Raw genomic sequence first — 57,671 nt, 5'->3', positions numbered from 1 at the left:
TTAAAAAAAAACTTGTGTCTTTTAGCGTTTATCCAACAATTTTCAAGAGTTGCATCTCAGAAATACATGCTGATCTCTCCAATTATCATTTCCATCAATTTCTCCGGTAGATGGTTTCCATTAAAAATTACGTAACTTTGAACATCAATTTTAGAAATGGAAAATTTAGTTCAAGATACTACCGTTCAGAAACCAAAGTGGATCCGCGTAAAACTTCCTACCGGAAAGAACTACAGAGAACTTAGAACTTTGGTAGACAAATATAAATTAAATACCATATGCCAGAGCGGAAGCTGTCCGAATATGGGAGAATGCTGGGGTGAAGGTACTGCTACTTTCATGATTCTGGGGAACATCTGTACCCGAAGCTGTGGATTCTGTGGCGTAAAAACAGGAAAACCGCTGGATGTAAACTGGGATGAGCCTGAAAAAGTAGCCCGCTCAATCAAATTAATGAAGATCAAACACGCTGTTCTTACATCAGTAGACCGTGATGACCTGAAAGATATGGGGTCCATTCTTTGGGCGGAAACCGTAAACGCTGTAAGAAGAATCTCTCCGGGAACTACTATGGAAACACTTATTCCTGATTTCCAGGGAATCACCAAACATATTGACCGCTTGGTAGAAGTAGCTCCGGAAGTGATTTCTCACAATATGGAAACGGTAAAACGTTTAACAAGAGAGGTGAGAATCCAGGCAAAATATGAAAGAAGTCTTGAAGTACTGAGATATTTGAAAGAAGCCGGACAGCGAAGAACCAAAACAGGTGTAATGCTTGGATTAGGAGAAACAAAAGATGAGGTTTTCCAGACCATTGAAGATATCAGAAATGCCAATGTAGACGTTATTACGCTGGGACAGTATCTTCAGCCTACCAAAAAGCATCTTCCTGTAAAGAAATTCATTACACCGGAAGAATTTGATGAGCTTGGGGATTTTGCGAGAAGCCTTGGTTTCAGACATGTGGAAAGCTCACCGTTGGTAAGAAGTTCCTATCACGCAGAAAAACATGTTCACTAAAAATAAAAGCCGTTCAGTAATGAGCGGTTTCTTTTTATATTGTGGTGAGCAGAGATATAATAAGACGGATAGATGGGAGATATGGGAATTTTGCTGTGCAGAGAATCGTGAATCCTGATAAATCAAAAATAGGTTTTGCCTGAAGTGGGGGGTAAAACTGCAACCTAAGATAAAGGGTATTCATTATTTATTACAAGCTGAATCTCTGTCTATCTCTGCAATCCGCCCGTTAATTTCAATTGCTCTAAAATGTTTTTTCCTGAATTCTGACGGAGTATCTCCTGTATGCTGCTTGAACAGTTTATTAAAATACGACAGACTTTCAAAGCCAACCTGGAAGCAGACTTCTGTTACGGAATAATCTTTCAGCAGAAAAATTTTAGCCTGATTGATCCTGTAGTTATTGACAAAATCTGTAAACGTCATGTTCGTCTGCTTTTTAAAATAACGGCAGAAAGCCGGAGTACTCAGGCTGACGATGGCTGCAATCTCATTGACATTGGGCTTCTTGTCGTAATTTTCATGAATATAATCGTAAATAGTACCCATTCTGATCTTGTCGTTCAGAAACCACCTGATTCTGGTGTCTTCATTATTGAGTTCCCTTACTTCTGTGGAGTCTGCAAGGATCTGGAGAATTTCAATCAGGCCTATTAAGGATTCAAATGAGTTTTTCCCTTTGATGATTTTAAGTTTTTCAACTACAAGGTCTTTAGTCTTTCCGGAAAACGAAAGCCCGAGATAGGACTTATCTAAAAGTGTCCTGATGTTTTCAAATTCCGGAACAGGGAGAATGATATCCTGCAGAAAATTTTCCCGCATCTGTAATACCAGCTGTTTACATTCAGTCTGGATACCATAATCAAAATTCAGATGGGGAACATTGGCCCCAATCAGCAAAAGATCACTGTCTGTAAAACCTGAAATATCCTTTCCTACGTGACGGATGCCATTGAGGGCTTCTACATACACCAGTTCTATTTCAGGATGATAATGCCAGAAAAAACAGTTTTTAAGCGAAGGGGAAAACAGCTTGAAAGACTTTCCCTTTTCAAACTCTATAATTTCTTTCTGAATTTTCATTGTGTTCTCATTTGATTATTTATAGATTTAAAATTAAATAAAAAGGTTAATATGGAGCAAATTTTTATCATTTTAGGAGAGGTGAAAGTCAATCTTTCTTTCGATTTTTGCACTGTCAAAATAAAGATGAAAAGTATTCTTTATGGTGACAGGTTAATTTAAAAGAATATACAATGAAGATTGATAAAAGGATTATTCCGCTGGCCATCGGCGGTTTGGGAATAGGAACAACGGAATTTACCGTCATGGGGCTGCTGCCGGATATTGCTAAAACATTACAGATCACCATTCCGCAGGCGGGCCACATGATTTCTGCCTACGCAATGGGGGTGGTAATCGGAGCACCAATTCTGATCGGTTATTCTGTGAAATTTCCTCCGAAAAAAGTACTGATGGTGTTAATGGTTCTTTTCACTTTATTTAACGGATTATCGGCGGTAGCACCGGACTATACTACCATGCTGATCATCAGATTTATGTCCGGACTTCCTCATGGTGCATTTTTCGGAGTGGGAACTGTTGTAGCATCAAGAATGGCAGGAAAAGGGAAGGAGGCATTCTATATATCCCTGATGTTTACGGGGCTCACGGTGGCCAACCTGATTATGGTTCCTTTGGTTACATACATAGGCCATGTGTATCACTGGAGGTTGTATTTTGCTATTGTGGCTCTGATTGGTGTTTTTGCCTTACTGTTCCTGAAGTTATGGCTTCCGGCTATAGAGGCTAATCAGGATACACATTTCCTTGAAGAGCTGAAATTCCTGAAAAAGAAACAGGCCTGGCTGGTGCTGGCTATTACTGCGATAGGATTTGGAGGGCTTTTCACGTGGTTCAGTTATATTACTCCTCTGATGACCGTTGTGGCAGGAATTAAAAGCAGCCAGATGGCGTATGTCATGATCCTTGCAGGCGGAGGAATGGTAGTAGGAAATCTGGCAGGAGGTTTTGTGTCTGACCGGTTAGGTCCGGAAAAAACATGTGTCCTTCTGATCTTTCTGATGATGTTTTCCCTGGCCGGCGTATTTTTCCTTTCACAGCATCAGCATATTGCACTTGTCCTGACATTTGTGTGCGGAGCACTGTCTATGTCGGTGGCGGCACCTATCAATATCATGATGATGAAGGCCGCTCCGAAAAGTGAAATGATGGCAGCCGCATTTATGCAGGCAGCTTTCAATATAGCCAATGCGATGGGAGCATTTTTAGGAGGAATTCCTCTGGAATATAAACTGCCTTACAATTATCCTTCGCTGGTAGGGGTGGGTATGACTTTCATCGGACTTGCTGTCAGTGTACGATATATGTATCTTTACGGCTCAGAAACTCCGGCAGAAGAGACTCCTGCTGAATGTGTATCCTGTGATAAATAATCAGAAAAAGAATTGACTGTAAAAGAATAAAAGGAAAACGGGTTGTATTCTCTATGGATACAACCCGTTTCTTATGGGTATGAAATAGTTTATACCTCTACTTCGTTACCGTTTTTGCACCAATAAAGGGCATTATATAAATTTTCTTTTGGGAAAGATTTAAATTCTCCCGGCATCAGAACGCTGAAAATATCTGTAAAGTTCTGCACCCCTTCTTTATCTGTAACAATAGCGGTACGGTTCCATTTAGCAAGATTTTTCAATCCCAAAAGCACATCCTCAAACCATGCTCCCATGGTAAACTTATTCAAATCGGTATCCAGATAAAATAAGTAATTCAACTCCCCAAACTGATCTACTTTCTCTTTTACATGTGGAAATACCAGATTTTCAAAATCCTCTTTCGTTACTTCTCCCGTTGCGTTGAATGCTGCAACATTTTCCGGAGCTTCTGGAATAATCGTTATCATAATAATATTTTAATGTGGTTTGATTTTAGTCAGACAACAATAATTACACCATAAATCAATAATAAATAGTTAAAATATTTATAAATATTGCTATTTTTATTGTAAAATGTTAATATGGATCTTAAATCAAATGAACCGTTCTGGCTTATAAAAAATGGATTAATTGCTTCATACCCTTCCCTGAAATCAGACGAAAAATGTGATGTTTTGGTAATAGGCGGGGGAATTACCGGAAGTCTTATTGCCCACCAGATGATACAAGACGGTTATAATACCATCCTTATTGATAAACGGGAGGCCTGCAACGGGAGCACTTCGGCCACTACTTCCATGCTGCAGTACGAAATAGATGTTCCGCTTTTTGAATTATCAGAAAAAATAGGAGAGAAAGCAGCCGTCAGAAGCTATAAAGCCTGTTCGGATGCAATAGATACCCTTGAAAAGCTCTCCGGGCTCATCAAATCAGATGCGGGGTTTAAACGTAAAAAATCACTTTACTTTGCTTCAAAGAAAAAAGATGCCGCCTGGCTCAAAAAGGAGTATGAAGCAAGAAAGGAGGCGGGATTTGAAGTGAAATGGCTGAATGAAGCCCAGATTTTAAAGCAGTTCGGGTTTGAAAATACCTATGGCGGGATCCTGTCGAAACAGGGAGCCAGTATTGATGCTTTTCGGCTGGCTCATGAGCTGTTCATGCATAATGTGAAAAAAGGCCTGAGGATATTCGACAAAACGGAAATGACCCATGTGGAATATCATAAAGGTTTTAATATGATAACCACGCGAAACGGCCATCAGATCAAAGCAAAAAAAGTAATCTACTGCATCGGATATGAAAGCAAAAGCCTGCTGAAGGAAAATTTTGTTAATTTAAAAAGTACCTATGCTGTTGTCTCAGAGATTGATCAGGATAAGTTTAAAAATATCAGCAATACCTTAGTCTGGAATACCGATGATCCTTACCTCTACATGCGGACAACAGATGACGGGCGGGTTCTTATCGGCGGAGGAGATGAAGATTTTTACGATGCTGAAAAAAGAGATGCTCTTTTGGGAAAAAAAGAAAAAGAAATTCTGAGAAACCTTAAAAAGATAAAACCTGATTACCATTTCTATACAGATTTTGTTTGGGCAGGAACATTCGGGGAAACCAAGGATGGTCTTCCTTATATCGGAGAACATAAGAAATTCAGAAATTCTTATTTTGTTTTAGGCTTTGGCGGGAACGGGATCACATTCTCGGTAGCAGGTATGGAAATGGCTTCCTTGTTTATGAAAAATAAAAAGCATCCGCTTTCACAATACTTCAGATTCGGAAGATGAAAATATTATCCCTTACTCATAACTAATCCTGTTAATCAGAAATGCTGCCCACACTCGCGGGCAGCATTTTAAAATAACAATTACAAACTATATCCGTTCTTTTTTGCCTGTTCCAGGATAGATTTTTCTATTGCTTTTCCCAGATCGTCAGAGTCATTGTTTCCCCGTTTTTTCATTTCGGCATCAATATACTCCTGACGTTTTCTGGACAGTTCTTCTATTTCCTTCTGAATTTTTCCGCGTTCGGCAGATTTAACGGCAACGGCTTTTTTAATTTCCTCTTTGCTTTTACCTTTCAGCTCAGCCGGAAGCTCTTCTTCTTTAACGGATGAAATAAAACCTGCGTCCTTTTCGGCTTTATCTACCAGATCCCAGTGATCATTTTTATAGGCGTTCCTTTTGGATTTGGCAACCGTTCTTTCTACAAAGTTGGCTGCAGACTGCACTTCTGCATTCCTATCCTGCATAACCTGCTTGTTTTTATATTCCGAACCGTGGCTTCCGTAATAGATATAGGTGCTGTTAAGTCTTGAATTACATTCCGAAATCCTTACATCATACGGTGTTTCAATATAAATTACCTTCCTGTTACTGTCGATATTGAAATATTTTCCACCGCCAAGAGAAGCTCCGTTCTGCCAGAAAGTCTGGATACCTTCCTCTTTGCTTCCACAAAAAATGGTGCTGGTGTAAATATTTTTGTTCTTAGCCTTTGAGATCACCTCTTTGTAATCCACTCTTCCCTGATTAAATCCTTCATTGCCGGCAATGTAAATCAGTTTCATGCTTTTTTCGTTAGTGTCCCAATTCAGGTTGGCAGAGGCATCCCGGATTACGGCTCCGCAATATTCACTTCCCCCGTTGGTTCTTAAGGCAAACAGCTTTTCAGAAACCAGATCCAGGTCCTGGGTAAGCGGAGTGACCTGCCGGATGTAATTGTCGTCCCGGATTCCGTCATTTCCGTATTCATACAAAGCGATTTCAATCTGTGGGGCCTGACCGTTATACTTCAGGGTAGTGAGAGTATTTACAATATTCCAGAGCCTTGATTTGGCCTGATCAATGAGCCCGTCCATACTGTTGGAAGTGTCCAGTAATAAAGCCACCTGGATTTTATTGTCTTTTGTGGCTGTATTTACCGGAGGTAATGAGGCATTCTGTACAATGGAATCTCTGCCGGATGTATAGTCTTTTGAACATTGGATTCCTGAAATGCTGCCGGAGCTTAAAAAAGCTGCACCTGCTGCCAGTGTTAAAATTTTAAAAGAAGTCATCATAATATTTTTTTTAGGTTATCTGCTGTAGTACTGAATCTGCATGTCTTTCGGATATTTCACTTCATAAGAGAAATTAATCTTGTCTGAACCTCCGCTGCTGATGTTTCTGGTCCACAGGATGCTTCCTGTTTTTTCATCATAGCTTCCGCCTCCGGTTTCTAAAGCTTTTACCAGAATTTTGGAATTCTCACTGATCGGAAGCTGGTCAAGCACTTCCAGTTCAATATTCTCTTTTGTATTGTTTCTGATGCTGATCTGGTAGGATTCTGTGTTCCATTTATTGGAATTCATGGTCTTTTGAGACGTTTTATCTTCCAGTTTTATTCTTTTTACGGTAATTCTCTCATCGATACCCAGTGAGATCGGGAATTCATCTTTCACATAGTTGCTGGTTATGTTGGTTTTTCCGATATAATTGTCTTCAAAATAAATATTAGCATCTCCCGAAATAAGGTTGAGGTTCTGCCAGTTTTTCACAAAAGCCATCAGGAATACCTGGTTGTTAAGCTTCGGAACTGTATGGTATTTGTAGGTGGCATCAATCTGTTTTTTATCGAGGATTACATAATGCTCTTTCTCCTGGCTCAGGATGGTTTGATTGTAGTTGAGTTCATATATCACGTTCATCTGGCCGTCAGAAACGGAAGCAACAGGTATTTGGCTTGGTTCTACCACTTTATCAGCTCTCATCTGATAAGAATTGGCTACCGAAGTTTCCTTTGTCTTCTTATAATCGGCAACCTCCATCATAGGATTGTGTGCCGTGTATTCTGCTACATATAATGGAGAAAGGATAGGGCGGTCCTGATGGTAGGAGGGACGGTAGGTAGAAACAAAAAGCTTGATATTTTTCCAGTCCTGTCCTGTCCTTTGATAGATCTTTCCTTTATAAACCATTTCAAGAGGCTTCTTTACCGATTCAGCACGTAAATCATAAGAAGGAATCCACCCTGCATCTGAAACGATATAGCTTACTCCCAGATTCAGGCTGGTTTCGTGATCTGCAAGGATTTCCAGAAGAAGTTCTTTTCTGTTGGTATTTTTATGGGTTTGTTCTTCCGCAGACTGGTTGTTGATTTTGGCTATGTTTTCATCCAAAGCAGATTTCTGTTCGTTCAGAAGAAAGACCTGATTATCAATTTCAAGCATTCTTTTACGGTAAAAATCGGTAAGCTTAATCAGCTGTTCCTGCGGAGTTGATTTGTCATTCACAGAAACTTTAAGGTTATCATTGATGATGTTTTGCTCGCCGGTCAGGTTCTTGATCTGGATATTTAGGAGGTTTACCTGTCTCTGAAGTTTTTTTCTTTCATCCTCAAGCTTCTTTTCTCCTTCAGACAGCTGGCCGCTATCCAGAAAATTGTTTTGCGGGGTAATGGACAGGAGAGTAGTATTCTTTTCAAGATTGATTTTATAGGTGTTCTCATCCAGATTATTAGGAAGGTTGATAATTCTTACCCTATTTCTTCCTTTCTGCAGAGTTACGCTGGTATTGCCGAAGACCTTGGCTCCCTGAAGGAATACCGTAGCCTGTTTTACTTCAATTTCTTTTTTTATTTCCTGAGCGCTGATGAAAGCTGCCGAAAATGTCATAAGTATCAAAAAATAACGTTTCATAGTTTATTGCTTTAAATTCCTGAAGTAAAATTATCGGTATTTCAGACCGGAAATTGGCAGACTTGGTGAAAGGGGACTTTGGCTTGGTGAAGGGTAAGTATCTATTTTAATTTTCTCGCGGATAGGACAGATTATACAGATTTTTTTTGATTTGTGTTATCCGAGAAATCTGTTGGAAATTATATAGGTACAAAAGAATTCAACTCTTTAATCATGTTTAAGTTTAAAAACTTAACGCAGAGAAGTTTACGCCAGTTCTTTAAAAATCTGCTGAATCCGCAGAATCTGCGCGAGAAAAAATCCGGATAAACATCTTCTGATGGGTGAAATTTATTCAATAGAGGTGGACTTTAGTCCGCCTAAATAATAGAATTAGCCTAAATCTACCTTTCAGAAGCTATATCTGGAAACAAAAAAACAGCCCTTTCGGACTGTTTCCTTAAATCTGTTATTGTATATTTTAAAGGATTTCGTATCGTGTTTTGATACTGTATTTCAGCTTGATGTTTTCTATGTTCTCAAAAGAGTTTCCTGCTGTTGCATCTGCCATTTCCAGTATGCTGTTCATTTTACCTCTGTAAGCTGCCGGAAGAACCGTATCGCTGGTATAATCTTCTATTTCTACAATTTCAAGAGGATTTCCTGCTTTTTTACCCATACTTTCCAACAGGTAATCTGCTTTCTCCTTAGCGGCTTTCAGAGCATTGATCTTAACTGTTTTTCTAAAATCTGCAATTTTGGTATTTTTTACTTCCGCAATGTTCAGACTGCTTACCCATTTCTGATTCAGGTCTTCAAATATTTTACCAAGATCTGCTTTGGCATTGGCCTTAAACTGATAATTCCTGGTGAATTTTCCGGTTTTGGCATAGGTATTCTGATACATGGATTTGAATTTGATATCTTCGTTCTTGACGCCGGCATTTTTTAATGTTTCAAACATTTTTTTCTCCGTGTCTGCCAGTTCATTTTTGTTGTCTGCCTTTATACCAATGCTGAAGATGATTTCATCCGGCTCTATTTCCATTTCAGCAACTCCTGTTACCTCAATTGCATTTTTCTTTACTTCCTGTGCATTCATAAAACTTCCCAGTGTAAAGATTCCGATCAATAAAAAATGTCTTAATTTCATAATTTCCTGTTTTTTAAATTCTGAGGTAAAATTACGGCGGTTCTGAAAGGAAATTCCGGAGACTTGGTGAAATGAGGTTTTCACTTGGTGAACTGTTGAATGCCCTTTATCATAGGTAATGGGGGAAGTTGGAACAAAAAGATCAAAGGTTTATTTTAATCTAAGGAGTTTAAATGTAAAAGGATGGAAGCTGGAAGAAGGAGGTTGGAAGTTAATTTTAGTTTTACGTATTGAAAGCCACCTGAAAATCAAATTAAATAAACAGATCAATATTTGCTGTTAATGACTTTCATAACTTCCCTCTTCCCTCATCCAGCTTCAAACCTGCATCTATCAGATATTCTTATCCCGAACTGAAGTTATTTTAACAGCATCAGAGTTGTGACTTGGTGAAATAAGGTTTTGACTTGGTAAAGAATGAAGGAGCATAAATAAAGTTTTAGTTACTTTGCATTAAAGATCTGAAATCCGTGAAATTAGTTTTTAAAATACTGTTTATCTTTAGTCTTGCCGCAGGTAATATCTGCTTGGCACAGGATTCTACACGGGTTAATAAAGCATCCAAATCTGTCTCCAGGCTGAAGAAAGCAGTTGATAATAATGATAATAAGGGCGTTGCCGACAGTTATGTAGGTATTGCCAATGATTATTATAATCAGGGAAATTATGCCAGGAGTGAAGAATTCCTGATCAAGGCGAGAAATCTCTATAAAGATCTTAACGATAAAAAGAATCTCGAAATTGTAACCCGGAAAATTGCCCAGTCACAGGAAAAGCAGAAAAAAATAGCACCTGCCATCAGCAATTACAGCATGGCCGCTGAAATGAGCTTTGATGAGAAAAGCAGGACTGTTAATTCAAATGATGCGGCAAGGCTTTCTGCCCCTTCAGCAGAAAGAAAGGCAGATGCAATCCAGAGCAACATCAATATCAGTCTGAAAGAAAAAGATAAAAGTGCTGCCGCAGAAGGATACAGCCAGATGGCCGAAGTTAATATCCAGCAGAATAATATTCCCAAAGCAGAAGAAAACCTGAATAATGCCTATGTTTTTTCAAAAAAAGAAGCACCGCAGCAGGCTCTGGAAATCAACCGGAAGCTGACTGATTTTTATGTTGAAAACCGGAAATTTGATAAAGCCATCGAAGCGAAAAAAGAGGTTTTAAAAGAGGATTTTGTAAAAGAAAATTCGCAGGAAAAAGTGAATCAGATTCAGGAGCTGGCCGATATTTATATCAAAAAAAACGACCCTGAAGAAGCCATCACTCTCTTGAAAAATGCCTACGGGATTGCTTTGGATAAAGGACACACTCTGGAAGCCCAGAAAAGTGTGAAAAAGCTGGACAGCCTCTATAATATATCAGGAAGTACTGATGCTTCAGTAACGCTGTACCGCGATTTCCTTGGGAAACTTCCGGACCTTGTTTCCAAAGACAGGAGCCTGGTTGATAATAAGATTCTGGAAGATACAGAACAGAGAATATCCCAGCTGGAAAAAGAAAAACAGCTTAAAGATGAGCTGATCCGTAAGAAAAATGTGTTTAACTACAGTCTGATTGGAGCTTTGATCCTGCTTACAGGTCTGGTGTTTTTAATTTTCAGAACTCTGAAGAAAGTTCAGATCAAAAATAAAAAAATTGCCCTGCAGTCGCTGAGACGTGAAATGAATCCCCATTTTATTTTCAACAGCTTAAACAGTGTTAATCATTTTATTGCAACCAATAACGAGCTGGAAGCCAATCAGTATCTTACCAGATTTTCAAAGCTGATGCGGGGTGTAATGGAAAATTCTGCCGAAGATTTTATTCCTTTTCAGCAGGAGCTCGACTTGCTTCAGAATTATCTGGCCCTGGAAAAGACCCGCTTTGCAGATAAATTTGATTACGAAATCAATACAGACGATAACCTGAATGCACACAGCCTTAAGGTTCCGGGAATGCTGGTTCAGCCGTTCCTTGAAAATGCAGTATGGCATGGCCTCCGCTACAGAACGGAAAAAGGATTTTTAAAATTAAGCTTTGAAAAAGAAAATGCTCAATTAAAAATCACTATTGAAGATAACGGAATCGGTATTGAAGAAAGTAAAAAGCAGAAGACGCAGCACCAGAAAACCAGGGAAGGCCGCGGAATGAAAAATACACTCGAAAGAATAAAGCTTCTGAATGATCTGTATAAAAAAGATATTACCTGTTCCATCAAGGACAAAGAACACGGCAGCGGAGTAGTGGTGACTATTACAATCAACCTTACTTAACTTAAAACATAAGTCTGATGAAAAAAAGTATAGTATTAATATTGACTACTCTATTCACAGGGATTTTATACGGACAGCAAATTGATGATGCCCGGTATGAAAATATAGTGAAAAGCCTGAAGCTGGATAAAAACAAAATTAAAGAAGAGTTTTGTACAGAGAAGAAAATGCCCAATACCGGAAACTCTTACATCATAATCATTCCGGTTTTGATAGAACAGGATGAAGAAGATTATGTTTTTACGGTACAGAACTATATTTTAATTACCGATGAAAAAGGAATGATAAAAAATAAATATTTAGATCCCGAGGAAATTTCTTCTGATGCTGTATACTTAAGAAGCTTTGCAATAGATACGGGATTGTATAATCTCAATACCCATGTCCGTGCATTTGGAGTGATAGCCGATTTTGCAGGCAGTAGCAGGGCCAATCCGTATGCTTCAGGTAGAATGTCAATGTATTATCCCGAAGGAAAAACGCTTAAAAAAGTTCTCAGTCAGTTTGAAATGTATTCTACCCGCGGGGAATGGGATACCCGTTGCAATGGTGAATTTAAAGATGATCATTCGGTTATTGTTCTGGATAAAACAAAAACCAATAATTTCACGGATCTGAAAATAAAAACTATTTCGGTGAAGACCATAGATACCGAAGTAAACGGAGAATGTAATGAAAAGGAGACTTCCAAAACAACCTATAAAATTTTAAAGTTCAGAGGCGGGAAATATCAATAGAAAACTTTATTTCAGAGCTGTTTTTTTTATAATCAGATTTTTTCTGTAACCAAATGAAAACAGAAACTGTCTATATATAAAAAACCTGATCCCAATGAACGCTTCCAACAAAACAGCCCGGCTGGCAGGATTTATTTATCTTATAGTGATTGCAGCCGGTTTTTTCAGCTTAATGTATGTTCCGTCTCAGCTTATAAACTGGGAAGATTCCCGGATTACCTTTCAGAATATTTCTTCCTCTCCGCAACTATTCAGATTAGGAATTGCAGGAAGTATCATCTGCTATATTGCATTTATGCTCTTGCCTCTGGTTTTATACAGATTACTGAACAACGTCAATAAAGCTCATGCTCGGCTGATGGTTATTTTTGCATTGATGAGTATTCCCATATCATTCCTTAATCTTCAAAGCCGGTTTTCTGTACTTACTATTATTGAAGGCGCTGATTATCTGAAAGGCTTTAATGCAGAACAGCTGCAATCCCAGGTAATGCTCCTTCTTAACAGCTATAACAAAGGGATTTTAATTGTCCAGATCTTTTGGGGGCTTTGGCTTTTACCATTTGGCTATCTGGTTTACAAATCTGGTTTTCTTCCGAAATTTTTGGGCGTTTTCTTAATACTGGGATGTGTGGGATATGTTGCCAATGTTTTTGCCAGGACTTTAATTCCGGATTTTTCTGCTTATCCTATATCCAATTATATCACACTTCCTGCGTCCATAGGGGAAATAGGAACCGGATTATGGCTGCTGATCTTAGGCGTAAGAAATAAAAATTAACCCACTGATAAAACGATCAATCATGAATAACTCCGTACATTTTGAAGAAACCCCTGTCAATATAAAAATCATTCTTGCCGGGCTATGGACTTCAGTCACCCTGTGTTATCTCTATGGAGACTATTTTGAACTCTATGTTCCCGGGAAGGCAAAAGGTCTGGTTGAAGGAACCAATTTACTGGATACCCCTGTAAAGCTGTTTATGGCTGCTGTTGTACTGGCACTTCCTGCGGTAATGGTTTTTCTCTCACTGATGCTGAAAGCAAAAATCAACAGGATACTTAACATTATTCTGGGAATATTTTTTACAGGCATAATGTTGCTTATTGCTGCCACCTCATTAACAGCCTGGAGGGTATTCTATGTTTTTCTGGCGTTACTGGAAAGCTTCATCACCATTCTGATTGTTTGGAAGGCCTTGAAATGGAAGAAAATATAGGTTCCCAAGTGATTTTCATGAACAGATTGTGTGACTGGCCAAATATTCCTAATTTTACTTTAAACAAATCTTTTAGGCCTGTTTAAATGAAAATAAAAGCTGTTATTGTAGACGATGAGATCATTGCAAGAGAAGTTCTGAGAAACTATCTCACCAAATACTGTCCGCAGGTGGAAGTTCTCGGGGAAGCTGAAAACATAAAAGAAGCTGTTCCGCTGATTACAGAAACACAGCCACAACTTGTTTTCCTTGATGTTGAAATGCCCTTCGGAAACGCTTTTGATGTGCTGGAAGCCACTAAAGAATTTTCTTATGAAACCATCTTTATTACCGCATTTTCACAATATTCGCTGCAGGCCCTTAATAAATCGGCAAGCTATTATATTTTAAAGCCTATTGACATTCAGGAGCTTATTCTGGCTGTAAACAAAGTTGCAGAAAGCCTTGAAAAGAAAGAAGAGCTCAACCGGAATAAAATTCTCCTCGAAAATCTAAAATTAAAACCGGAAAAACAGCAGCTTATTCTGCCGACCCTTCAGGGATTTGATGTGGTAAAAACAGAAGATATTGTAAGATTACAGGCGGATGGAAATTTTACCCAGGTTTATCTTACCGACGGTTCAAAGAAAATGGTCTGCAGATTCCTGAAACATTTTGATGACCTGCTGGAAAACCCGTTTGTAAGAGTTCACCGTTCTCATATTATCAACACCGGCTTTGTAAAATCTTACCATAAAAGCGGAACAGTAACACTTGCTGATCATACCGAAATTGAGGTTTCCGGAAGCTTTAAAGATAATTTCCTGAAAGTGTTCTCCTAGAATTTATCGTTCCTTAACAGCCTGAAGGCATTATTTTTGACGCTTTTTCCGTAACCATACAAAATTCTGATTATGAAAACGCTTCACAAAATTGCGATTCCCGTTTCGCTGGGAGTTTTAGGACTGATTATTTTAAATTCCTGTTCTGTAGGAATTCCGAAAGGAGCAGCAGCTGTTAAAAATTTTGATGCAGGAAAATATCTTGGGAGATGGTATGAAATAGCCCGTTTCGATTACAGATTTGAAAAAAATATGGATAATGTTACCGCTGAATATTCAGAAAATCCCAATGGCAGCATCCGTGTAAGCAATAAAGGCTATAATTATCTTAAAAAAGAATGGAAGCAATCTATAGGAGAAGCCCGTTTTGTGAAAGATAAAACCGAAGCCCGGCTGAAAGTTTCATTCTTTAAACCAATCTGGGCCGGTTATAATGTTATTGATATTGATGAAGACTATCAATACGCATTGGTAGCAGGAAGCAGCCTCAAATACCTGTGGATTCTGTCCCGTACCACCACTATCCCGGAAAGCATCAGACAGCGTTTTATAGAAAAAGCAAAAAGAATAGGATATAATACAGACGAACTCATCTGGGTAAAGCATAACCAGTAAATAAAGCTGAAAGGTCTCAGCTTTATTTATTCTCCATATATTCTTTCCATTCTTCAAAACGGTGGTTAATAACCTGCTTCATCAGGTCATAATTTTCGTAGGTATCTTCAATGTGATAAAACGTTTCATATTCGTAAGCATTTTCCTCTGCCTTGGCATCAAAAAGATTCACATAATCATCGGCAAATGAACTGTATTGGTTTCCGAAATCCGTTTCATCTGCATAATAATCTTCTGCAAAAAGATTTCCTGTATCATTCAGATCGTATTCAGAAAATTTCCCATCGCAGAAATCCATGATAAACTCTGCACCGGTGATTTCTCTGCGTTTTAATTTTTCAATTTCTTCTTTGTTGTCTTCTCTCAGTTCATCAGAAATTAAATCATTATTGATGCACCAGTTCAGGAACATTCCCGTATGTGTTGCTCCGTTTTTATGAGGAAGGCCTTCCGGAAAATCGCCGCCGTAATGCCATGAAGCATCATCGTATTTTGACATAGTCTTTAATTATAGTTATAACCAATTTCTGTCAAAAATAGAAAAAATCAATTTATATTGCTGCAGCCACAGATTTTTCCGTCATTTGCAGAACAATTTTCTCAAGAATATACGATATGCAAAAAGCTGTTCTGATTACCATCGGCGATGAGATCCTTTCCGGAAACACGGTAGATACCAATTCTAATTTTATTGCCGCAGAACTCAAAAATATAGGAATTCAGGTTTCACAGATTTTTACAATTTCAGATGAAATAGATACCATTAAAAATACATTAAGTGCTGCTTTTGAATTGGGTGAACTCATCATTACAACAGGAGGTTTAGGCCCTACAAGAGACGATAAAACCAAAAAAGCACTGGCAGAATTTTTCAATGATGAAATTGTACTGGATGAGGTAACATTTAACCATCTTAAAGCCTATATGGAAAGACGGGGCCGCATTGATATTCTTGAAAGAAATAAAGAACAGGCTTTCGTTCCTGCAAAATCTATTGTTTTTCAAAATCATTACGGAACGGCTCCATGTATGATGATGGAACAGGACGGGAAGCTGTGTTTTAGCCTTCCCGGAGTTCCTTATGAAGTAAAGCCGCTGATCAAAGACCAGATTATGCCTTATCTGCAGGAGAAATTCAACCTTGACTATATTCATACAAGAATCGTTTCTGTGGTAGGGATTCCCGAGAGTATCCTCGCAGATATGATTGAAGAATGGGAGCTGGCCCTCCCGGAAAATCTGTCTTTATCTTATTTACCTGTAGGAACCCGTGTAAAGTTGAGGCTGACGGCTTCAGGAAGTAATGAAGAAATCCTAAAACAGCAGACAGAAAATGAAATTCAGAAGCTTTTACCTCTGGTGGGAAACCATGTAATTGCCGTTTCAGAAGATAAGATCGAAAAAATCCTGGCAGAGATCCTTACCGAAAGAAAACTGACCATATCCACAGCGGAAAGCTGTACCGGAGGAGAACTGGCAAAGATGATAACATCCAATCCGGGAAGCTCAAACTATTTTCCGGGAGGAATTGTTACTTATGCTACGGAAAAGAAGATTGAAATTTTAAAAGTTTCAAAGGAAACCGTGGATGAGTTTACCGTGGTAAGTGAACAGGTAGCACAGGAAATGGCTGAAGGATGCCGGAAGTTATTCAATACAGATATTGCCTTATCTACAACAGGAGTGGCAGGACCCGGAAAAGGAGAGGACGGCAAAGAGATAGGAACAGTTTATTATACCATTCAGTTTCATGATCAGCAGGTAACTTCCAGATTGTATATGCCACATCTGGAAAGACTTGATTTTATGAATTTCGTTTCCCAGAAGATTCTCCAGGATCTGGTAGGACTTTTAATCGGCCACTAAAAGCCTGAATTTCTAAATTTGATTTTTTGTGTACCCTTTAAATTTTTACCTACATCACATTCTTTGAGTTGGACGCAAAGGTTTTCATTTTTGAAACTGAGGCAGCCGCTTCATAAGATTTGTTTAAATTTGTTTTACCTTAAAGTAACAAACTTTAAAAAAAATATACTTATAGCATAAATTGTTATCATAATGAAAAAATTAACGCTTTCTTTGTTTTTACTGGCTGGCGTGTGTTCACAGACTACACTGAATGCACAGGCAAAAGCCGTTAAAACAGCAGCAACCAGTACTGATAAAGGCTTAGATATCAGCCTTATGGATACTTCAGTTCGTCCTCAAGATGATTTTTATAACTATGTGAGCGGAACCTGGATGAAAACCGCGAAAATTCCTTCTGATAAACCAACGTGGGGAAGTTTCAACAAATTGGGGGAAGATACGGATAACAATTCCATGACCATCCTGAACTCTCTTCTGAAAGATAAATTTGCAGAGGGAAGTGAAGGGAAGAAAATCCAGGATCTGTATGCAAGTTACATGAACATGCAGAAGAGAAATGCAGACGGAATCAAACCTATTCAGGAATATCTGAATAAAATTGATGCTATCAAGAATATGTCAGATCTTCAGAATTACCTGGCATCTGCTACCAAAGAAGGTGAAAATCTTTTCTACGGATGGGGAGTGTATGCAGATCTAAAAGATTCTAATATGAACGCTGTTTACTTAGGTGAAGCTTCTCTTGGCTTAGGAAGAGATTATTATCAGAAAGTAAACGAGAAAAATACAGAAGCTATTGCTGAATACCAGAAATATGTAGCTTCCATGCTGAAAGAACTAGGTTATAAAAATGCTGATGCAGCTGCAAAAGGAATCGTTGATTACGAAAAAAGCATTGCAAAAACTTACTTAACGAACGAGCAGAGCCGTGATAATACGCTTCAGTACAACCCTCAGACTATGGCTGAGCTTTCAACGCTGGTAAAGGGAGTAGACCTTCCTTCTTATCTTAAAAAAGTAGGGGTAAATACAGACAGAGTAATCATCGGGGAATTAGGATATTATAAAAACTTTGATAAACTGGTAAACGCACAGAACCTTCCGGTTATTAAAGATTACCTTAAGTTCCACATGATTAGCGGAAGTGCTTCTTATCTGAGTGAGAAACTTGGCGATATGAAATTTGCCTTCTACGGTAAATACCTAAGAGGTCAGCAGGAGCAGAGAGCATTGAATAAAAGAGGTTTTGAGCTGATTAATGGTAATCTGGGAGAAGCATTCGGTAAATTGTATGTGGAGAAATATTTCCCGGCAGAAGCCAAAGCTCAGATGGTGGAACTGATTGATTACTTAAAGAAAAGTTTTGTGGTTCACATCAACAACCTAACCTGGATGTCATCAACAACCAAGGAAAAAGCACTTCAGAAACTGAACAAATTTACTGTGAAAGTTGCTTATCCTGATAAATGGAAAGATTATTCAAAATTAGAGATCATTCCAGAATCAAAAGGAGGTACCCTATACAAAAACCTGCAGAGCATCAGTGAATGGCAGTATAACCGAGAGCTGGCTAAAGTAGGAAAACCGGTTGATAAAACAGAATGGGGAATGACTCCACAAACGGTAAATGCTTATTACAACCCGGTATATAATGAGATCGTATTCCCTGCAGCTATCCTTCAGCCGCCATTCTTCAACCCTAAAGCTGATGCAGCTGTGAATTTTGGTGGAATTGGTGCAGTAATCGGACACGAAATGAGCCATGGATTTGATGATTCAGGAGCCCAGTTTGATGCAGACGGAAACCTTGTTGACTGGTGGACTCCGGAAGATAAAGCTAATTTCGAAAAAGCAACAAAAGCGCTTGCTGCACAATATGACAAATATGAGCCTGTGAAAGGAACTTTCGTAAACGGTACCTTTACCAACGGTGAAAATATCGCAGACTTAGGTGGGGTAAACATTGCTTACGATGCCCTTCAGATGTACCTGAAAGATAAAGGAAACCCTGGAAAAATCAGCGGATTCACTCAGGATCAGAGATTCTTCCTGAGCTGGGCTACTGTATGGAGAACATTATCCAGCGAGAAATACCTGATCAACCAGGTGAAAACTGATCCGCACTCTCCGGGATATTTCAGAAGTTTCGGTCCGTTGATTAACGTAGATGCTTTCTACAAAGCATTCGATGTGAAAAAAGGAGACAAATTATACAAAGCTCCGGAAGACAGAATCAAAATCTGGTAAACATACTCAACCGCTCAGCAATGGGCGGTTTTTGTTTTTTTTAGGTATTAGGCAGGTTGAGGTATTAGAGAAAGCGAATTGGTAATCTTTCATTAGCTAAACGCTAAAATATGAGCTGTAAATTATGGAATTATGACAGAATGCTGTAACGAATTATAAATCAGAAGATACCTATTGGTAAATGGTACCAATGAAAAAGCTGATATTTTCTTTATCTCTGATAGCAGGGATTTCCGCGCAGAATATAATGCATGCACAAACTAAAACGTTCAAAACAGTATTTAACGATACAGATAAAGGTTTGGATCTCGCAGCAATAGATCCCACCGTCCGCCCGCAGGATGACTTCTATAATTATGTAAATGGAACATGGATGAAAAAGGCGAAAGTTCCTGCTGATAAACCGGCTTGGGGAAGTTTTGATAAACTAGCGGAGGATACGGATAATAATTCCATGATAATTCTGAACTCTCTTCTGACCGATAAGTTTGCAGAGGGTAGTGAAGGTAAAAAAATCCAGGACCTGTATGCAAGTTATATGAATAGGCAGAAGAGGAATGCAGACGGGATCAAACCCATTCAGGAAAAGCTTAATAAAATTGATGCAATCAAAAATCTTACTGATCTTCAGAGCTACCTGGCTTCTGTTACAAAAGATGGAGAGAATAGTTTCTATGGATGGTCTGTAAGTGCAGATCGTAAAAATTCTAAAATGAATGCTGTTTATCTGGGCGTTCCGTCTTTAGGGCTTTTAGGAAGGGATTACTATCAGAAGGTTAATGAAAAAAATACAGAAGCTCTTGCTGAATATCAGAAGTATGTTGCATTGATGTTAAAAGAATTGGGATATACCAATCCCGATGCAGCGGCTAAAGGTATTGTTGATTACGAAAAAAGCCTGGCAAAAACCTATTTGACAAATGAGCAGAGCCGTGATAATACGCTTCAGTACAACCCTCAGACCATGGCTGAGCTTTCAACGCTGGTAAAGGGAATAGACCTTCCTTCTTATCTTAAAAAAGTAGGCGTAAATACAGATAAAGTCATTATTGGAGAACTGAATTACTATAAAAACCTTGATCAATTAATAAATGTCCACAACTTACAGGTAATTAAAGATTACATGAAGTTTCATCTGATTAATGGGAATGCAGCCTATTTAAGTGAAAAGCTGGATGCTATTAATTTTAATTTCTATGGAAAATATTTATTTGGCCAGCAGGAGCAGAGAGCATTGGACAAGAGAGGGCTTGAGCTGATTAACAGGAATATAGGAGAAGCTTTTGGTAAATTGTACGTTGAAAAATATTTTCCGGCGGAATCTAAAGCTCAGATGGTTGAACTGATTGATTATTTAAAGAGGAGTTTTGCGGTTCACATCAAAAACCTGACATGGATGTCTGATGCTACCAAAGTGAGAGCCATGGATAAGCTCAATAAGTTTAGTGTAAAAGTGGGATATCCGGATCAATGGAAAGATTATTCAGCATTAGAAATTATTCCGGGAAGCACCTTATATAAGAACCTTCAGAATATTTCTGAATGGAATTATAATAAAAAACTGGAAAAAATAGGAAAACCCGTTGACAAATCTGAGTGGGGAATGACACCACAAACAGTAAATGCCTATTACAGGGCTGTAAATAATGAAATTGTTTTTCCGGCAGCTATTCTTCAGCCTCCATTCTTTAATCCTAAAGCTGATGCGGCAGTAAACTTTGGAGGAATAGGTGCCGTGATCGGGCACGAAATAAGCCATGGATTTGATGACTCAGGGGCCCAGTTTGATGGAGATGGAAATTTGGTAGACTGGTGGATGCCTGAAGATAAAGCTAATTTTGAGAAAGCTACCAAGGCCCTCGCTGCCCAGTATGACAAGTATGAACCAGTGAAAGGATCTTTCATCAACGGGACTCATACTAACGGAGAAAATATTGCGGACCTGGGAGGGGTAAATATTGCTTACGATGCCCTTCAGATGTATCTGAAAGATAAAGGGAGCCCTGGAAAAATCAGTGGATTTACTCCAGAACAAAGGTTTTTTATGAGCTGGGCTACAGTCTGGAAAACTAAAGCTCCCGAAAAATATCTGCTTCTTCAGATAAAAATTGATAAACATTCTCCGGGATATCTGAGAAGTTTTGCTCCTTTAATTAATATTGATGCATTCTACAAAGCATTCGATGTGAAAAAAGGAGACAAATTATACAAAGCTCCGGAAGACAGAATCAAAATCTGGTAAACTACTCATCCGCTCAGCAATGGGCGGGTTTTGTTTTTTAGGTATTAGTTGAGCACTAATTGGCAATCAAACGTTTTCTGTTTCAATTAACCAGTGCATTTAGAAGCAGCCAAATATTAATAACAACGGGATTCAACCCTCTTTTCAATTACGCATCCTATTCCATCAGCTTTACCGAAATCAATACTCACTTCAATTTTTCATAGTATCCTTTATGGTCATACACATCAATCTTCGAACTCAAAATGCAGATTTACTATCATTTATCAATTATCACTCATCCCATATTATTAAAGTTCGTATATTTGATTAATTTGTGTACAATCAAAAATTATCTTTAATGAAAAAGCTAAATATTGGAATACTGGCCCTTTCAGGGATTGTATTTTTAAATTCGTGCGGTACGGCTAAAACGGCTGGAACAGAAACCAAAACAGAAACTACAGCTGCTGTTGCAGAGCCGGTAAAAGGAACAATGAAAGAAGAAGGGATTAATTTATCTTATATGGATAAAAGTGTCCGTCCGCAGGATGATTTTTTTAGCTATGTGAACGGAAATTGGGTGAAGACTACCCAGATTCCTTCAGACAAAGCAAGCTGGGGTTCTTTCAATGCATTGAGAGAAAATGTAGATGATGCTTCCCTGGATATTCTGAACAAAATTTTATCCGAAACCTATTCTGAAGGATCAGAAGGACAGAAAATCCAGAACCTGTACGCATCTTTCATGGATGTCAATAAAAGAAATGCAGAAGGGCTGGCTCCGATTAAATCAGACCTGGCAAAAATTGATGCCATTAAAAATCTTAATGACCTGCAAAAATACCTTCTGGAAGCTACAAAACTGGGGGATAATTCTTTCTATGGATGGAGAGTAGGAGCAGATATGAAGAATTCTAACATGAATGCAGTATATCTGGGTGGTCCTGATTTAGGATTAGGAAGAGACTATTACCAAAAAGTAAATGAGGCCAATACAAAGACCTTAGCAGAATATCAGACTTATGTAGGAAAGCTGTTTGATGTATTGGGGAATAAAAATTCAGGACAATTGGCGCAGAATGTGGTTGCTTTTGAAAAGCAGCTGGCTAATTACCTGCTGACTCTCGAGCAGAACAGAGATGCTAACCTTAGATACAACCCTAAAAATGTATCTGAATTATCAGGTATTGTTAAAAATATCAATCTTGCGAAATATCTTAAAGATGCCGGAGTGAATACAGACCGGGTGATCATTGGTGAGCTGAAGTATTATCAGAATATGGATCAGTTTCTGACTGAAAAAAATCTTCCGCTTTTAAAAGACTACCTGAAATACCACCTGATTAACGGGAATGCCAGTAACCTTGATGATAAGCTTGAGCAGATCAGATTTGATTTCTATTCAAAATACCTGCAAGGGCAAAAAGAACAGCGCCCGATGAACAAAAGAGGGCTTGCTCTTGTGAATAGTGTGCTGGGAGAAGCATTCGGGAAATTATATGTTGAAAAATACTTTACTCCTGAAGCAAAAGCTCAGATGGAAACCTATATTGATTACCTTTTAAAATCATTCAGGCAGCATATTAATGATATAGACTGGATGTCTCCGGCTACCAAAGTAAAGGCCCAGGAAAAACTTTCTAAATTTACGGTTAAGATTGCCTATCCTGATAAATGGAGGGATTACACAAAGCTAAAGGTAGAGTCTCCAAAACAGGGAGCCACATTATATTCAAACCTTCAGAATGTTTCTGCTTGGCAGTATCAGAGAAGTCTGGACAAAGTAGGAAAACCTGTTGATAAAACAGAATGGGGAATGTCTCCGCAGACTGTGAATGCATATTACAGCGGATCAAATAACGAAATTGTATTCCCTGCAGCCATTCTTCAGCCTCCTTTCTATAATCCTAAGGCAGATGCTGCAGTTAATTTCGGAGGAATCGGAGCGGTCATAGGGCACGAAATTTCCCACGGATTTGATGACAGCGGTTCCCGGTTTGATGGTGACGGAAACCTGAATAACTGGTGGACAGACCAGGACCGTAAAAACTTTGATGCAAAAGTAGGTCAGCTGGCAGCCCAATACAGCGCTTATGAACCCGTGAAAGGAAGTTTTGTAAACGGTAAATTTACAAGCGGCGAAAATATTGGAGATTTAGGGGGAGTAGCAGTTGCCTATGACGCTCTTCAGATGTACCTTAAGGATAAAGGAAATCCGGGCAAGATCAGTGGATTTACTCAGGACCAGAGATTCTTCATGAGCTGGGCAACCGTATGGAGAACAAAAGCTACAGATCAGTATATGATCAATCAGGTGAAGACAGACCCACACTCTCCTGGAGTCTTCAGAGCATTTGGACCATTGGTTAATCAGGATGCATTTATCAAAGCATTTGATATTAAACCTGGAGACAAAATGTACAAAGCTCCACAGGACAGAATAAAAATTTGGTAAGACCTGCCAAAAATTGTTAGAAAATAAAAACGCATCAGAAAATGATGCGTTTTTATTTTATTTTTCATAGTTTAGTGACAACATAATACAGTGATATTTCACTATAATATAATGGATTAAATTAAATATTTCAAGAAAAATCTTGACAAAATTTTGTATGTTATAGTTTTTTTTTAAATTTAAACTTTGGATTAGTAATTTATTGGATATATCACTAAATTACTCTTAGACAGGTCCTAATCAAAATCAGAAATCTCAAAATAATAATAATATGGCAATGTTTAATTATGGTGTTGGCGGAAACGAGGTAAAAGTAGACGCTAATGAAGCTATCCAGGAAATACAGGAAAACAAGTCACTGATAGTAAGCCAGCTTACAACAGAAGAATCGTATACCCCTGAAATTGTAACAGGATTAAAAACTGTGGAAGATGTCTTCAGACATTTTCAGCCTTCTGTAGCGGTACAGCATGAAACAGAAGACGGAGGCGTAGTGGAAGAGGAATTCCGTTTTCAGAATCTTGGGGATTTCACACCCAAAAGTCTTACGCAAAAATCAGATTATTTACAGCAGCTCAGCATGGAGCAGGAGCAGTACAATAAAATCGTACGTCAGCTGAAAACCAATAAGATCCTGCGTAATATGCTGGAAAACGATCAGACAAGAGCTGCGTTTATTGAAGTATTGAAAGAAGTGGCACAAGAACTTGAAAAATAATTACATTAAATCAAATCATGGATAGCAAATTACAGGCACAAGAAAGCCAGCAGCAGGGACAACAGCAGCAGCACTCCGGGCAGCCGAAGGGCAACCCGCTTGCAGAGCTTAATAAAATGGGAGGTTTTGGCTTTGTTGAATCCGTTGTAGACGGTATCGCCAATATGAACCCAACAAGAAAGGCAAGAAAAGAAATCTTCCTGAATGACTCCAATAAAGCAGATGAAAGAAAAGAACTTCTTCAGAAAATTAACCTGTGGGTTAGTCTGTTGGAAGGAAACGAATCTGCAGATAAAATGGCCGATACATGTAAAACAAAAGCACAGGCCGCAGATCAGAATTTAAAAACCAATCTGAAAAATACACTGGATGCAGTTCGTATGCTGGAAACCAACTACAGAACAGTAGCTCAGTTCTATAAAAATACAGAACTGGATAAAGTAGACAATGTAAGCATCGTAAATGCAAGCCTTGAGCAGGTGTCAGATCTGGATAATCCTTTATTCATCGATGCTATTGCTGAAGAATTCAAAAATTACTATGACCGTTTAGACCTTAGAGATAACTATTCACTTCTTGCGATTCCGGGATATCTGGGATCTAACAAAGTCGTTGAGAAATGGGCTAAGATCTGTAACGAGAACAAAGTAATGATGGTTACCGATTTCGCGAACCTTGATAAGCCGGACGATGTGGTAGACTTATTCCACTCTGCCAACCTTACGGGCGGTGAACTTCACAGAAGTAACGTGATCATGACCTGTAACTGGTTAGTGGGAAGAGGAAAAGCTGAAGAAGTAGGAGAAGAAGAAAACGTAGAACTTCCGCCTTCCACTTCATTGGCCGGAAAAATCCACAAAACACTGATGTCCCAGGTAGCAGCCGGTAAAAAGCATGGTAACATCAACGAGGTGGATGCCGTAAAATTCGAATTGAAGAAAAGTGAGATTTCCCAGTTGGAAAAAATGGGTCTTGTACCAATGGTTAATGAATATGGAAAGATCATGGCTTTCTCTGCGAAAACATTATTCACAGGAGACAATATCGGTCTTCAGACCTATTCCGTAGTTCGTGTATTCGACTATGTAACCAAAGTGTTGCTTGACTTCCTGAACAGAAGAGCTTTTGAAAACTGGAATGCCAAGAATGAGGATGATCTGAGAAGACAGATTGTAACATTCCTGGATAACATCAAAGGCCCGGATAAACTGATTGAGAAATTTAAGATCGTTCGTTTTGAACAGGACAGAGTAAACAAAGACAGAGTATGGCTTGACATCCGTATGACCCCTTATTTCCCTACAAAAAGCTTCGTTATTAAATTAGACGGACACAAAGGAGATGATGGTAACGAATGGGATGCACAGTATACTCAGGAATAATTATAACTCAACTTTTAATAATAAAAACCGATGCATTTTTTACATCGGTTTTTTACTGCCAAATCACATGAAAATTAATATAACCCTTAAAATATCTGCACTTCCGGTAGCTGTAATGCTTGTGCTGACAGGCTGTGAAAAGAAATACCAAAGTCCTGATCATTATAAAATAGACTATTTTAAAAACGAACGCCAGGAAGGGAAGGCCTACATTATGAATGAAGACGAATGTTTTGATGCCAGCGAGCTGGTTATCGGAAGTTCCTCCGTAAAACTCGTAGACAGCTCATCAGGAAGAGGAAAGCCGTTTTTCCTTTATCAGGTAAGATCCGGAAAGATCCTGAAAACAGTAAGAGACTCTGTTATGAACTATCCTTTCATGTTTTTATCCCACCAGAGGCTTAAACTTAAAAATGATTCCATGTACCTCTATCTGAAGAGGCTCGAAGGGTACAATCTTATCAGGGAAGACCGAAATCTTAATTATCAGTGGCTGAAGGCGGCTCCGGTATATTCCATTAAAAAAGATGAATAATCAATAGCTGAAGATGGAAGAAGGAGGCTGGAAGCTGGAAGCTATAGGTATTAAAAGCCATTGTAAAATCAAAATACCATAAAAAAGATAAAAACAGATCGACACTTATTATATTGATGATGTTTATGACCTCCGTCTTCCGGTTCCATCCTCAGGCTTTTATAAATTAAAATAAGTTTATCTTTGCAGAATGGGAATGTATCAAAGCTGTCATCAGGGTAAGCATTCCTTCAATTATTTAAACAGACTGAGGTTTTTGGAAAAAGATCATACAAATTCAGGCTTTCTCCATATTGGAAACAAGCTTTTAAACTGGTACAGGAAGAATGCAAGAGACCTGCCGTTCAGGCAGACGAAAGACCCTTACAAAATCTGGATCTGCGAAATTGTTTTTCAGCAGACGAGGATCAGTCAGGGGTTGGGCCATTATAATAATTTTATTAAAAGATTTCCGGATGTAAAAACTTTGGCAGAAGCTGAAGAAGATGAGGTTCTGTTATACTGGAAAGGCCTGGGGTATTATTCCAGGGCAATTAATATTCATAAGGCAGCTCAGCAGATTATGAATGATTATCAGGGGACTTTTCCCGAACAGTATGAAGAAATTTTAAAACTGAAGGGAGTCGGGAAATATACGGCTGCAGCTATTTCAAGCATTTGTTTTGGAGGAAGAATGCCCGCTGTTGACGGCAACTTTTACAGAGTGTTGAGCCGTATCTTTGCAGATGATTTTGATATTTCCAATTCAAAAGCTTTCAGTTACTTTTCTGAACTGGCTTTTCTTGTGATGCCTGAAAGTGCCGGTGACTTTAATCAGGCCATGATGGATATCGGTTCAGAAGTCTGTAAACCCAAAAAACCTCTTTGCGGAGAATGTCCTGTTCATGAAGACTGCCTCGCATTTTCCTTACAGAAAGTTTCTGATTTTCCGGTGAAGACCAAAAAAGTAAAAGCAGAAGACTTTGCTTTACAATATTATTTTGTACACAGAAACGGGCGGTTTTTAATTCAGCAGAGAAAAGACGATTTTATCTGGAAGAAATTATTTGAGTTTTTACCAGAGCTCCCTGCAGAACTGGAACCTTTCATCAGAAATACAAAAACAGTTTTCCACAAGCTGTCTCACAAGAACCTGACAATTGAAATTACCGATGTGGAAGTAACTTCTGAAGCTGTCTGGAACAGCTTTACAGAGCAGAACCAGTATATTGTTACAGACTTTGAGGCCTTTCATGAAAGGTCTTTTCCGAAGCCCTTGGAAAGCTACATCCAAAACTCACTGAAAGACTGAAATTTGTCTTCTCAAATCTGAAATCTAATTTGTACTTTTGCAAAATGATTAAAAACGTCATTTTTATTTTCATGACACTGCTTGTCGTTTCATGTGGGAAAGATTCGGTTCCGAAACCTTACGGAGAACTTCGTCTGGAATACCCTGCACCGAAATATCAGAAATTTGAAAGCAGCTGCGCGTATACTTTTGAGTATTCAGACTTCGCATCAATGGCGCCCGCCAAAAAACCATGCTGGTATTATCTGAATTATCCGCAAATGCAGGCTAAGGTATTCGTAACCTATTACCCGATACAAAATGATTTTGCAGATCATATAAAAGAAGCAGAAAAAATGGTGTACGAACATACCGTGAAAGCCAGTTCCATAGAAACCAAATCTTTTGAATACCCGGAAAAAAAGGTATATGGAAACTTCTATGAACTGAAAGGGCAGAGTGCTTCCAATCTTCAGTTTTACATTACAGACAGCACAAAACACTTTGTGACTGCTTATCTATACTTTAATACAAGACCAAAGCCGGATTCTCTGGCTCCGGCAGTGAACTATATCAAAAATGATATGAAGCACCTGCTGGATACTTTTGAATGGAAAAAATAAATTACTTTTAAAATACATTGAAAAATATATGAAACTTTTAGTTGTAGGAAGTGTTGCATTTGATGCAATCGAAACGCCATTTGGTAAAACAGATAAAATTTTAGGAGGTGCTGCCACATACATTAGCATTACTTCATCTATTTTAGGCGTTAAATCTGGTATTGTTTCTGTAGTAGGAGGAGATTTTCCACAGGAGCATCTTGATATGTTCTCCGGAAGAGATGTAAACATCGAAGGAATTGAGATCGTAAAAGAAGGGAAAACTTTCTTCTGGGCCGGAAAATACCACAATGATCTGAATACAAGAGATACCTTAGCTACAGAAGTGAATGTTTTGGAAAACTTTGATCCGAAAATTCCAGATTCGATGCAGGATGCAGAGATCTTGCTGCTTGGAAACCTGCACCCCGGCGTTCAGCTTTCCGTATTGGAAAAAATGAACGAACGTCCTAAACTTGTCATCCTGGATACTATGAATTTCTGGATGGATACAGCATGGGATGTTCTTATGGATATGATTGCTAAAACAGACGTAATCACCATCAATGATGAAGAAGCAAGACAGCTTTCAGGAGAATATTCCTTAGTAAAAGCAGCCAAAAAGATTCATGAAATGGGACCTCAGTATGTCATTATCAAAAAAGGAGAACACGGAGCACTTCTTTTCCACGACAACAAAGTATTTGCTATTCCTGCACTTCCGCTGGAAGAGGTTTTCGATCCAACCGGAGCCGGAGATACTTTCGCAGGAGGGTTTGCCGCTTATCTTGCTAAAAAAGGAAAATTTGATTTTGATACCATGAAATCTGCATTAATCGTAGGTTCTGCCATGGCTTCTTTCACTGTTGAAAAATTCGGAACAGAAAGAATTCAGGAAGTAAAAGAATCTGATATGTTCAGCAGATTGAGACAATTCAAAGAATTAACGACATTTGATGTTGAACTGCAATAAATAAGTCTTTTTAAGAAATATTTATAATAAAAAATTTAGTGTAATTCATTAAGAATTCTAAATTTGCAACTTGTTTAAAATAGTAAAATGACAAATAAACTAAAAATCACTTTTCTCCTTGGGATTTTCATGATGATATTCTCTTCAAACATGATGAATGCCCAGCTAAAACCAGGAGAATTAGTGGATGGTATTGCAGCTGTAATCGGGGATGAAATTGTTTTGGAATCTGATGTAAACGAGCAGATGCACTACGCAAAACAGCAGGGAGCTTCCAATACAGATAAATGTGAGTTCCTGGAAAATCTCATCAGCAATAAGCTTTTGGTATACGAAGCAAAAAAAGATACACTAATTGAAAACCGGTCTGCTGCTATTAAAGAGCAGGCAAATGCAAAATACCGTCAGCTTCTTTCCCAGTTTCCGGATGAAAAAACAATGCTGGCTGCCTATAAGTTCAGAAACGCATATGAAATGAAAAATGCGATCGAGAAGATTGATACAGACCAGTATTACGGGCAGGCAAAATACCAGCGTGTTACAGAAAAGGCAGACGTTACTCCTAATGAAGTAACAGATTTCTACAATCTGTATAAAATGCAGCTTCCTGAAGTAAAAGATGAAATTTCTCTGGCTCAGATTGTAATGTATCCTAAGCTGACTGAAGCACATAAAGATGATCTTATCAAACGGCTTAAGAAAATCAAACAGGATATCCTGGGAGGTGAAACTTTTGAAAGTCAGGCTAGAATTTATTCCGAAGATGAAGGATCTGCTGCCAACGGAGGTCTGTATAAAAACATCTACAAAGGACAGATGGTAAAACCATTTGAAGCTGCCGCACTGAATCTTCAGGAAAATGAAATTTCAGAACCTATTGAATCTGAATTCGGATATCATATTATTCAGCTACTGAAAAAATCAGGTAAGGTATATGATGCACGTCACATTCTTTTAAAAGCGACTCCTACTGATGACGAGATCAAGACTGCCAAAGCTAAGCTTGACAGTATCAGAGGCCTGATTCAGGATGGGAAAATGACCTTTAAGGATGCCGCATTTAAATTTTCAGATGACAAAAGAACCAAATTCAATGCAGGGGTTATTCCAGGAGCGGATGGTTCCGATAAAATTGAAAGAGAAAGTATTCCCGGAACAATCAGCTATGAATTGGCAGGGTTAAATAAAGGAGATATTACTCCCGCTTTTGAAGAAGAGGAAAACAGAAGAAAACTGGTGAAAATCATCAAAATTGAAGATGTAATTCCTGCCCACCAGATAACGCTGGAAACAGATTACAACAGAATCAAGCAGATGGCGCTCAACAAGAAAAAGAATGAGATGGTTGAGAAGTTCGTTAATTCTAAGCTTCCTACAATCTTTATGTCGATAGACGGCCGCTATGATAACTGTAATTTCAAAGCCAACTGGAAGAAAGAATCAATCAAAAAATAAAACATAAACCTTCAGAACTTTCTGGAGGTTTTTTTATGCTCGAAAATTATATACTTATTTCCCGGAAACACTTTGTTTTTAGTATTTTTACGCATGAGCAATTTTATAGACTTTAATTCAGCAAAAAAAATTCATCAGATGCAAACAGAGCAAAATAGAATTACACAGCTTTTTAATATACAATATCCAGTCATTCAGGCCGGAATGATCTGGCACTCCGGATGGAGGCTGGCTTCGGCAGTTTCCAACTGCGGAGGGCTTGGATTAATTGGAGCGGGAAGCATGTATCCCGATATCCTGAGAGAAAACATTCAAAAATGTAAAATGGCTACAGACAAGCCGTTCGGAGTGAATGTTCCCATGTTGTATCCTAATCTGGAAGAGATTATTCAGATTATTCTGGAAGAAGACGTAAAAATAGTTTTTACTTCTGCCGGAAATCCTAAAACATATACAGAAACCCTTCAGAAAGAAGGTCTTACTGTTGCCCATGTGGTATCCTCAACCAAATTTGCTGTAAAATGCGAAGAAGCAGGCGTAGATGCCGTTGTTGCAGAAGGTTTTGAAGCCGGTGGACATAACGGAAGAGATGAGACCACCACTTTCTGCCTGATCCCCAATGTAAAGCAGCATATCTCAAAACCATTGATTGCGGCCGGAGGAATAGCCTTAGGCTCACAGATGAAAGCAGCTATGATTTTAGGTGCAGATGGTGTTCAGATCGGTTCCCGTTTCGCTGCAACCGTAGAAGCAAGTGCCCATGAAAACTGGAAAAAGAAAATTACAGAGCTGAACGAAGGAGATACCCATCTTACTTTAAAAGAACTGGCTCCCGTAAGAATGGTGAAAAATAAATTCTTCAACGAATTGGAAGAGATTTACCAATCCGGAAGAAATAAAGAAGCCTTAACAGCATCTTTGGGAAGAGCCAGGGCAAAGCGCGGAATGTTTGAAGGAGATATGGAGGACGGAGAACTGGAAATCGGGCAGGTTTCAGCATTAATTCATGATATTCTCCCGGTAGACAAAGTCTTCAGTAATCTGCTGAAAGAATTTGAAGAGGCAAAAACACCATCCTTGTAAATAAGATTGAGGCTGCTAAAACATACTGCCCCTGAGCATGATTCTCGGGGGTATTAAACTTCTTTTAAGGGCTTTTACTTGTTTTGATAGGGAGATTAGTTTCATTAATTAATACATTTGCCCGGACGTTTTACAAAAGTGATAAACGGAGTTAAACAAACTGCAGTAAAAATCATGACCCATAGCAAGCTGATAGACATTAACGGAACTGAAATTTATATAGAATACAATCATCGTTTTGAAGACAGGCCTTTTATTGTTTTTCTCCATGATTCTTTAGGTTGTGTACAGCTTTGGAGAGATCTTCCTGCTCAGCTGTCACAAGCCGCTGAATGTAATTTTATGGTGTATGACAGATCTGGCTATGGAAAATCAGGCCCGATGCTTACCCATGAAAGAGCTGTTAATTATATGGAGCTGGAAGCTGATGTTCTGAATGAATTACTGACAAAGCTTAACATTAGTAATGCCATTTTATTCGGACACAGCGATGGAGGAACAATTGCTCTGATTGCCGCAGCAAAATATCCTGAAAAAACAAAGGCTGTAGTCTGTGAGGCAGGTCATATTTTTGTAGAAAAAATTACCTTAAATGGTGTCTATGATGCCTGGGAGGCTTATAAAACAACCAACCTTCCGGAGCGCCTCAAAAAATACCACGGTGATAAAGTAGAAATGCTTTTCAGAGCATGGACCGAAACATGGACGAGAGAAGACTACAGAAACTGGAATATCGAATATCTTCTAAAAAGCATCCAATGCCCGTTACTATTCATACAGGGCGAAGCTGATGAATACGGAACTCTGGACCAGGTTGAAAAAACAGTAGCCCAGGTGAGCGGACCGGCAGAAAAATATATCATTCCCGGAATAGGACACACCCCGCACAAAGAAACCCCGGAATTGGTTTTGAAAAAGACCGTGGAGTTTATTAAAGAATTATAGGCACCGATATTCAGCCACAAATCCCTAATCTATTATTCATGCCAATAGATTCCCCAATCCCTACATTTCATAAATCTTTTATTAATTTTGTATAAATCTTAAAAGTCGAGAAAAAAGATGCGGTTAACAGTCCCGTCAGAACCCGTTCCTATTCAGGAAATATCTGTTGATAACAATATAAAGCTCTTCATTAAAAGGGAAGATCTAATTCATCCCTATATTTCGGGGAACAAATACTGGAAACTGTTCTATAATATCAACAGGTATCTCGATAAAAATCCTGAAAAGCCATACATCATTACTTTTGGCGGTGCATTTTCCAATCATATCGCTGCGGTGGCTGCAACCGGCAATGCTGCTGGTATTCCAACATTAGGAGTGATAAGAGGCGAGGAGCTCAGGGATAAATGGAGAGATAATCCCACACTGCTTTTTGCCAGAAGAAACGGAATGAATTTGAAATTTGTAACCCGCGAAGAATACAGGCATAAAGAAAAATTAACCGAATTTCTTCAGCTTGAATTTCCGGAAGCGCTTGTGGTACCGGAAGGAGGAACGAATGAAGAAGCAGTGGAAGGCGTAAAAATGATGCTGAACAACCAAACAAAAGATTTTGATTATCTTTGCACCGCGGTAGGAACCGGAGGAACCATTGCAGGAATCTCGAAATTTTGTGAAGAAAATCAGAAAGTTACAGGATTTAAGGTAGTTGATGATGATTCATTGGAAAATAAAATAGTTGAATTAACTTCAAGAAAGAATTATGATCTAATAGATTCATGCTTTGGAGGTTATGGTAAAATAAAAGACGAGAATATCCGTTTTATCAATGACTTCAAAGAAAAATATGGAATTCCGTTGGAACCGGTTTACACAGGAAAGATGATGCAGAAAGTTTTCGAACTTATTGATGAAGGATATTTTCCTGAACACAGCAGAATTTTGTGCTTTCACACAGGCGGGCTGCAGGGAATTGAAGGGGCTAATCTGCTTTTAGAAAAACAGAACAGAAATTTAATTATATAAGTAAATTGAAAAACATGAAAAGACTTCTCTTGCTAATAAGCCTTTTAGTTTTATCAAAATTCTCGGCTCAGGGCTGGGCCACCGAAGATCAGTATATCCAGAGATTTGCCAAATACGCGGTAGAGGAAATGGAAAAATATAAAATTCCGGCTTCTATTACCCTGGCTCAGGGGCTTTTAGAGACCGGGGGCGGACAGAGCAGACTAGCTCAGGAAGGCAAAAATCACTTCGGAATAAAATGTAAGGAAGATTGGACGGGTAAAACCATGAAGCATACAGATGATGCTCCTAACGAATGTTTCCGCGTGTATGACGATCCGAGACAATCTTATGAAGACCATTCCATATTCTTATCAACAAGAAAATACTATGCGAATCTTTTCAAACTGGATATGAAAGATTACAGAGCATGGGCACACGGTCTTAAAAAAGCAGGATATGCCACCAATCCACGCTATGCTTCCATCCTTATCGGCAAAATTGAAAAATATAAGCTTTACGAATACGACAATACCACTACAAGTGAAGTATTGTATGCGGTTCTTAAAATGTATCCGGATCTGAAGGACGACAGAACTTTCATGGCGCAGCTGGAACCGTCAAAAGCAGTAAAGAAAGTTAAAGATCCTGTTACAGTAGAAGTTCCTTATAAACAGACCTCATATGCCCAGCAGCAGAAAAGAGTGGAAAGGATTAAAACAAAAGCAGAAATCCTGAACTCTATCATTATTAAAAGCCACCCGAATGAAGGTCTTAAATACATCGTTATTCCTGAAGATACCAATGTGAAATTCATTGCCAATAAATTTAAAGTAAGCGAAAGCAGACTGATGAAATGGAATGATCTGGACAGTGATGTCTTAAAGAAAAATGACATTATCTTCCTTGAATCCAAAAATTCTGCAGGAAACACAGCAACCTATAAAGCCGAATCCGGCGAAGATATGCATGATATCGCCCAGAAATTCGGAATCAAGCTGAATAAGCTCTATGCTAAAAACCGTATGGATGAAGGACAGCAGCCTTCTGCGGGACAGCTGATCTACTTAATAGACAAAAAACCAAGAAATTAATCTTTGTTGGTAGTTTTCGGGATCAACAGACGACTGCCAACCAGCAACCAATATATGAAATACCAAAGAAGTTCAGCTTTATTTGATGAAGCTTATCAATACATTCCGGGTGGAGTAAACTCTCCGGTACGTGCATTCAAATCAGTAGGGGGAGTTCCTGTTTTTATGAAGTCTGCGAAAGGGGCTTACCTGACAGATGCAGATGATAATACTTATATCGATTACATCAATTCATGGGGACCCGCTATTTTAGGGCACACGCATCCTGAGGTACTGGAAGAGCTGAAGCTGCAGGCCGAAAAAGGATTTTCTTTTGGAGCTCCTACAGAACTTGAAACCGAAATTGCAAAATTTATTGTAGAAAACGTTCCGAATATCGATCAGATCAGAATGGTTTCGTCCGGTACTGAAGCCTGTATGAGTGCAGTGAGGCTGGCAAGAGGCTTTACCAAAAGAGATAAGATTATTAAATTTGAAGGCTGCTATCACGGACACTCAGATTCATTCCTGATTAAAGCGGGAAGCGGTGCGGCTACTTTCGGGAACCCAAATTCGCCGGGAGTAACAGAAGGTACGGCAAAGGATACCCTTTTAGCCCGTTATAACGACATAGAGCAGGTTCAGGATCTGTTCCGCCATAATCCGGGAGAAATTGCTGCCATCATTATTGAGCCGGTAGCCGGAAATATGGGATGTGTACTGCCTGAAAATAATTTTCTGCAAAACCTGAGAAAAATCTGCGATGAAAACGGAGCTTTACTGATCTTTGACGAAGTAATGACCGGTTTCAGGCTAGCTTTCGGAGGAGCTCAGGAACTGTTTAATGTAAAAGCAGATCTTGTAACCTACGGAAAAGTGATTGGTGGAGGACTTCCGGTTGGAGCTTTCGCCGGAAGAAATGAAATTATGGATCACCTTGCTCCAAAAGGAGGAGTATATCAGGCCGGAACGCTAAGTGGAAATCCTTTGGCGATGAGAGCAGGATTGAAAACACTTCAGCTGATTAAAAACGATCCGGAATTCTTCAACAGGCTGGATAAAACAACAGAAACATTAAGCATTGAGATCGGTAAAATTCTGAATGAAAAAGGAATTGCTCATAAAATCAACAGAAAAGGATCTATGATGTCTGTATTCTTCCATACCAACAGGGTTTCTAATTTTGATGAAGCTCAGGAAGCCAACCATTCATTGTTTAATAATTTCTTCCATCAGATGCTGCAAAACGGAATTTACCTTCCGCCAAGCGGTTATGAAACCTATTTCATTAGTGACGCTATCAAAGAAAAAGAAATTGATAGGACACTGGAAGCAGTACGAAAGTTTGAATATTCTAATCAATAAAAATAAGACCGGATTAAACCCGGTCTTATTTTTTGCCGCCAATTCTGAATGAAAGCAGTTGTGTATTCATGGCAGATGAAAATTTTTAATTACAAAATGCTTTATAAGTATACATCAGTTACTTATCACTGAAAAAAGATCTGTACCACAGAAACCTTATTTTTATCTAAAGCATAAATCATACAGATTTTGTAATAAACCATACACTCCGTTCATGCCGGTTCTTTTTAATTTTGTCAGAAAGAGATTGGAAATGATGACCTCAGACCATACAATATCCCGCAAAGATTTTATCAGGAACTCAGCACTGGCAATGGCCGGATTAACTTTAATACCCAACATCATGACTGCATCACCGTTTTCTGATGAGAAAAATATTTCGGCAAAAGGAAAATTAAACCTTAAAAATGTCCGTCTGGAAACAGGATTTATCTATGAAGAAGGAGAAGTAACTGCCACAAAGACCAATCTGTTTTGTATAGAGATTGAGAACGGAAAAATTACAAAAATTACTCCCAATCAGCCCAATGCTGAAGCTGTAGATGCAAAAGGCCTTCTGATGCTTCCTGCATTTAAAGATATGCATATTCATCTTGACAAAACCTTCTACGGAGATAAATGGCAGGCGGTAAGAAAAAGAACAGGCGGAGTTAAAGGAATGATTGAACTAGAACAGAAGATACTTCCTGAAATGCTTAAAAACTCAACATTTAAGGCGGAAAAGATGATTGAACTGTTACAGTCAAAAGGAACATCTTTCGCGAGAAGTCATGTGAATATTGAACCTACGTCAAAACTACAGTCGTTAAAAAACTTACAGAAAGCCCTGGATAATAAAAAGAAAGGCTTTGGAGCAGAGCTGGTAGCTTTCCCCCAACATGGAGTGTTTTATACAGATTCAGTACCTTATCTGAAGGAAGCCGCCAAGATGGATATTGATTTTATCGGAGGAGTAGACCCTTTTAATGTTGACGGAAATATTGAAAAGGTAATTGATTTTACAGTTCAGCTGGCCTTAGATCATAAAAAAGGAATTGATATTCACCTGCACGAAACCACAGATTCCGGATTGAAAACCGTGGAATACCTGATTAATAAAGTTAATGAAAATCCTTCATTAAAAGGGAAAACGTATTTGAGCCACTGTTTTATATTAGGCAGACTGGAGGCTGCAAAACAAGAAGAAATAGCTGAAAAACTGGGCGCTGCACAGATCGGAATTGTTTCTACCATCCCTTTCGGAAGACTGGTTATGCCGATTCCAGCTTTATATAAGCATAATGTAACCGTATTAACAGGAAATGACAGTATTGTAGATCACTGGAATACTTTCGGGACGGGAAGTGTTCTTCAGAAAGCCAACCTTATGGCACAGCTGTACGGCTATTCTACAGAGCTGGCATTATCCAGAAGCTTAAAGCTGGCAACAGGAAATGTACTTCCACTGGATAATAAAGGAGTTCAGCAATGGCCTAAAACAGGAGATCAGGCAGACTTTGTACTGATGAACGCAAGTTGTTCAGCCGAAGCAGTATCGAGAATTTCAAACGTAGAATCTCTGGTTCATCAGGGGAATGTTGTCTTTTAAATCGTTAACCCTAAAATGAGGCGCAATGAAAGCTTTAATATTTCTACTGGCATTCGGCAGCATGACTGCATGTGAGGTAAAACCCGATGGCTCTCCAAAAGAAAACAGGATGGAACAGAAAGATATCATAGGTCTGGTAAAGAAAAATGATCTGGCAGCAGTAAAATCTGCGTTGGATAAAGGGGCAGATGTCAATACCAAAGATAGGATAGGGCGTTCGCTACTGCTCATCGCTACGAGAGAAAAACAGGTTGAAATGGCAAAGCTATTGGTTTCTTATAAAGCAGATGTTAACCTTCAGGATGACCAGCTGGACAGTCCGTTTCTATATGCCGGAGCAAGCGGTCAGACAGAACTGGTGAAATTGTTTCTGGAAAACGGAGCCCGTTTTGATGTGTTCAACCGGTATAATGGTACTGCATTGATTCCTGCCTGCGAGAGAGGTCATGTGGAAACCGTAAAAATTTTGGTAAAGACAAAAGGATTCCCTGTTAATCATGTGAACCGTTTAGGATGGACCGCTCTGATGGAGGCCGTAATCCTTGGAAACGGAACCCAAAAGTATCAGGAAATTGTACAGGTTTTAAAAGATAACGGAGCAGATCTCAGCATTCCGGATCACTCCGGGAAAACTCCGCTTCAGCATGCTGAATCTATGGGGTTTGGAGAAATTGCCCGGATATTGAAATCCTAAAATAAAATTTGGATATATATAGTTTAGTGTTGACCACAGAAACTGCAAGCATTTGATCATACAGACGTAAAACTGTGACGGATGATTTGTCTTTTTTGTGGTTTTTTATTGTGTTTATGGCGTAGCCGTTACGGATATACTGATAAAAATTTGTGCGTCTGTGGCGGAAAACACAGGAAGAATATTTCATTTACTCAGGTTTTATGCGTAATCTGCTATATAAAAGTTTTTAAAGAAGAAATATTTTTTATACCACTCGTTAATGTTTTGAAATAAATTGAAAGGACTCTTATAATTTTTATTAATTTTAGGAGAAAATCACACCGCGTGGCCCATCATCATACAGATCATTTTCCGGTTTTAGGAATTCAGGAGTTCAGTGAAAACCAGCTGCAGGGCTGTAATCTGCTGTTTAATGAGCTTTATGGGGCGCGTTCTATTGATGATCCCCACAAACATGATTTTTTTATCATTAATCTTTTTGAGCACGGTGTAGGTTCCCATACTATTGATTTTACGGAATATCAGGTGAAAAACCGCCAGATCCACCTTGTTTTCCCCGGCCAGGTTCATCAGTGGGTCATTGAAAAAGAGACAATAGGCTATCAGCTGATGATCAGCAGGGATTGGTTTGAAAGTTTTCTGCCGTCCTTAAGATTTTCTGCATCCTATTACCAGAATCATCCGGTAATCAATCTTTCTGAAGATATTTTTGAAACCTTCAGGTATGAATTTCAGGCTATCCGGAACGAGCTGGAAAAGGAAACTGTTTTTTGGGAAGTAATCCAGAAACGCAGCGAACTTATCGGCCTGCTGGTAAGCAAATCTGTGGAAGGAGTTTTTAAAGATTTTGAAGTGTATCATTCAAATCCAATTATTTCCAGATTTTTACACCTGATTGATCAGCATTTTAAAACCGAGAGATCCGTTTCATTCTATGCCGATAAGCTGAATATTTCTGCCAATTATCTGAATATTGTCTGTAAGAAAAACCTCAATGCATCGGCTTCATCCCTTATTCAGGACCGTATTCTGCTGGAAGCTAAACGCCTGTTGAAAGTTTCCGAAATGTCTGTAAAAGACATTGTTTATGACCTCGGATTTTACGATCATGCCAGCTTTTCCAAATTCTTTAAGGCACAGACCGGAATGACCCCTTCCCACTTCAAGGAATAATCTGTACAACACAAGACATAATTAATACACCGGTTTTGAGAAGGAACAGGCGTAATTTTGTATGGTTAAATTTTAAATCATGCAATTTCCCTATCAATTAACTGCAAAAGGAAAATACTCCCTGAAAAATGTCCGCCTGGAAACAGGTTTTGAATATGATAATGAAGAAGTAGTTGGAACAAAAACAGACCTTTTCAGCATTGATATTGAGGACGGAAAAATTAAAGCGGTAAAAGCCAATGATCCTGCTTCCAAAGCGGTAGATGCAAAAGGATACCTGATGCTTCCTGCATTCAGAGACATGCACGTTCATCTGGACAAAACCCTGTACGGGCTTCCCTGGCAGGCATTGTCTCCGAAAAGAAGGTCTGTGAAAGATATGATTGCCTATGAACAGGAAATTATCCCGGAATTGCTGAAAACTTCTGTGGAACGGGCAGAACAGCTGATCAGTCTTTTACAGCATTACGGAACCCATTTTGCGAGAACTCATTTTAATGTGGATCCCACTTCCGGGTTAAAATCTCTGGAACATTTGGAAATGGCCCTCGAAAATAAAAAGGACTCTTTTGGTGCTGAACTGGTTGCTTTTCCGCAACACGGACTGTATTATACAGATTCCGCTTCCCTGATGAAAGAGGCTGCACAACTGAAAAGTGTAGGCTTCATCGGAGGCCTCGATCCCTTAAGCATTGACGGAAGTATTGAAAAAGTACTCGATTTTACTGTACAGCTGGCTCTGGATCATAAAAAGGGAATTGATATTCACCTTCATGAAACCGGAGAATCAGGAATGAAAACGATCAATTATCTGATTGATAAAGCTATTGAAAATCCGCAGCTTCAGGGGAAAACATTCATAAGTCATGCTTTTGCTCTGGCCCATCTTTCAGCAAAAGAAGCAGAGCAGATTGCGGAAAGGCTGGCAGCAGGAAAAGTGGGAATTGCTTCATCGGTTCCTTTCGGAAAAATAATCATGCCTATCGCATTATTAAAGAAATATGGGGTAAATGTACTGATAGGAAATGATAATGTTCAGGATTACTGGAGTACATTCGGTTCCGGGAATATGCTGCAAAAAGCCAATCTTATTGCCGAATTGTACGGTTATGCCACAGAGTTGGCTCTTTCAAGAGCGCTGCAGTTTGCTACTCAAAGTATCCTGCCACTGGATGAAAAAGGAAAGCAGCAATGGCCTAAAGCAGAAGATGAAGCGGCAGTTGTATTCATTGACGCCTCATGCTCAGCAGAAGCCGTTTCCAGAATATCGCCAACAGAAGCCCTGATGAATAACGGGAATCTGTTCTGGAGAAGCTAATCGTTAAATTATATATTTTTTATATACTTGTTTTTTGTGAATCCGAAGCCATCAGTTTTCTGGTGGCTTTTTTGTGCAGATAGATTTGCTTATATTTAAAAACGCTTAAAGATATTAAGTAAATGCCCCAATACATTGATTCATATTATTTGACAGAGCACAGAAATTCTGATCTTGTCTACCAATTTCTTAATGATTTCTTACCCCGGCACAGAGAAATATCAGAAGATTATCCTGTACCACAGTTTGGAAAGGATAAACATAGGAAAACCTTTTATGATGTTAAGGATTTACTGGCCTACCTGGATCAAAACCCGGATGTTGATTATATAATCTATTGGGAAAATCTTATAGAGAGTGCCGAGATTAAACAGGTTACCATACAGTATACGGATGATGGTAAATTGGTTTTTGGGATTTCCATTGTGGGAAAAGAAGTAGATTCTGAAGAAAGCATTTCTATGTTCAGAAAAATAAAGAAATATTTAAATTCAAGTATTAGCTGTATTACAGGTGAAGAACCACCGCCGTCAAATTCTATTGAATTTATTGAGTTTTGTAATAACAGGTTTATCCCATAATACTATTCACCATTTTTTTGATGATTCTAATTAATAGTTGAATCTGGAATAATCAAAATCCATCAGAAAAACATTTCTGATGGATTTTTGAATTTGATATGAAGAAACTAGTTACTTATTGTAATCCGGCTAAAAGGTTTACTCCGTCTACAGTAGCCCATGCTCCTGAAGTTAGAGATACTTTTGTAACGGTTGTAGCATTAGTGAAGGTTTTTCCTCCGTTTGGTGTGAACGCGTACCCCCAAACTCCTGCATTATCAGAGTTTAAATACGTCATAGGTGCAACAGATACCTTGTTGGTGATTACCTGGCTTGTTTCTGTAGGTGCATCCTGAATCAGAACTGAGTAGGCCTTTTGAGTACCGATGTTTTTATATCCGCTGATGTAAACATTTGAGAAAATACCGGTTCCCTGCTTTTTAAACTGAATCGCTGAAATTTCAGGTGAGTTGGCAACTTCAGGATTTGTGTTAGCATCTCTGATTAAGGTAATATTTGAAATTTTCGGAGCAACATTATCAACATTGCTGGACGCTTCAATTTCCATTCCGAAATTTCCTACACCTGTCTGGAAAGCATACCAGTTTGTATTATTCTGTCCACTCCATGCATCCTGCCAGTCGAAAGAATCGTCATAATTTCCATAAGAAATAATGTTTTTAGCACTTACAGTACCTCCGAAAAACTCATAACCATCATCAGTTCCTTTGTAAGTAACAAGGTTTTCTAGTGTAGTTCCTGCTCCTACTGCATAGAATGTCATAGAGTTGGTTTCAGAAGTACCGTCACCAATTTTTTTACCAGCATATTCTACTCTTACAAACTTCATCGTTCCTGAGTTTGAATTAGCATCGTTCCCTCCGTAGTAAACATTGTTTCCATCCTCAGACAAAGCTTGGGTATTTCCGTTGATAGCTTTGATAGGAGCATTTCCATATAAGGTAATACCACCCCAGTCACCAGGAGTTTTAGTGGCAGTTGTAAACACGATAGGTTCAGAAGCTGTTCCAACAGCATTGATTTTACCATCCTGAAGAACTACAAGACTGCTTGTTTTAGTTGTAGAAACGGTAAAAGTAGCACCTGCTTCAATAGTAACTGTTGCATTATTGGTTACTTTTACGATTCCGTCTAATGTATAATTCCCTTTTTTAATTAATATATCCTTAGTAATAGTCCCGGATAAAGTTCCGCTTCCACTTAATACACTTTCAGTAGTTCCAGGAGTAACCGGAGTACCATCTCCTAAGCCGTCATTTACATCAATTGTACATGAATTTAAGGCCAATGTTAACACAGCAGTTAACGATAGTAATGATAAAACTCTTCTTTTCATTTTTATACTTTATTTATTTTTTATTTTTATGAATTGTTTAGAACGTATACCCTACAGTCAGGTTAAAGTTTATTCCTCTGAAATAATCTGTATAGGTATTGTTTCCGTTGGTTTCTACATTATAGTAGCTTTTATCCCCTAAAAGAATTCTGTATCTGTTATTCAGAATATTTCGGATTCCGGCTTTTACGTTCCAGTTTTTTGTAAGCTGTTCCTGATATACGAAATCCAGCTGGTGGAAGGGTTTTTCGTAGAAATTATCTGAACCGGAAGTTCCCACAGCGTAGATCTTAGATCCTGAAACGTTGTATACCAGGGATAATGTTCTGCTTAAATTATTTTTGGTTTTGGTTTCGTATTTTAAATCGGCGTTGATGGTGTAAGGAGAGGCTCCCTGAAGTCCTCTTTTACGAAGTTTTCCTGTATAAAAGTTAGGATTAGGCTGTTCAAGCTTTAACTGGTCTTCGCTTCTTTCAACATCGGTATACATAAAAGTGGCATTAGCCCCTAATGTGAACTTGTCCAAAGATTCAGAAATTCTTCCCAGGCTCATGATTCCTTCTAATTCGATACCAGCCAGATCAGCTTTTTTAGCGTTGTAGAAAGTAACTGTTACCCCATTGGCATCTCCGGAAGAAACAAAAGATCTTTCGATGGCGTTGTTAATTCTTTTTGCAAATAAGTTCACAGCGAACATTTCTTTATTGGTAGGGAAATATTCCCATTTCAAATCGAAGTTATAGTTATCACTTAACTTAATGTCCGGATTACCTTTGATGGTCTCGTTATCCGGGTTAATGTATGAAATTTCCATTGTTTCGATCAGTACGGGACGGGTAACCGTTTTACTGAATGAAAATCTTAGGTTATTCTTATTGTTAAGCGCTTTTTTAACAGCAAGGGAGGGAAGGAATAGATTTCTTTCTTTGTCCAGATTTGTTTTTTTCTCAGCTCCCTGCTCAGAAAAACGGATTAAGGTCATATCATTTTCGTATCTTCCGCCAATAAGAATATCCCATGTTTCAGAAGGTTTGTAATTGAAGTTAATATAACCTGCATTAACAAACTGATACATGCTGGTAAAGAAGTTGGATGCATCCGTTTCTTCCTGGAAGAAGAATCTGTTATTGGCAAGATCCTGGTCAAATTTAGCCTGCGGAGAGTTTTTATCGATGATAAAACTTTGCCCTGCCGTGCCATTAGGTTTTCCGAAAATGAACCGGTATGATGTTTTTCTGAGATCTGCAAATCCATTATATCCAATGGATAGCTGCATCGGGAAATCTTTTTTATCTCCTTTTTCCCCTAAAAACACAGAGTATTCTCCATAAGCAGAACCATAAAATCTTGAATTTACATCAAGGTACTGACGGATAATATTATTTCCTCCATATGCCAAAAGCAATTGGTTATCAGAAAGCATATTTCCGTTTGAATCCAGGCGGCTTCCTTCCAGAATCTTCCTGTCAGGCTGCTGATAGTTATTGATTACATAACTTCCTCCTGCTTTTACCTGATGTCTTTCTCCTATTTTTTGTGAACCTGTCAGCTGAATGTTAAGGAATCTTGATAAATCCTGTTGGTTGGTACGGAAGAATCCAATATCTTTATTTTGAACCTGATTATTTTTATATCCGTAATAATCTTCAATAATATTGTTAACATTCTGAAGGTACATTGCATTTAAATTAATAGCTGTACCCTTATTTTTATATCCTAATCCTAATAAAGCGGATGATTCTATCTGATAATTATACTGCTTTCTTTGTAGTTCGTTATTTAGATTGATGACCCCTCCAAAATCTTTAAACTGGTTTTTTGCCCCTTCTTTATATGAATATTCCGAACTTTGATTTAATGAAAACAAGAAACCAAGGCTTCCGTTCTCTCCGGCCTTCATTTTCTGAACAGTGGTGAATCCGATATTAGTATTAGGCATGGATTTTACATTATCTACATTCCAGTTGTCTTTAAACTGGGATAATGATTCATTTCCTGAAAATCTGTAATTACTTGGTCTTGAATCTCTTATCGCTAATGGTAACTTTTTATCCCTTGAATTCAGTCCAAGATAACCTGTAAATCCGTCTGCACCTTCCGAAACTTTAAATCCATCTTTGAAAGTACTTACGGTATTCACTCCAATCCCGAATTCAATTTTTGAAAAAGGCTTATCAATCGTCAGAGTTTCAATATCAAAAGTAGCTCCTGCGAAATCTCCGTAAAGGTTAGAGTTGAAGGTTTTGTAGATATTTAATTTACCTACTACATCCGTTGGGAACTGCTTTAAAGCAATAATCTTCTGGAAAGGGTTGTTGGAAGGAGATCCCAGACCGTTGATCAACAGGTAATTGTAACGTTCCTCAAGACCTCTTACGAAAAGTCCTCTTCCTTCTACCGTAGTGATTCCCGTTACTTTGGTAAGTCCCTGCTCTACGTTGGAGATTCCTTTTCTGGAAATCTCTTCAGCACTTACAGCCTGCTTTTGAATAATCGCTTTTTTCTGTTCTCCTAATACCGCAGTTTCAGTTTTCTTGTTACTGCTTCCTTGGATTACTACGCCTTCAATTTTTTTCTCCTTGCTGATGGTATCCTGCTTCGTTTCCTGTGCATAAAATACAGATCCGGATAAAAATAAGACTGCAATGCTAAGTTTATTAATTTTCATTATTTACTTACTTTATTTACTAGATTCTTTCGGTGCAAAGGAATAAAAGTTTGATGGCGTAAGTGGTTTAGTAAAATTTAATTTTTTCTTAACTAAACATTAAGAAACAGGCAGTAGTGTTAACTTTGTGTGAACGATAAAGGATTCGTTCATCTGTGCTTTAAAATTTATTAACTTTGAATCAGCAAAAATTTAAAATGAACCAAAAGAAAATCCTTTTAATAGACGACGAACTGGATATTTTAGAGATTCTGTCTTACAACCTGGAAAAAGAAGGCTATGATATCTACACAGCCACCAACGGAAATGAAGGAATAGAAAAAGCCAAAGAAATTATTCCTGATCTTATCTTATTAGATGTAATGATGCCGGAGAAAGATGGCATTGAGACCTGTCAGGAACTTCGTAAAGTGAAAGAACTTCAAAAAACACTGATCGTTTTTCTTTCCGCAAGAAGTGAAGAATTTTCTCAGTTAGCCGGATTTCAGGCAGGAGCTAATGATTACGTTGTAAAACTGATCAAACCAAAAATCCTTATTTCAAAAGTTAATGCACTACTGCAGTTGACTTCCCAGGTTTCAGACAACGCTAAACTTATTGAAATTGGTGACCTTGTGATTGATAAAGACAACTTCAGGGTTTCCAAAAGCGGCCAGCAGTTTCTTCTTCCTAAAAAAGAATTTGATCTGCTTTATCTGCTAGCTTCAAACACAGAAAAAGTCTTTAAAAGAGAAGAAATCCTTGAAAAAGTCTGGGGAAATGATGTAATTGTAGGAGAAAGAACCATAGATGTCCACATCAGAAGACTGAGAGAAAAACTGGGAATTAATACCATTCAGACCCTGAAAGGAATTGGCTATAAACTTATCGTTTAACAGCTTAAAATTCCTAAATTTATACCAACCTAAAAACTTTGTAAAATTGAAATTTTACAGACTTACACTCGTCGCCTCGTGTCTTCTGACGCTGGTGATGTTTCTTTTAGTGATCATCTTTGATTCGCTGAAGGATCTTTATTACCAAACCCCGTTTTTTAAAATCGGACTTTTTATCTGTGTGGTCCTCATTTTTATGATCAATTATGTAGTACTGGAGCTCCTGTTCAATTACTACGGTAAAAAACAGGTCCGTGGTTTGTCTGAACTCCTTCCGCAGGAAATTGTTCATGATAATGATGAGAATATTACCATTAAAGAGCTTGGAGAACGATTTTCGGACCTCAACCAGCAGCAGGTAACAGAAATTGATATGATGAAGGAAATGGAAAGTTACCGTAAAGAATACATCGGCAACGTTTCCCATGAGCTTAAAACCCCGTTATTTTCCATTCAGGGATATGTGGAAACCCTGAGAGACGGCGGTGTGGATAATCTTACCATCCGTGATAAATATCTGGAAAGAATTGATAAATCCGTAGAAAGGCTTATTGCTATCGTTACAGATCTTGATATGATCAACAGGCTTGAAGCGGGAGAGATTAACCTTACGGTTTCTACATTTGACGTAAACCTCCTGATCAAAGAAATTTTTGAGCTTCTTGAATTTGAAGCAGAAAAGCACACCACCACATTACAGATTCAGACCCTGCATCCGCAGATCTTTGTAGATGCCGATAAACAGAAGATATCTCAGGTTTTCATCAATTTAATTTCAAATGCCATTCATTATGCCAACAGGCAGGAGGCAAGAGTCGTTGTGAAAACAAGCGTCCTGAAAAATAAAGTTCTCATTGAAGTTATTGATAACGGAATGGGAATAAAATCAGAGATTCTTCCCCGGATTTTTGAAAGATTCTACAGGGTAGAAACCAGCAGAAGCAGAAGGGAAGGCGGTTCCGGCCTGGGATTGGCCATTGTGAAGCATATTCTTGAGGCTCATAGTGAAAATATTACCGTAGAAAGTGTCTATCTTGAAGGCACTAAGTTCAGTTTTATGCTCGAGAAAAGTAAATAATCCGGTCAAAATGTAAGAAAAAAAAATATTTTAAAAAATCCTGAAATATTTTTTTGTCACATGTCATTTATTATATATTTGCAACAGAGATTTATCATAATAATTAAGGCAAAAAAAGTAATTTAAGAAACTGATATGGTTTACAAGATCCGCGTAATATTAGATGCGAAAGAAGATGTTTTCCGAGATATTGAAGTTAGAGGAAAACAATCACTATGGAACTTACATTTAGGAATTAAAAGTGCGTTCAGTCTGCAGGGAGACGAGCTTTCTACTTTTAATCTTCTGGAAGATGACGGAACAATCGTAAAAAGTGTACCGCTGGAAGATATGAGTGACGATGGTGATGGCGAAATTATGTCAGATATATACATCGATGAGGCTTTTCAGAATGCGGGGGACAAAGCACAGTTCCAGTACGGACTTCTTGATCTCTGGGAGTTCTTCTGCGAATTAATTGAAATTATTGATGAGAAAAAAGGAGTTACTTATCCTATCACAGTTTACAGATTCGGGAATGTTCCTTTAAAGGCTCCTAGTAAAAGCGGAAATGGAGGAAGCTCTAAAAAGAAATCAGCAATGCCTTTATTGGATGATGACTTTGGCTTTGAAGACGATTTCGGAGGAACCGGAAACTTTGAAGATGAAGATGACAGCTTCGATGATGAAGAAGAAGAGGACTACAACGATGATGTTTTCGATGATGAAGACGATAATGATGATGAAAGATAACATCTGAATACAATATAAGACCCCGGATTGCTGATCCGGGGTTTTTTGTTGCCCAAAAATTATCCATCCTGTTTTTAACTTTTCTATTTGCATTTTTATCAGTCGCTCAAAAAAACATTCCTTATTTTTGCTAAAATTAGATTAATGAAAAAATTAATTTTATTCGCAATCATTGGTCTGGGAATTGTTTCCTGTACCACTCAAAATACAAAAAATACTATGGATCTGCCCAAAGAATGGAAGCATACAACTAATATCTACGAAGTAAACATAAGACAATATACCCAAGAAGGAACTTTCAGAGCATTTGAAAAAGAAATGCCCCGCCTGAAAAATATGGGGGTGAAAACACTTTGGTTTATGCCCATAACACCTATTGCCCGGCAGAATAAAAAAGGAAGCATGGGAAGCCCTTATGCTGCATCAGATTATACTTCCATTAACCCGGAATTCGGAACTCTGGACGATTTTAAACACATGGTAAATGAAGCCCACAGATTAGGATTTAAAGTCATCATCGACTGGGTTGCCAACCATACGGGATGGGATCATGTCTGGACCAAAACACATCCTGAATTTTATCTGAAAGATCCTGATGGTAAATTTCATATTGCTTCAGGAATGGATGATATTATTGAACTGGATTACAAAAACCAGGAAATGCGCCTGGCTATGATTGATGCCATGAAATTCTGGGTAAGAGAAACCAATATTGATGGCTTCAGATGTGACCTTGCTTCATGGGTGGAAGTAGACTTCTGGGAGCAGGCCCGCCCTGAAGTAGAAAAAGTAAAGCCCCTTTTCTGGCTGGGAGAATTTGATGAGCTGGAAAGTCCCGAGTACGGAAAAGTATTCGATGCCAGCTACTCCTGGAAATGGATGCATAAATCGGCAGATTATTATAAAAAGAACGAACCGCTTCAGGAACTTAAAGATTTGTTGGTTCAGTATTCCAATATTGGAGATAGCTCAATGAGGGCATGGTTTACCACCAATCATGACGAAAACTCCTGGAACGGGACAGAGTATGAAAAATATGGAGCGATTACCAAACCGATGGCCGTTTTTTCCGCTACGTGGAATGGAGTTCCTTTACTGTATTCCGGGCAGGAGCTTCCCAATATGAAGAGGCTGGAGTTTTTTGAAAAAGATGTGATTAAATGGACCAATACCTATCAGGCAGCCGGTTTTTATAAAACATTGCTTGAGCTGAAAGCTTCCAATCCGGCTTTAAGAGGAGGGGATGCTCAGGTAACGACCTACCTTCTGAACACTACAGCTAACGATAAGATTCTCGCCTACGTAAGAAAGAATGGTAAAGATGAGGTTCTTGTTGTTCTGAATATGTCCAAAGAACCCGTAGATTTCACCATTGAAGACCCTAATCTTTCAGGAACTTTCAGAAATGTTTTTGACAGAACCAAAAGAGATTTTGATAGCGGAAAATCTTTCACATTCAAAGTTTCAGATTATGCAGTCTTTGAAAAGTAAGTATTTTATTTGAAATATTATATTCAATAGAGCGGGTTTTAGCCCGCTTGTTTTATGCATATTTGCAATAGACTTCAGTTTAAATTCTCTAAGAAATTTCATCATATGAATAAACAGGAACTATTAAACATCATAAAAATAAAGATTACAGATAAAATCCGGTCTTTTGAAAACCTCATTGCTGAAACCCGCGCCTCCAATAACGACACCAAAAGCTCTATGGGGGATAAATATGAAACCGGACGTGAAATGCTTCAGCAGGAGATCAATAATCTTCAGCGGCAGCTCAATGAATCTTTAAGTCAGCTTTCAGTTATTCAGAAAATATCAGCTGTTCCTTCTGATAAGGTGCAGCCGGGAGCTTTAGTGAAAACAAATACAGGCTTATTTTATATTACGGTATCTGCGGGTGAAATTATTTCAGACCATCAAAAAATTATGACTGTTTCTGCAGAATCTCCTCTTGTAAAAGCAATGTACGGCAAGAAGAAAAGAGAGATTTTTACGGTGAATAATATCAATCAGACTATTGAAGAGATCTGGTAATCTTGAGAAAAAGAACCTGATATTTCAATCTGCTGATTCTTTTCAGCCTGGCTGAACAACAGTAATTTAATAGAAAAATGATATCATTCCTATACAGGGCATTCATGAAAGTGAACACTTTTTTAATAGTTTTTTAGGGAAGTTTTTTCTAAATTTGGACCATAAAAATCGCTTTTCAAATGCAAAATTACCTAGACCTTTTACAACATATTTTAGACAACGGAACAGACAAAACAGACAGAACCGGAACCGGAACCAGAAGTGTTTTCGGATATCAGCTGAGATATGATCTGTCAAAAGGTTTTCCTTTGGTAACCACTAAAAAGGTGCATCTGAAATCAATTATTTATGAATTGCTGTGGTTTTTGAAAGGAGATACCAACATCAAATACCTTAATGATCACGGGGTTTCTATCTGGGATGAATGGGCAGACGAAAACGGTAATTTAGGGCCTGTTTACGGAGCACAATGGAGAAGCTGGCAGGGAGCTGACGGGAAAATTGTAGACCAGATTACAGAAGTGATCAGTCAGATCAAAAAAAATCCGGATTCCAGAAGACTGATTGTTTCAGCCTGGAATACCGCTGAAATCCCGAATATGGCCTTGGCACCCTGTCACGCATTATTCCAGTTCTATGTAGCAGACGGAAAATTATCGCTGCAGCTATACCAGAGAAGTGCTGATGTTTTTCTGGGGGTACCGTTCAATATTGCAAGCTATGCCCTGCTTCTGATGATGGTGGCACAGGTATGTGACCTGGAAGTAGGCGACTATGTTCACAGCTTCGGTGACGTGCACATTTACAACAATCACTTTGAACAGGTGAACAGACAGCTTTCAAGAGAACCGAGACCGCTTCCCGTAATGAAGCTGAATCCTGACATCAAAGATATTTTTGATTTTGACTTTAACGATTTTACATTGGAAAATTATGATCCGCATCCGGGCATTAAAGCTCCGGTAGCCATATAATAATCTGTTCCGGAATTTCCGGAACTTTTTTTTTGCCGTCATCTTTAACTAAGAAAATACAAAAATTCACTTCACGGATGAAGTCTGCTAAAAACGTCAGCTTTATCGGATCAGCGAAGCTTATTCTGTACTTTGTAACCTAAAATCAAAAGAGCTAAGGAATAATTCCTTATTCTATAATACAGTATAGGATGAAGACTACTTATTTCTTATTTTTATTATCACCAAATGTGCATTCCAGAGGCTTAAACTGTAACAATAGCCTTATATTAACTACTGATTGATAAAAATTAATAGTATGATGCTGAAAAAACTTTTCGTCGTTGCAGCAGCAGGACTTTCCTGCATGGCCTATTCTCAGAATACTGGCAGACAGCAACTGATGGATTACCTTGATTCCTTATCCGTTCACCATAAAGTAATGGGAAGTTTTGCCTTTGCAGACAATGATAAGCCTACCTTTTTAAAAGTAACAGGATTTTCTGATGTTGCTAAAAAACAGAAGGCTAATATGAATACGCAGTATCGTATCGGTTCCATATCCAAAACGTTTACCGCCGTATTAGTGATGAAAGCTGTGGAGGAGAAAAAACTTTCTCTGGATACTAAACTTTCCGGGTTTTACCATGAAGTGGAAAATGCTGATAAAATTACCATTAAAGACCTTTTACAGCACAGAAGCGGGATTCACAACCTCACCAATGAAGAAGAATACTGGACATACAATACTAAACCTCAGACAGAAACATCGCTGGTATCAATCATTAAAAAATATAAAAGTGATTTTGAACCCGGGACAAAATATGAATACAGTAATTCAGGGTATATCCTGTTAAGCCTCATTTTGGAAAAAGTATACAAAAAGAGCTACGCACAACTTATTCAGGATAAAATTACAGGACCATTAAAATTAACACTTACAGAAGTAGGCGGGAAAATAGACCCTTCTAAAAATCAGGCCCTTTCTTATCAGTATGCTGATGGAAGTTACCAGCTATGGCAGGAAACTGATATGAGTGTTCCGGCTGGTGCTGGAAATCTTATTTCTACTCCTACAGAACTTCTGAAGTTTATTATCGCTTTAGAGAACGGGAAATTAGTCAATAAAAACAGCCTTAAGCAGATGAAAGAATTTGCTGACGGATATGGTTATGGTATTGCCAGAGTTCCTTTTGATAAATATTGGGGATATGGGCATAACGGGGGAATAGATCAGTTCCGCTCCGTATTGTATTACTTCCCTGAGTTGAAAACAGCAGTTAGCTTCATCACCAATCAGGCAGATTATAATAACAATGAAATTTCAATAAAAATGTTGGAAGTTGCCACAGGAAAAGACTTTAAAATGCCCAGCTTTAAAGAAGTGAAAGTAGCAGGAGACCTTTTGAAAAAATACGAAGGACTTTACAAGGCTGAAGGCTTTCCTCTGGACATCAGAATATTCTCAGAAGGCGGTAAACTAAAAGGCCAGGCCACAGGACAGGGAGCATTTCCACTGAATGCTGTTTCTGAAAGTGAATTCAAATTTGAAACAGCAGGTATCAAAATGAAATTCAATGCTGAAAAAGGAACAATGGATTTTTCGCAGGCAGGAAATAATTTCACTTTTAAAAAACAGTAGAATGAAATATTTAAAAATAAATACCGAAGAAAATGCAGATATGGAAGCGCTTAAAAATGCAGTGCTTCAGTTGAAAGGAGTAGGGTCGGTTGAAATTATCGATGATGAAAATCCGGAAAGTGAGCTGAAAAAAGCTTTTATCAAAACCAAAGAACAATTAAAAACAGGTGATTATGAGACTTTGGTGAATGATATTTTTGACATATTAACGAAAAATAATTCTAAAAAATAATAAAGGTAGACCAGAATGAAAAAGGTGATTTTATCGATTGCTGTATTGGGAATCGTATTTTCTGCAAATGTATCGGCACAGACTGAAACCTCAGGAAGAGAAAAAATATACAGGGCCACGCATACCAAAGTAACAGAGCTTAAGCACACGAAACTTAAAGTCAGCTTCGATTATCAGAAAGAGCAGATGAATGGAGAAGAATGGCTGACAGCGTCCCCTTACTTTTACCCGTCTAATGAACTGGTTCTGGATGCAAAAGGAATGTTGATTCATGAAGTTGCACTGGATAACGATGGAAAAAAATCACCCTTGAAATACGATTATAAAAATGATGTTTTAAAGATTAACCTTGATAAAATTTATCAGAAAAATCAGAATTATACCGTGTATATCAGATACACTTCCCGTCCGAATGAGGTAAAGCAGGCAGGAAGTATGGCAATTAATGATGCAAAAGGTCTTTATTTCATTAATGCACAGGGGAAAGATCCTGATATGCCTACACAAATCTGGACGCAGGGTGAAACAGAATCCTCTTCTGCCTGGTTCCCAACTATCGATAAACCGAACCAGAAAACAACTCAGGAAATTTACATGACTGTTCCTGATAAGTACGTCACACTTTCCAACGGAGTTTTAAAAGAATCTAAAAAAGAAACGGATGGCCTTAGAACAGACCATTGGGTAATGGATAAGAGACATTCTCCCTATCTTTTTTTCATGGGGGTAGGAGAATACGCAATTGTTAAGGATAAATGGAAAAATATTCCTGTAGATTATTACATTGAAAAAGAATATGAACCCTATGCCAGGCAGATTTACGGAAATACACCGGAAATGATCGAATTCTTTTCTAAGAAAATGAACTACGATTACCCTTGGGCAAAATATGCACAGATTTCGGGAAGAGAATACGTAAGCGGTGCCATGGAAAATACAACCGCCACCCTTCACGGAAGTGATATTCTTCAGAAACCCGGTCAGCTGATTGATGAAAACAAATGGGAAGATACCATCGCCCACGAACTGTTTCATCACTGGTTTGGAGACCTTGTAACAACAGAGAGCTGGAGCAACCTTACAGTGAACGAATCCTTTGCCAACTATTCTGAATACCTGTGGAATGAATATAAATATGGAAAAGACCAGGCAGATTATCACCTGATGTCTGATGTAAATATGTATATCCATAACCCCTCAGATTTCAGAAAAAATCTTGTGAGGTTCAATTATGATTCCCGTGAGGATGTTTTTGACCTTGTCACCTACCAGAAAGGAGGCGGAATCCTTCATATGCTGAGAAATTATCTGGGGGATGAGGCTTTCTTTGCCGGAATGAATGATTATCTTAAAACCAATGAATACCAGAATGCAGAAGCGCATCAGCTGCGATTGTCTTTTGAGAAAGTAAGCGGAAAAGATCTTAACTGGTTCTTCAATCAATGGTATTTTGGAAGCGGAAATCCAAAAATAAACTACTCATCCACTTTTGAACCGGTGAAAAAGCAGGTTACAGTGATAATTAATCAAACGCAGGAACAACCTTTCGAGTTTCCATTGGCTATTGATGTATATGATGCAGGAAAGCCCAAAAGGTATAATGTATGGGTAAATGCAGAAGCTAAAAATACATTCAGTTTTGATGTTTCTAAAAATCCTGATCTTGTTAATATTAATGCAGATGGTATTTTACTGGCAGATATTACCGATGTAAAAACCCCTGAACAGAACCTGATGCAGTTTATTAACTCTAAAGAATTCAAGAGCAGATACCAGGCTCTTACAGGGATAAAAGATCAGGCCGGAAAAAATACTTCCGTAGTAAAATTATTAGGCTCAGCGCTGAAAGATCCTTTCTTCAGAATCAGAATAAAGGCATTGGAACTCATGGATCTCACCAATCCTGATCAGATGAAAGCCTTAGGTGCTGAAGTTGAAAAACTGGCTTCAAATGATCCTAAAACCTTAGTTCAGGCTGCTGCAGTAGCTGCTTTGGCTAAAACCAAAGATAAAAAATACCTTCCTCTTTTTGAAAAAGGAGTAAATGCCGTTTCTAATGCAGTAAAAGGAAATTCTTTAAGTGCTGTTCTCGCTATTGATCCTTTAAAAGCAGATGCTTTAGCGGATAAGATTGATCTGGAAGGCGCTTCTGATGATTTGTTAGAGCAGCTGCTTCCCATTGTTGTAAAAAATAAAGTGATTTCCCAGATGCCTCATATCACTCCGCTTGCCGCATTTTATCCATTTGTTAAATTCAAAGATCCTGAACTGGGAAAAGCCGCAGAAGATGGTTTCAACTGGATCATGAGCTCAGATAATCTGAAGGCAACAGAAAATATTGCAAAGATCATCACAAATGCAAAAGATCAGATGGGGGAGAACCCGCAGGCCAAAATGATGGTTATCCAGATGCTGAAAGATGGAGTAAGCAAAAAGATGGAATTTTTAAGACAGAATCCTCAGAAGGCAACCAGTATCAATAAGCAGATTGATACATTGAATAAAGCGATTGAAAGCTTCAGATAAGCTGTTTTCAACTGCAAAATACTACAAGCCACTGTTTCCGGTGGCTTTTTTAATGAATAATCATCCCGATTAGAAACTACAATATGAGATTTGACAATAATGCTGAAAAAGTAAATAATATTGAAGGAATATTCAGACTGCATTTTTTAAATTCGTATAAAAATTTAGAGAATATGACTTTTGGAATTGAAGCAGCGGGCTGGTATGTGCCGTCTTTGTATTTGGAAATCAGGGACCTGGCCGGGAAAAGAGGAATTGAAGCAGCAAAACTTGAAAAAGGACTTGGATTGTATAAAATGGGATTTCCGGATGTTCATGAAGATACAGCCACTTTTGCTGCCGAAGCCCTGTTAAAGCTGATAAGGGATTATAAACTTAACCCAAAAGAAATAGCCAGAATCTATCTGGGAACGGAAAGTGCCCTGGATGCCGCAAAACCAACAGCTTCATATGCGGTTCAGATGGTAGAAAAAGTATTAGAGAAAGAATTTGGAGAAAGATGTTTCAGGAACTGCGATGTGGCAGATATGACTTTTGCCTGTATAGGAGCTGTAGATGTACTGCATAATTCTTTAGATTTTGTGAGAGCTAATCCGGATAAAAAAGCCGTAGTTATTGCGAGTGATTATGCTAAATATGAACTCGCTTCTTCAGGAGAATATACCCAGGGCGGGGGAGCTGTTGCCTTACTGATTTCTTCCCGGCCGGACCTTCTGGAAATTGAAAATAACTGGGGAGTGGCAACGGAAAGTGTTTTCGATTTTTTCAAACCGAGAAGGCAGTATCATAAAGCAGATCTGAGTAATGCTCCGGAAAATTTTCCGGATAAAATTGAAATTTTTACAGATGAGCCTGTTTTTGACGGTCAGTATTCCAATCAGTGTTATCAGAACAGAATCAGAGAAGCTTATCAGCATTATAAAGAAATTACAGGGAAAAACAAACCTTATGAATCCTGGAAATATCTGATCTTCCATCTTCCGTATGCTTTTCACGGGAAAAGAGTGTTTACAGAGATTTACAGTCTTGAAAACGGCCTTCCTTATCATACTCAGGACGAACAGAAAGCTGCCGCGAAATCAGGTGGTTATCTGCAGCTGGTTAGTGATAAAATAGAATTTACACAAAGAGCATCTTCAGAAATAGGAAATATGTACACAGCTTCTATTTTTATGGCCATGCTTTCTGCACTGGAGACTTCTTTTAACGAAAATGAAGAACTGGCCGGGGCTGAAATAGGATTTTTCGGATATGGGAGCGGTTCAAAATCAAAAGTATTTGCCGGAAAGGTATCCGAAAACTGGAGGATGGTAGTTTCTAAATGGCAGCTTTTTAAAAACCTGAAGAACAGAACTGCCATTGACTTTGAAACATATGAGAAGCTCCACAGAAAACAGCTTAAAAACTCTGTCAATGAAAAGTATAAAGGATTTGGATTAAAAGCTGTAGAAACTGAAGATCCTGTACTGAAAGGAGCAAGATATTATGATTATAATTATTAAATCGATCTTTATAAAATGAATAAAAAACACTCTATTTTGAGTGTTTTGTTTTTTTTAAGAGTGATATTATGTTATTTTGTAAATATTTCATGTTAATTTTTGAAAATTTCTGATGAAAAATTAATAGTGAAATATTTATTTTTTTTATTGTAAAAGTGTTTTTTAACGAATTTTATTTGTTATTTATTTTGATTTAGTTTATTCGGATATTTTTTTTTACACTTTATAAATTTCTACCAATAATTTTAAATTAAGAATATTTATATATAAATGTAGGTGTTTGATTAGTTTTAGTATGTATTATATTTTGTTTTTACGAAAATATTAAACTTTAACGTTTTGATTTTCAGATTTTTAATTGTTTTTACTGTTAATAATTATTAACATATTTGTCCATTAAAATATATTAAAATTTGTTAATATGAATGTTAAACTACGTGTATTAAGTGCTGGAGCATTGTTCTTCATAGGACAGGCTGCTTTTGCACAGCAAAAAGCAAAAAAGGATACAGCTACTAAATCAACTCAGATTGAAGAGGTGGTAATGGTTGGGTTCGGGCAGAAAAAGGCTGTAAAAGAAATTACAGGATCT

General features: G+C 38.2%; 48 protein-coding genes. 40 read left to right on the top strand and 8 right to left on the bottom strand.

Annotated elements, in window-relative coordinates; all coding sequences use genetic code 11:
• Positions 1-156: 156 nt before the first annotated feature.
• Complete coding sequence (gene lipA, locus AOB46_RS20865; RefSeq protein WP_062703041.1) at positions 157-1,023, top strand: lipoyl synthase; 867 nt, start codon at positions 157-159, stop codon at positions 1,021-1,023.
• A 183-nt stretch (positions 1,024-1,206) separates the two neighbouring features.
• Here the strand turns inward: lipA and AOB46_RS20860 are convergent, their stop codons facing one another.
• A complete protein-coding gene (locus tag AOB46_RS20860) occupies positions 1,207-2,106 on the bottom strand; it encodes an AraC family transcriptional regulator (RefSeq protein ID WP_062703039.1) in 900 nt (299 codons plus the stop codon).
• 173 nt (positions 2,107-2,279) lie between these two features.
• Here AOB46_RS20860 and AOB46_RS20855 point away from each other — a divergent pair, with 173 nt between their 5' ends.
• Entirely contained in the window at positions 2,280-3,479 is a 1,200-nt protein-coding gene (locus AOB46_RS20855; RefSeq protein ID WP_062703037.1) for an MFS transporter, read from the top strand.
• Between the two features lie 89 nt (positions 3,480-3,568).
• Here the strand turns inward: AOB46_RS20855 and AOB46_RS20850 are convergent, their stop codons facing one another.
• Positions 3,569-3,949, bottom strand: coding sequence for an STAS/SEC14 domain-containing protein (locus tag AOB46_RS20850; RefSeq protein ID WP_062703036.1), 381 nt, complete (start codon positions 3,947-3,949; stop codon positions 3,569-3,571).
• A gap of 114 nt (positions 3,950-4,063) precedes the next feature.
• On the opposite strand from AOB46_RS20850, the gene AOB46_RS20845 reads away from it, so the two are divergent.
• Entirely contained in the window at positions 4,064-5,269 is a 1,206-nt protein-coding gene (locus tag AOB46_RS20845; RefSeq protein WP_062703034.1) for an NAD(P)/FAD-dependent oxidoreductase, read from the top strand.
• An 80-nt stretch (positions 5,270-5,349) separates the two neighbouring features.
• Here AOB46_RS20845 and AOB46_RS20840 read toward each other — a convergent pair whose 3' ends face one another.
• The 3 genes from AOB46_RS20840 to AOB46_RS20830 form a co-directional block, all read right to left on the bottom strand.
• Positions 5,350-6,546 (bottom strand): VWA domain-containing protein, encoded by a 1,197-nt coding sequence (locus AOB46_RS20840; protein WP_241489252.1) that lies wholly within the window; start codon positions 6,544-6,546, stop codon positions 5,350-5,352.
• A 15-nt stretch (positions 6,547-6,561) separates the two neighbouring features.
• Positions 6,562-8,163 (bottom strand): DUF4139 domain-containing protein, encoded by a 1,602-nt coding sequence (locus tag AOB46_RS20835; protein ID WP_082377321.1) that lies wholly within the window; start codon positions 8,161-8,163, stop codon positions 6,562-6,564.
• Positions 8,164-8,623: 460 nt separating this feature from the next.
• Positions 8,624-9,295 (bottom strand): SIMPL domain-containing protein, encoded by a 672-nt coding sequence (locus AOB46_RS20830; RefSeq protein WP_062703096.1) that lies wholly within the window; start codon positions 9,293-9,295, stop codon positions 8,624-8,626.
• Positions 9,296-9,765: 470 nt separating this feature from the next.
• Here AOB46_RS20830 and AOB46_RS20825 point away from each other — a divergent pair, with 470 nt between their 5' ends.
• From AOB46_RS20825 to AOB46_RS20800, 6 genes are all read left to right on the top strand, one after another.
• Positions 9,766-11,547, top strand: a complete 1,782-nt coding sequence (locus tag AOB46_RS20825) for a histidine kinase (protein WP_241489251.1) — start codon at positions 9,766-9,768, stop codon at positions 11,545-11,547.
• Positions 11,548-11,564: 17 nt separating this feature from the next.
• The gene (locus AOB46_RS20820; protein WP_062703028.1) at positions 11,565-12,284 is read left to right on the top strand and encodes a hypothetical protein; all 720 of its coding nucleotides are present in this window, start codon (positions 11,565-11,567) and stop codon (positions 12,282-12,284) included.
• Positions 12,285-12,378: 94 nt separating this feature from the next.
• Positions 12,379-13,065 carry a DUF4386 domain-containing protein gene (locus AOB46_RS20815; protein ID WP_062703026.1) on the top strand — a complete coding sequence of 229 codons (687 nt, stop codon included), beginning with the start codon at positions 12,379-12,381 and terminating at the stop codon, positions 13,063-13,065.
• A 22-nt stretch (positions 13,066-13,087) separates the two neighbouring features.
• Entirely contained in the window at positions 13,088-13,504 is a 417-nt protein-coding gene (locus AOB46_RS20810) for a DUF6326 family protein (protein WP_062703024.1), read from the top strand.
• An 86-nt stretch (positions 13,505-13,590) separates the two neighbouring features.
• On the top strand, positions 13,591-14,325 hold the full coding sequence (locus AOB46_RS20805) for a LytR/AlgR family response regulator transcription factor (protein WP_062703022.1): 735 nt from the start codon (positions 13,591-13,593) through the stop codon (positions 14,323-14,325).
• A gap of 72 nt (positions 14,326-14,397) precedes the next feature.
• On the top strand, positions 14,398-14,940 hold the full coding sequence (locus tag AOB46_RS20800) for a lipocalin family protein (protein ID WP_062703020.1): 543 nt from the start codon (positions 14,398-14,400) through the stop codon (positions 14,938-14,940).
• A gap of 22 nt (positions 14,941-14,962) precedes the next feature.
• Here the strand turns inward: AOB46_RS20800 and AOB46_RS20795 are convergent, their stop codons facing one another.
• Complete coding sequence (locus tag AOB46_RS20795; protein WP_062703018.1) at positions 14,963-15,439, bottom strand: hypothetical protein; 477 nt, start codon at positions 15,437-15,439, stop codon at positions 14,963-14,965.
• Positions 15,440-15,555: 116 nt separating this feature from the next.
• On the opposite strand from AOB46_RS20795, the gene AOB46_RS20790 reads away from it, so the two are divergent.
• The 21 genes from AOB46_RS20790 (at position 15,556) to AOB46_RS20690 (ending at position 41,498) form a co-directional block, all read left to right on the top strand.
• Complete coding sequence (locus AOB46_RS20790; protein ID WP_062703016.1) at positions 15,556-16,806, top strand: CinA family nicotinamide mononucleotide deamidase-related protein; 1,251 nt, start codon at positions 15,556-15,558, stop codon at positions 16,804-16,806.
• A gap of 192 nt (positions 16,807-16,998) precedes the next feature.
• Positions 16,999-19,056, top strand: a complete 2,058-nt coding sequence (locus tag AOB46_RS20785) for a M13 family metallopeptidase (RefSeq protein ID WP_062703015.1) — start codon at positions 16,999-17,001, stop codon at positions 19,054-19,056.
• Between the two features lie 190 nt (positions 19,057-19,246).
• Complete coding sequence (locus AOB46_RS20780) at positions 19,247-21,298, top strand: M13 family metallopeptidase (protein WP_062703012.1); 2,052 nt, start codon at positions 19,247-19,249, stop codon at positions 21,296-21,298.
• A gap of 340 nt (positions 21,299-21,638) precedes the next feature.
• A complete protein-coding gene (locus tag AOB46_RS20775; RefSeq protein WP_062703010.1) occupies positions 21,639-23,735 on the top strand; it encodes a M13 family metallopeptidase in 2,097 nt (698 codons plus the stop codon).
• A gap of 271 nt (positions 23,736-24,006) precedes the next feature.
• The gene (locus AOB46_RS20770; protein ID WP_062703009.1) at positions 24,007-24,453 is read left to right on the top strand and encodes a type VI secretion system contractile sheath small subunit; all 447 of its coding nucleotides are present in this window, start codon (positions 24,007-24,009) and stop codon (positions 24,451-24,453) included.
• A 17-nt stretch (positions 24,454-24,470) separates the two neighbouring features.
• On the top strand, positions 24,471-25,835 hold the full coding sequence (locus AOB46_RS20765) for a DUF5458 family protein (RefSeq protein WP_062703007.1): 1,365 nt from the start codon (positions 24,471-24,473) through the stop codon (positions 25,833-25,835).
• 67 nt (positions 25,836-25,902) lie between these two features.
• A complete protein-coding gene (locus AOB46_RS20760) occupies positions 25,903-26,370 on the top strand; it encodes a hypothetical protein (protein WP_241489250.1) in 468 nt (155 codons plus the stop codon).
• Positions 26,371-26,626: 256 nt separating this feature from the next.
• Entirely contained in the window at positions 26,627-27,661 is a 1,035-nt protein-coding gene (locus tag AOB46_RS20755; protein ID WP_062703092.1) for an A/G-specific adenine glycosylase, read from the top strand.
• A 44-nt stretch (positions 27,662-27,705) separates the two neighbouring features.
• Positions 27,706-28,263, top strand: coding sequence for a gliding motility lipoprotein GldD (gene gldD / locus AOB46_RS20750; RefSeq protein WP_062703003.1), 558 nt, complete (start codon positions 27,706-27,708; stop codon positions 28,261-28,263).
• 28 nt (positions 28,264-28,291) lie between these two features.
• The gene (locus AOB46_RS20745; protein ID WP_062703090.1) at positions 28,292-29,215 is read left to right on the top strand and encodes a PfkB family carbohydrate kinase; all 924 of its coding nucleotides are present in this window, start codon (positions 28,292-28,294) and stop codon (positions 29,213-29,215) included.
• An 87-nt stretch (positions 29,216-29,302) separates the two neighbouring features.
• Entirely contained in the window at positions 29,303-30,670 is a 1,368-nt protein-coding gene (locus AOB46_RS20740) for a peptidylprolyl isomerase (RefSeq protein ID WP_062703001.1), read from the top strand.
• A 138-nt stretch (positions 30,671-30,808) separates the two neighbouring features.
• The gene (locus AOB46_RS20735) at positions 30,809-31,753 is read left to right on the top strand and encodes an NAD(P)H-dependent flavin oxidoreductase (RefSeq protein ID WP_062703088.1); all 945 of its coding nucleotides are present in this window, start codon (positions 30,809-30,811) and stop codon (positions 31,751-31,753) included.
• 174 nt (positions 31,754-31,927) lie between these two features.
• Entirely contained in the window at positions 31,928-32,698 is a 771-nt protein-coding gene (locus tag AOB46_RS20730; RefSeq protein WP_062703085.1) for an alpha/beta fold hydrolase, read from the top strand.
• A gap of 117 nt (positions 32,699-32,815) precedes the next feature.
• A complete protein-coding gene (locus AOB46_RS20725) occupies positions 32,816-33,724 on the top strand; it encodes a 1-aminocyclopropane-1-carboxylate deaminase/D-cysteine desulfhydrase (RefSeq protein ID WP_062702999.1) in 909 nt (302 codons plus the stop codon).
• A gap of 14 nt (positions 33,725-33,738) precedes the next feature.
• Positions 33,739-34,797 carry a glucosaminidase domain-containing protein gene (locus AOB46_RS20720; RefSeq protein ID WP_062702998.1) on the top strand — a complete coding sequence of 353 codons (1,059 nt, stop codon included), beginning with the start codon at positions 33,739-33,741 and terminating at the stop codon, positions 34,795-34,797.
• Positions 34,798-34,851: 54 nt separating this feature from the next.
• On the top strand, positions 34,852-36,141 hold the full coding sequence (gene hemL / locus AOB46_RS20715; RefSeq protein ID WP_062702997.1) for a glutamate-1-semialdehyde 2,1-aminomutase: 1,290 nt from the start codon (positions 34,852-34,854) through the stop codon (positions 36,139-36,141).
• Between the two features lie 253 nt (positions 36,142-36,394).
• The gene (locus AOB46_RS20710) at positions 36,395-37,729 is read left to right on the top strand and encodes an amidohydrolase (RefSeq protein ID WP_062703083.1); all 1,335 of its coding nucleotides are present in this window, start codon (positions 36,395-36,397) and stop codon (positions 37,727-37,729) included.
• A 25-nt stretch (positions 37,730-37,754) separates the two neighbouring features.
• On the top strand, positions 37,755-38,423 hold the full coding sequence (locus tag AOB46_RS20705; protein WP_062702995.1) for an ankyrin repeat domain-containing protein: 669 nt from the start codon (positions 37,755-37,757) through the stop codon (positions 38,421-38,423).
• Positions 38,424-38,750: 327 nt separating this feature from the next.
• Entirely contained in the window at positions 38,751-39,599 is an 849-nt protein-coding gene (locus AOB46_RS20700; protein ID WP_062702993.1) for an AraC family transcriptional regulator, read from the top strand.
• A gap of 79 nt (positions 39,600-39,678) precedes the next feature.
• Positions 39,679-40,917 (top strand): amidohydrolase, encoded by a 1,239-nt coding sequence (locus AOB46_RS20695; protein WP_062702991.1) that lies wholly within the window; start codon positions 39,679-39,681, stop codon positions 40,915-40,917.
• Between the two features lie 122 nt (positions 40,918-41,039).
• Entirely contained in the window at positions 41,040-41,498 is a 459-nt protein-coding gene (locus AOB46_RS20690; protein ID WP_062702989.1) for a hypothetical protein, read from the top strand.
• Positions 41,499-41,613: 115 nt separating this feature from the next.
• Here the strand turns inward: AOB46_RS20690 and AOB46_RS20685 are convergent, their stop codons facing one another.
• Together AOB46_RS20685 and AOB46_RS20680 are read right to left on the bottom strand one after the other, a co-directional pair.
• Positions 41,614-42,834 carry a hypothetical protein gene (locus AOB46_RS20685; RefSeq protein ID WP_062702987.1) on the bottom strand — a complete coding sequence of 407 codons (1,221 nt, stop codon included), beginning with the start codon at positions 42,832-42,834 and terminating at the stop codon, positions 41,614-41,616.
• A 37-nt stretch (positions 42,835-42,871) separates the two neighbouring features.
• Positions 42,872-45,502: a TonB-dependent receptor plug domain-containing protein gene (locus tag AOB46_RS20680; RefSeq protein ID WP_062702986.1), complete on the bottom strand. Its 2,631-nt coding sequence runs from the start codon at positions 45,500-45,502 to the stop codon at positions 42,872-42,874.
• Positions 45,503-45,699: 197 nt separating this feature from the next.
• On the opposite strand from AOB46_RS20680, the gene AOB46_RS20675 reads away from it, so the two are divergent.
• From AOB46_RS20675 to AOB46_RS20630, 10 genes are all read left to right on the top strand, one after another.
• Positions 45,700-46,377: a response regulator transcription factor gene (locus AOB46_RS20675; RefSeq protein WP_062702984.1), complete on the top strand. Its 678-nt coding sequence runs from the start codon at positions 45,700-45,702 to the stop codon at positions 46,375-46,377.
• A 46-nt stretch (positions 46,378-46,423) separates the two neighbouring features.
• Entirely contained in the window at positions 46,424-47,455 is a 1,032-nt protein-coding gene (locus tag AOB46_RS20670; protein WP_062702982.1) for a sensor histidine kinase, read from the top strand.
• A 135-nt stretch (positions 47,456-47,590) separates the two neighbouring features.
• Positions 47,591-48,187 carry an IS1096 element passenger TnpR family protein gene (locus tag AOB46_RS20665; RefSeq protein WP_062702980.1) on the top strand — a complete coding sequence of 199 codons (597 nt, stop codon included), beginning with the start codon at positions 47,591-47,593 and terminating at the stop codon, positions 48,185-48,187.
• A 144-nt stretch (positions 48,188-48,331) separates the two neighbouring features.
• Entirely contained in the window at positions 48,332-49,678 is a 1,347-nt protein-coding gene (locus AOB46_RS20660) for an alpha-amylase family glycosyl hydrolase (protein WP_062702978.1), read from the top strand.
• Between the two features lie 105 nt (positions 49,679-49,783).
• Positions 49,784-50,224: a hypothetical protein gene (locus AOB46_RS20655; protein ID WP_062702976.1), complete on the top strand. Its 441-nt coding sequence runs from the start codon at positions 49,784-49,786 to the stop codon at positions 50,222-50,224.
• A 179-nt stretch (positions 50,225-50,403) separates the two neighbouring features.
• The gene (locus tag AOB46_RS20650; RefSeq protein ID WP_062702974.1) at positions 50,404-51,198 is read left to right on the top strand and encodes a thymidylate synthase; all 795 of its coding nucleotides are present in this window, start codon (positions 50,404-50,406) and stop codon (positions 51,196-51,198) included.
• A 298-nt stretch (positions 51,199-51,496) separates the two neighbouring features.
• A complete protein-coding gene (locus AOB46_RS20645; protein WP_062702972.1) occupies positions 51,497-52,819 on the top strand; it encodes a serine hydrolase domain-containing protein in 1,323 nt (440 codons plus the stop codon).
• A gap of 1 nt (position 52,820) precedes the next feature.
• Positions 52,821-53,051, top strand: coding sequence for a hypothetical protein (locus AOB46_RS20640; RefSeq protein ID WP_062702971.1), 231 nt, complete (start codon positions 52,821-52,823; stop codon positions 53,049-53,051).
• 15 nt (positions 53,052-53,066) lie between these two features.
• Positions 53,067-55,577 carry a M1 family metallopeptidase gene (locus AOB46_RS20635; protein ID WP_062702969.1) on the top strand — a complete coding sequence of 837 codons (2,511 nt, stop codon included), beginning with the start codon at positions 53,067-53,069 and terminating at the stop codon, positions 55,575-55,577.
• A 173-nt stretch (positions 55,578-55,750) separates the two neighbouring features.
• Positions 55,751-57,079 carry a hydroxymethylglutaryl-CoA synthase family protein gene (locus AOB46_RS20630; RefSeq protein WP_062703081.1) on the top strand — a complete coding sequence of 443 codons (1,329 nt, stop codon included), beginning with the start codon at positions 55,751-55,753 and terminating at the stop codon, positions 57,077-57,079.
• Positions 57,080-57,671 lie beyond the last annotated feature (592 nt).

The sequence above is a fragment of the Chryseobacterium indologenes genome, from assembly GCF_001295265.1.
Lineage (GTDB): Bacteria > Bacteroidota > Bacteroidia > Flavobacteriales > Weeksellaceae > Chryseobacterium > Chryseobacterium indologenes_A.
Note: the sequence above shows the minus strand (reverse complement) of the source record. Positions and strands in the feature narration are given on the sequence as shown.

What these genes read in the sequence shown, in the direction of transcription:
- AOB46_RS20840 (WP_241489252.1), bottom strand. Translation starts at nt 6,546, where the DNA reads ATGATGACTTCTTTTAAAATTTTAACACTGGCAGCAGGTGCAGCTTTT.
- AOB46_RS20785 (WP_062703015.1), top strand. Translation starts at nt 16,999, where the DNA reads ATGAAAAAATTAACGCTTTCTTTGTTTTTACTGGCTGGCGTGTGTTCA.
- AOB46_RS20640 (WP_062702971.1), top strand. Translation starts at nt 52,821, where the DNA reads ATGAAATATTTAAAAATAAATACCGAAGAAAATGCAGATATGGAAGCG.
- AOB46_RS20655 (WP_062702976.1), top strand. Translation starts at nt 49,784, where the DNA reads ATGAATAAACAGGAACTATTAAACATCATAAAAATAAAGATTACAGAT.
- AOB46_RS20835 (WP_082377321.1), bottom strand. Translation starts at nt 8,163, where the DNA reads ATGAAACGTTATTTTTTGATACTTATGACATTTTCGGCAGCTTTCATC.
- AOB46_RS20780 (WP_062703012.1), top strand. Translation starts at nt 19,247, where the DNA reads ATGAAAAAGCTGATATTTTCTTTATCTCTGATAGCAGGGATTTCCGCG.
- AOB46_RS20745 (WP_062703090.1), top strand. Translation starts at nt 28,292, where the DNA reads ATGAAACTTTTAGTTGTAGGAAGTGTTGCATTTGATGCAATCGAAACG.
- AOB46_RS20820 (WP_062703028.1), top strand. Translation starts at nt 11,565, where the DNA reads ATGAAAAAAAGTATAGTATTAATATTGACTACTCTATTCACAGGGATT.
- AOB46_RS20660 (WP_062702978.1), top strand. Translation starts at nt 48,332, where the DNA reads ATGAAAAAATTAATTTTATTCGCAATCATTGGTCTGGGAATTGTTTCC.
- AOB46_RS20710 (WP_062703083.1), top strand. Translation starts at nt 36,395, where the DNA reads ATGATGACCTCAGACCATACAATATCCCGCAAAGATTTTATCAGGAAC.
- AOB46_RS20800 (WP_062703020.1), top strand. Translation starts at nt 14,398, where the DNA reads ATGAAAACGCTTCACAAAATTGCGATTCCCGTTTCGCTGGGAGTTTTA.
- AOB46_RS20690 (WP_062702989.1), top strand. Translation starts at nt 41,040, where the DNA reads ATGCCCCAATACATTGATTCATATTATTTGACAGAGCACAGAAATTCT.
- AOB46_RS20855 (WP_062703037.1), top strand. Translation starts at nt 2,280, where the DNA reads ATGAAGATTGATAAAAGGATTATTCCGCTGGCCATCGGCGGTTTGGGA.
- AOB46_RS20735 (WP_062703088.1), top strand. Translation starts at nt 30,809, where the DNA reads ATGCAAACAGAGCAAAATAGAATTACACAGCTTTTTAATATACAATAT.
- AOB46_RS20730 (WP_062703085.1), top strand. Translation starts at nt 31,928, where the DNA reads ATGACCCATAGCAAGCTGATAGACATTAACGGAACTGAAATTTATATA.
- AOB46_RS20740 (WP_062703001.1), top strand. Translation starts at nt 29,303, where the DNA reads ATGACAAATAAACTAAAAATCACTTTTCTCCTTGGGATTTTCATGATG.
- hemL (WP_062702997.1), top strand. Translation starts at nt 34,852, where the DNA reads ATGAAATACCAAAGAAGTTCAGCTTTATTTGATGAAGCTTATCAATAC.
- AOB46_RS20790 (WP_062703016.1), top strand. Translation starts at nt 15,556, where the DNA reads ATGCAAAAAGCTGTTCTGATTACCATCGGCGATGAGATCCTTTCCGGA.
- AOB46_RS20665 (WP_062702980.1), top strand. Translation starts at nt 47,591, where the DNA reads ATGGTTTACAAGATCCGCGTAATATTAGATGCGAAAGAAGATGTTTTC.
- AOB46_RS20765 (WP_062703007.1), top strand. Translation starts at nt 24,471, where the DNA reads ATGGATAGCAAATTACAGGCACAAGAAAGCCAGCAGCAGGGACAACAG.
- AOB46_RS20675 (WP_062702984.1), top strand. Translation starts at nt 45,700, where the DNA reads ATGAACCAAAAGAAAATCCTTTTAATAGACGACGAACTGGATATTTTA.
- AOB46_RS20705 (WP_062702995.1), top strand. Translation starts at nt 37,755, where the DNA reads ATGAAAGCTTTAATATTTCTACTGGCATTCGGCAGCATGACTGCATGT.
- AOB46_RS20805 (WP_062703022.1), top strand. Translation starts at nt 13,591, where the DNA reads ATGAAAATAAAAGCTGTTATTGTAGACGATGAGATCATTGCAAGAGAA.
- AOB46_RS20635 (WP_062702969.1), top strand. Translation starts at nt 53,067, where the DNA reads ATGAAAAAGGTGATTTTATCGATTGCTGTATTGGGAATCGTATTTTCT.
- AOB46_RS20850 (WP_062703036.1), bottom strand. Translation starts at nt 3,949, where the DNA reads ATGATAACGATTATTCCAGAAGCTCCGGAAAATGTTGCAGCATTCAAC.
- AOB46_RS20685 (WP_062702987.1), bottom strand. Translation starts at nt 42,834, where the DNA reads ATGAAAAGAAGAGTTTTATCATTACTATCGTTAACTGCTGTGTTAACA.
- AOB46_RS20860 (WP_062703039.1), bottom strand. Translation starts at nt 2,106, where the DNA reads ATGAAAATTCAGAAAGAAATTATAGAGTTTGAAAAGGGAAAGTCTTTC.
- AOB46_RS20695 (WP_062702991.1), top strand. Translation starts at nt 39,679, where the DNA reads ATGCAATTTCCCTATCAATTAACTGCAAAAGGAAAATACTCCCTGAAA.
- AOB46_RS20720 (WP_062702998.1), top strand. Translation starts at nt 33,739, where the DNA reads ATGAAAAGACTTCTCTTGCTAATAAGCCTTTTAGTTTTATCAAAATTC.
- AOB46_RS20775 (WP_062703010.1), top strand. Translation starts at nt 21,639, where the DNA reads ATGAAAAAGCTAAATATTGGAATACTGGCCCTTTCAGGGATTGTATTT.
- AOB46_RS20645 (WP_062702972.1), top strand. Translation starts at nt 51,497, where the DNA reads ATGATGCTGAAAAAACTTTTCGTCGTTGCAGCAGCAGGACTTTCCTGC.
- AOB46_RS20770 (WP_062703009.1), top strand. Translation starts at nt 24,007, where the DNA reads ATGGCAATGTTTAATTATGGTGTTGGCGGAAACGAGGTAAAAGTAGAC.
- AOB46_RS20795 (WP_062703018.1), bottom strand. Translation starts at nt 15,439, where the DNA reads ATGTCAAAATACGATGATGCTTCATGGCATTACGGCGGCGATTTTCCG.
- lipA (WP_062703041.1), top strand. Translation starts at nt 157, where the DNA reads ATGGAAAATTTAGTTCAAGATACTACCGTTCAGAAACCAAAGTGGATC.
- AOB46_RS20760 (WP_241489250.1), top strand. Translation starts at nt 25,903, where the DNA reads ATGAAAATTAATATAACCCTTAAAATATCTGCACTTCCGGTAGCTGTA.
- AOB46_RS20815 (WP_062703026.1), top strand. Translation starts at nt 12,379, where the DNA reads ATGAACGCTTCCAACAAAACAGCCCGGCTGGCAGGATTTATTTATCTT.
- AOB46_RS20725 (WP_062702999.1), top strand. Translation starts at nt 32,816, where the DNA reads ATGCGGTTAACAGTCCCGTCAGAACCCGTTCCTATTCAGGAAATATCT.
- AOB46_RS20810 (WP_062703024.1), top strand. Translation starts at nt 13,088, where the DNA reads ATGAATAACTCCGTACATTTTGAAGAAACCCCTGTCAATATAAAAATC.
- AOB46_RS20650 (WP_062702974.1), top strand. Translation starts at nt 50,404, where the DNA reads ATGCAAAATTACCTAGACCTTTTACAACATATTTTAGACAACGGAACA.
- AOB46_RS20630 (WP_062703081.1), top strand. Translation starts at nt 55,751, where the DNA reads ATGACTTTTGGAATTGAAGCAGCGGGCTGGTATGTGCCGTCTTTGTAT.
- AOB46_RS20680 (WP_062702986.1), bottom strand. Translation starts at nt 45,502, where the DNA reads ATGAAAATTAATAAACTTAGCATTGCAGTCTTATTTTTATCCGGATCT.
- gldD (WP_062703003.1), top strand. Translation starts at nt 27,706, where the DNA reads ATGATTAAAAACGTCATTTTTATTTTCATGACACTGCTTGTCGTTTCA.
- AOB46_RS20830 (WP_062703096.1), bottom strand. Translation starts at nt 9,295, where the DNA reads ATGAAATTAAGACATTTTTTATTGATCGGAATCTTTACACTGGGAAGT.
- AOB46_RS20845 (WP_062703034.1), top strand. Translation starts at nt 4,064, where the DNA reads ATGGATCTTAAATCAAATGAACCGTTCTGGCTTATAAAAAATGGATTA.